We start from the raw sequence: 57296 nt of genomic DNA, 5'->3' as shown, positions 1-57296 counted from the left end.
TCTCGCGATCGCCGACCAGAACAAGGCACAGGAGACGCTGGCATGAACCGCAACTACCTGATCTTCGACATCCGCCGCACGCTGCGGAACCGGCGGGTGCTGATCTTCTCGATCCTGATGCCGCTGGTGCTGTTCCTGATCTTCGGCCTCACGATCCCGAAGGACGCCAACGAGGCCGGGATCTCCGCGATCGCGTACGTGATGGTGAGTATGGCGATGTTCGGCTCGATGTCCGCCGCGATGAGCAGCGGCGGCGTGATCGCGGCCGAGCGCGACGGCGGCTGGAACCGGACACTCCGCCTCACCCCGCTGAAGCCCCAGGCGTACGTCGTGAACAAGGTGATCCTGAGTCTGCTGCTGGCCGTCCCGCCGCTCATCGTGGTCTTCCTGTGCGGGATGACGTTCGGCCACGTCCACCTGAGCGCCTCGCAATGGATGACGGTCGCGTTGGTGTCCTGGCTCGGTGCGCTGCCGTTCGCCGCCATCGGCCTGGTCATCGGGTACGTCGCCAAGCCGGACAGCGTGCAACCCATCACGGGCTTGAGCACGATGCTGATCGCAGCGTTCGGCGGACTGTGGTTGCCGGTCGACCAGATGCCCTCGGTGATGAAGCACATCGCGCAGCTCACCCCGGCGTACTGGACCGGTCTGACGTCCCGGAGCGCCTTGACGCAGAGCGGTGTGGACACCCAGGCGCTGCTGGTGGTGCTCGGCTGGACGCTCGTCCTCGGGTTCATCGGGCTGCGCCGGTACCAAGCGGACACCGCTCGCGCCTGAACCATCTCCTGGACCGCCCGCGGCCGATCGCTCGGGCGGTCCAGCACGACAAAGGATTACCGTGACCACCGTGAAGACGTCACCAAACGTGCTGGACGGCTTGGCCGAGCGGATGGGCGGCGGCCCCGGCCGCTGGGCCTGGGTCGCCGGCGGCATCTGGCTGTTCTACCTCTCGCAGCCGCTGCAGAGCATCTCCGAGCGTCAGCACGGCGTCGTGAAGGTGCTCGGGTTCGCCACGGTGGTCCTGTTCGGCGCCAGCTACCTCGGGTTCTTCGCGCTGCTGCGCAGGAACGCCACGTCCGGGATGCTGCCGCACTGGCAGCGGATCGCCTACCTCGGCGTGATGCTGACGCTCTGCCTGCTGATGATCCCGACCGCCGGTCAGACGGCGCTCACCGGGCTCGTCTACATCTCCGCGGTCTCGATGATGCTGTTGGAGATCCGTACGGGGATCGCGTTCGTGCTCCTGCTGCTGGTCGGCGCCGAGGTGTCGATGCGGTTGGTGCCGGGCTGGACCGCCGACAACAGCTACGGGTTCGCGATCTTCCTCGGCGCGCTCGCGACGTTCGGGATGCGGCGGGCGATCCAGCGCAGCATCGAGCTGAACGCGGCCCGCAGGGACATGGCCGAACTGGCCGTGCAGGAGGAACGCAACCGGTTCGCCCGGGACCTGCACGACATCCTCGGCCATTCGCTGACCGTCATCACGGTCAAGGCGGAGCTGGCCGGCAAGCTGATCGCGGCGAATCCCGAGCGGGCCGCCGTCGAGGTCTCTGACGTCGAGAGCCTGGCGCGGGCCGCGCTCGCCGACGTCCGGGCCGCGGTCGCCGGGTACCGCGAGCTCAGCCTGGCCGGCGAGCTGGTCTCGGCCCGGGCCGCGCTGCAGGCCGCCGAGATCAAGCCGGAGCTGCCGACCAGGGTCGACGAGGTACCGGAGGAGAACCGGGAGCTGTTCGCCTGGGTGGTGCGCGAGGGCGTCACGAACGTCATCCGCCACTCCGGTGCGCAGCGCTGCACGATCCGGCTCTCGGCGACGCAGATCGAAGTACTCGACGACGGGAAGGGTCCGACGCCTGGAGGCGGCGCGTCCGGGCACGGGCTGATCGGGTTGCGCGAGCGGTCGGACCTGGCCGGCGCGAGTGTTCAGATCGGGCAGGCGCCCGGCGGTGGGTTCCGGCTGGCCGTGAAGGTGGACCTGTGAGGATGGTGCCGTGAGCATCCGACTGCTGATCGCCGACGACCAGGCGCTCGTCCGTGGCGCCCTCGCCGCTCTGCTGGACCTCGAGCCCGATCTGGACGTGGTGGCCGAGGTCGGCCGTGGTGACGAAGTGATCGACGCCGCGAAGAGCTCCCGGCCGGATGTCGCGTTGCTGGACGTGGAGATGCCCGGTCTGGACGGGATCGAGGCGGCGGACGCGTTGCGCATCGCCGTACCCGGGGTGCGGGTGCTGATGGTGACCACGTTCGGCCGGCCGGGGTACCTGCGCCGCGCGATGGAGGCCGGTGCGGCCGGGTTCGTCGTCAAGGACACGCCCGCGACACAGCTCGCGGACGCGGTCCGCCGGGTGCACCAAGGTCTCCGCGTGGTCGATCCGTCACTCGCCGCCGAGACCCTGGTAGCCGGGACCAGTCCGCTGACCGGCAGGGAGTCCGACGTACTCCGGGCCGCGCGCGAAGGTGGCACTGTCGCCGACATCGCCAAGGAACTGCACCTGTCCGAAGGCACTGTCCGGAACCACCTGTCCGCCGCGATCGGCAAGACCGGCGCCCGGACCCGCGCCGAGGCCGCCCGGATCGCTCTGGACAACGGGTGGTTGTAGCCGGTCCCTACCTCTAGGGTTGCCCTAGGGGAGGGATCTGATGTCGATTGAGCAATTCAGTGTCCGGGGGCGGTTGGCGGACACGGGTGAGGGGATCACGCCGGACGAGTTGCAACTCGCGGCGCGGAACCACGGCATGCCGCTCGAGGGGATGCGGTACGACGTGACGCCGCCGGGACTGCACTACGTCCTGGTGCACTACGACATCCCGGCCACGAACGCGGGTGACTGGTACCTCGAAATCGGTGGGTGTGTCGAGGAGCCGCTGTCGATCGGGCTGACCGAGCTGCGGGCGATGGGGCGGCGGACGATCCGGGTCACGTTGGAGTGCGCCGGCAACGGCCGTGCCAACTTGCAGCCGCGCCCGATCAGCCAGCCGTGGTTGTCGGAAGCGGTCGGTACGGCGGAGTGGACCGGCGTGCTGCTGGCGGACCTGCTCCGGTTCGCCGGGATCCGCGAAGATGCCGTGGACGTGGTGTTCACCGGTGCGGACCACGGCGTGGAGCGCGGGGTCGAGCAGGACTACCAGCGGGGGTTGTCGCTGACCGAGGCGATCGACTCCGGTGCGATCGTCGCGTGGGAGATGAACGGCGATCCGTTGCCACCGCAGCACGGGTACCCGCTGCGGCTCATCGTCCCGGGGTGGTACGGGATGGCGAGTGTGAAGTGGCTGCGGTCGATCGAGCTGATCGATCACGAGTTCCAGGGCTTCCAGAACTCGGTCGCGTACCGGATCAAGCACGCGCCGGACGATCCCGGGAAGGCCATCACCCGGATCGCACCGCGGGCGCTGCTGGTCCCGCCGGGGTTCCCGGACTTCATGAGCCGCAACCGATTCGTTGCCGCCGGCACCGTTCCGTTGTTCGGCCGGGCCTGGTCCGGGTGGGCGCCGATCGAACGGGTCGAGGTCAGCACCGACGCCGGCGTGAACTGGCACCCGGCGACGTTGGATGCCCCCGGCAACGACGATTTCGCCTGGCGGGCGTTCGCGTACGACTGGGAGGCGACTCCGGGCGAGCACGTGCTTACGGTCCGCGCGTACGACGCGGCCGGCAACGAGCAACCGATCGAGGCCGACTGGAACCGTGGCGGCTTCGCGAACAACTCCGCGCAACGGATCACGGTCGTCGTCACCTGATCCGCCGCGTGTCGCTGGCGAGTTCCGGCGTACCCGCGTCACATCCTGGAGTGGTACACGGTTCTCACTCCAGGAGTGATGCGGTGAACGACAACCACCTGCACGCGCGGGTCTTCCGGACAACACACGAGTGGTACGCCGACGTCGACGACGAACTCGACCCGCAACCGGACAACCCCCTCTGGCACGGCACCTACACCACCCAGCCCGCCGCCCTAGCAGCCGCCTGCACTCACCTAGCCGCCCTCCAACAAGCATCCTGAGATCCTCACAGGAGAAAGAACGCGAACAACCCAGCGGCAACGAGAGCGGCGAGTACGAAGAGCGGGTAGGCGTACCACGGCACGTCCCAGCCGGCGTCCGCGGCGAGCACGTTCGTCGGATCGTCCGGATCGACCTGTACGCCGATCCGGTCCCCCACCCGCGGCAGCGGATCGAGCTCGTCGGCCCCGTCGATCTCCACCCTCGACCCGTCGTGCGGGTGCGTCACGGCGATCGTGACATCGTGGTTCTTCGACCACTTGTCGATGCTCACCGAGACCACCACCGCCTGCTCCACCCGAACGGTCCGAGCCACCCACTGGTCGTGGCGCACGCCGACGATCCCGAACGGTGCGACGGCGAGACTGCCGAGCACCAGAACGCTGCCCACAACCATCCGCAGCAGTCCGAGCCACCGCGTCCGCCCGCGACCGGAGCGGCTGTGGCGACCGCCGCCTGCTCTCGTATCGCGGCGGGCCCGCGCCTCGGCCAGAGCTCGTCCGTGGGCGCGGTCGCGGCGTTCCTGCGTTCGTAGGGTGGGTTGTTCGAGGCGGTTCCACCAGGCGAACTGCTCGACGACCCAGCGCGCGGGATAACACGCCCCGCCCGCGATCGCCGCACAGAGCAGCGGATGGTCGTAGAGGTAGCTCGGCCGGGCCAGCCAACCGACGAAGTACAGACTGCCACCGACCGCACCGAAGAAGAACAGCAACAGCGCCAACTGGCGACCGTGGAGGTCGTCGTCGGGGTCGCTCACCGGAACATCATGAGTGATGGATGCAGTAGTCCGGTAGCGGGTTCACTCCGGTTTGTTGTGGGAGGTGCCTCCTACTCGGTAGGGGGTGGTGGTGCCTTCGTACATGAGGTGGGTCATCAGGCCTTGGGAGGCGTGGGGGAGGTTGTGGCAGTGGTCCATCCAGAGGCCGGGGTTGTCGGCGACGAAGGCGATTTCGTAGGTCTCCTTGTTGCCGACCTCCAGCGTGTCGACCCACCAGGGTGAACCGGTCGCCGCGACACCGTTGCGGGACAGGACGATCGCGTGGTGGCCGTGCAGGTGCATCGGATGCGCCTGACCGCTGGTGTTGGAGATCGTCATCCGCACCACGTCCCCCTCCGCGACCATGAACATCGGTACGTCGGGAAACTTGTGCCCGTTGATCGTCCACCACAGCCCCGGCACCCCGTCCAGGAACCCGGGCCGCCGCCCGATCCGGTACTCGAACTTCCGGTCCGCCTTCGCCGGGTCGAACCCGAGCGCCGCGGGCGTGCCGTAACTGAGCAGATCGACGGTGTCCTTCGGCAACTCGGCCTTGGGTGGATCCTTCGGACCGATCCCGAGCGACAAGGCCGCCGTACCAGCGACCAACCGCAGACCGTCCGCCGGCACCACGGCCTCGAGATCCACCCGGCCCCCGGCAGCCAACGGATACGCGGCCGTCACCGCGGTCGGCCCGTGGACATCACTCCCGTCCACCGCGACCACCTTGTACCGCGTACCTACCAGCCCGACCCGCAGAATCGCGTTGTCCGTGTTGATCACCCGCACCCGCGCCGTCGTACCCGCCAGCATCTCCACCCGCGCGGTCCCGGTGCGCCCGTTGATCGTCCGCCTGCCGTCGTACGTGTGGATCGCCGCGATCACCTCACCAGGAGACGCCGGCGCGATCACGATCGACCCGAACAACCCGCCCTTGACCTCGTCGCTCGACACCTGATGCGAGTGGTACCAGTACGTCCCCGCCTGCTCCGCCTTGAACCGGTACACATGCTTCCCACCCACCGGTACGGCGTCCTGCGTCACGCCGGCCACCCCGTCCTCGGCATTGGGTACGTCGATCCCGTGCCAGTGCAACGTCGCGCCGTCCTTCACGGACTCGTTCACGAACGTCACCTGCACCAGGTCACCCACCTTCGCGCGAATCAACGGACCCGGCGACGTCCCGTTCACCGTGTACCCGTCGACCGTCTCCCCCGACGCGAGCTGGAACTTCTGCTTCCGCGCCACCAACGTCACCGCGACATCCGGCGTACCCGTCTTCGGCCCGGTCAGGTCCGCGACACTCATCCCGCCGTGGTGCTCGTGCCCCATCGACGCGGGCCCGCCACCGAAGTCGGCGTACCCCATCTCCGCCGGGTCGTACGAGCCCGGGACCAGGCTGGTCACCCAGAGGTACCCCAGCGGCGCGAGCACCGCCAGCGTGATCCCCAGAGCGACCAACCGGCCCCACCGGCGCTTCTTGACCTCAGCCACTGGTCACAGGCTGATTGGGTACGGCGGCCCGCCGCGACCCCATGCTCGCCACGGCAGCGATCGCGAGCCCATTGATCCCGTGCAGGATGCCCAGCGCCGGCACCCCGAAGGACACGACCGCGAGCAGGAACTGCAGGACCACCAGACCGACCACGATCCCGGCGAGCACCCGGCCGCGCGGAACGTCGGTCAGGAACGACACGATCAGGAACACCAGCGCGAGCAGCGCGATCGCCGAACCCGCGATGCTGTGGTAACTCTGGCCGAAATTGCTGTAGTCCGCCCCGATCGAGGTGCCGTCGTCGGCGTCCTTCGCGATCGTGAACCCGGCGAGCGCGATCGAGGCGATCTGCAGGACGACCGCGATCGCGATCAGCAGTCCGACCACGCGGTACACGCTTCTCATGCGCGCCGCTCCATCCGCCGCTTCCGGATGACGAACACGGCCGCCACGATCAGCGCTAGCGGCAGGATCGGCGGATGCCCGCCGCCCACCACGCACCCGATCGACGCCAGCACCCCGAGCACACCCAGCACGATCAGCAACGGCAACGGAACCCGCCCGAGGAACCCGCGCCGCGCCCACTCCGGCCGCTGTCCCGCTCCCGGCCCAGCACCCGATCCAGCTGCGCCTGCCGCGTTCTCCGGAGCGGTCCACGGCGGCTTCCGCCAGCCCCACGGCCCGGCCCAGTTCTCGTTCGCTCCGGCGGTCGCCTGGTGGGTGCCCGGCAGGTCCGCGAACAGCCCGTTCAGGTCGGCGGCTGTCTTCGCCCGCAGCGCCTGCTCGACACGCTCGGAGTGCTCGTCCGCGCTCAGCCGGCCGGCTTCGTAATGCTCGCCCAGACGCTTGACCGCGTCCTCACGCTCGCTGTCGCCGATACGGATCGATCCGCCCGGCCTCTCCTCGCTCATGACACTCCTCGGTGCTCGTCGTACTTCCGATGGCACCAAGCGTGTCTTTCAAACCTCTTTCACCGCGTCGCCTGAGCGGCGGCACCTGCGCTACCCCCGGAGGAGCACGCTGCACCGCTGGACGCAGTACGGCGTACTCCCCCGGGCGTAGTCGCGCCCAGGGTCAACCCTTAGCTGTTCCCTCAGCTGTTCACCGAGAGGATCTGGTTCACGTCGTCGTTGGCCTTCGCCAGCGACGCCGGTTCGGCCTCGAACGACAGCACCGCGTCCATCGCCGGCGTCATCACCGCGGTCACGTCCGCCGCGTTCGGGTTCGCCGGATACGGGAACACGTCACGCGCCTCGACCGGTTCCAGGAACGGCGTGACGTCCCACCCGCTCTTCGCGAACGCCGCCTTCGCGGCCGGCATGCTCGCGGCCACCGCCGGGAACACCACCCCGGCCTTGCCGACGATGTCCTGCGCGGCCTGCGAACCGAGGAACTTCACCCACGCCCACGACGCGTCCCGGCGTTTGGTCCCGGCCCAGATGGTGTCCGCGAGCCCGTTCATCATCGACATCCGCTTGCCGACCGGCCCGATCGGGAGCCGCGCGAGCTTCGTCTTCACCTGCTTCAGCTCGCCGTACGTGCCGAGCATCCAGGATCCGTTCGGCGTGATCGCGTACTTGCCCGCGCCGTACGAGGTGGTCACGTCCACGCCGGACTTCGCCTGCGCGTACGTCGGCATGTACCCCTTCGTGATCAGGCCCCGCCACCACCCGATCGTCTCGGTGAACTTCGGGTCGCCGTAGAAGAACTTCGTCCCCCACGGCTCACCCTGCGAGTACTTCCAGCCGTTGGAGGCGGCGTACCAGCTCCAACTGGTCTGGCCGTCGCCACCACCGGCGTCGGCGTACCCGAGCCCGTACACCTTGACCTTGCCCTTGTCGAACCCCGGCTGGTCGCCGCGACGCCCCTTGGAGTCGACCGTGAGCCGCCGCACGATCTGCTCGAACGTGCCGCCGTCCTTGGGGTTCCAGGTCATCGCGTTCAGCTGCTCGGTACTGATCCCGGCCGCATCGGTGAGTGCGCTGTTGTAGAAGTAGACCTCGGTGTCGAAGTCCTTCGGCAGGCCGTATCGCTTGCCGTCGGCACCGATCCAGCGGTCCGCGAGCCCCTTCTGGTAGATGCCCAGGTCGACGTTGTCCCGGGAGACGAAGTCGTCGATCGGCAGCACCTGCCCCTTGGCGGCGAACAGCGGGTACTTCGAGGAGTGCCCGGTGAACACGTCCGGCGCCGTGTCGGAGATGAAGCCGGTCACCAGCTTCGACCAGTAGTCGTTCCACCCGTACTGCTCGATCTTCACCGTGTACTGCGGATTCTGTTCGTGGAACAGTTTCGCGCACTCGGTGTACATCGGCAGCTGGGCCGAGTCCCACAGCCAGTAGATGATCTCGCCCTCGCCCCGGGCCGTGGCGCCGTTGTTGCAGGCGGCAACAGCCGGTACGGCGAGACTCGCCAAGCCTGCCTTCAGCAGGGTCCTTCGTGAGAGCATCATTTGATCCCCGAGAAGCCGATGGAGTTCGTGATCTTTTTGGCGAAGGCCAGGAACAGGATGATCATCGGCAGCGCTGCGATCAGCGTCGCCGCCATCAGGCCGGCCCAGTCGGGACCACCCTGCGGTGTCTGCGACCGGAACACGCCCAGCGCGACCGTGAGCACCCGGACGTTCTCCTGCTGACCGACCAGCAACGGCCAGAAGTAGTCGTTCCAGGAGTTGATGTAGGTCAGGATCGCCAGCGTCGCGATGGGCGCCGCGCTCATCGGGATGATCAGCCCGAAGAAGATCCGCCGGTGCCCGGCACCGTCGATCATCGCCGCCTCCTCCAACTCCCGGTTGATGCCGAGGAAGAACTGCCGCAGGAAGAAGATCGCGAACGGCGTCATGAACGCGCCCGGCAGGATGATGCCGGCGAAGCTGTTCAGCAGCCCGAGGTTCTTGATCAGCACGAAATTCGGCAGCGTGGTGAAGATCGGCGGCACCATCAGCGCGGCCAGGAACAGCGCGAACACCTTGTCCCGCCCGGGCCAGCGCAGCCGGGCGAACGCGTACGCCGCCATCGCGCTGAAGAACACCTGGCACACGGTCGTGACCGTTGCCACCACCAACGAGTTCCGCAGGTACAGCCAGAAGTTGACCGCTGCGCCGGAGCCGCCCTGAGCTTGCGCCTCCTCGATCGACGCCAGTCCGAGCACCCGCTTGAACGCGCCGAGCGTGGTCTCCACCGGCAGCAGCGAGTTCGGGTGACCGGGTAGTTGGGTGTTGTCCGAGAACGCCGTACGCAGCATCCAGTAGAACGGGAAGAGCGTCACGATCAGCAGGACGAACAGCAGGATCCAGGCGACGGTGCGCCCGACACTCACTTGGCGCCTCATGCCAGATCACTCTCCTTCGCCCGCAGCAGCCGCAGCTGGAGCAGCGACACGACTGCGAGGATCGCGAACAGCACCAGCGCCATCGCGGACGCGTACCCGAAGTCGAACCGGGTGAACGCGCGCTCGTAGATGTAGTAGTAGATGACCCGGGTGGCGTTGATCGGACCGCCTTGCGTGGTCACCGCGACCGTGTCGAAGATCTGGAACGACCCGATCATGGTGACCACCAGGACCATCACCAGAACGGGCCGCAGCAGCGGCAGCGTGATCCGCCAGAACGTCTTCCACTCGGTCGACCCGTCCACCTCGGCCGCCTCGTAGACGTACGACGGGATCGTCTGGAGTCCCGCGAAGACCAGAAGCGCGGTGTACCCCATGTGCCGCCAGACGTTGATCCCCGCGACCGTCGGGATCGCCCAGTGCGAGTCCCCGAAGAACGCGATCGGGTCGATCCCGACCCAGCCGAGGAACGTGTTCACGACGCCGACCTGCACGTCCAGCATCCAGTACCAGACCAGCGCGACGACGACGTTCGCGACCAGGTACGGCGCGAGGATGATGGCCCGGACCGTGATCGACTTGGTCAGCCGGTACATCAGCATCGCGATCCCGACCGCCAGCACGGTCTGCAGGCCGATGTTGAGCACGACGTACTCGACCGTGACGCCGAGCGCGTTCCAGAAGAAGCTGTCGTGGACCATCCGCTCGTAGTTGGCCAGCCCGTTGAACTTGGGCGCCGAGAGCAGGCTGTACTCGGTGAAGCTCAGGTAGGCGCCACGCAGCGTCGGCCAGATGTAGAACACGACGAAACCGAGCGTGGCCGGGGCGAGGAAAATCATCGCGACCTTGAGGTCTCCCAGGCTGCGCCGCCGCCCCGGCGGCGCAACCTGCCCCCCGTGACTTCGATCGGTGTCGGGTGGTGCGTTGGTGGTGGCAGTCACGGGGGATCTCCTTCTGTTGTCTCGCGGCTGGGCGGGCTTACCCGACCGCTGTCACGTCCAGCAAGATCGCGCTCTCGGGCCACTGCGCGGGCATCAGCACACCGACGGAGGCGAGGGCGGCACCGTTCAGTTCCACGCTTCCACCGTCCGCCGACCAGGCCGTCGACCGCGACTCCGGTCCGGGTGTCGTGACCTTGCTGATGCGGTACGTCCGTCGCGGGTCGAGTCCGGGCAGCCGCACCCGGCCCACCGCCGACGTCACCGACTGCTTGACCTGTACGACGCCGAACACGCCACGCGCACCGTCCTGGGCAACGACGCCGTGCACCAGTACGTCCTCGGGACCGCGGTCGGCGCGGACCACCTGACCGGTGTGCAGCAGCGGCCGCAGTTCCTTGTGCAGCGCGACCCAGCCGGCCAGTTCCGCGCGCTCCTCGGCGCTCGCGGACGCGATGTCCCACTCGATACCGAAGTGGCCGAACAGCGCGGTGATCGCACGGAACGACAGAGTCTGCGTACGTCCGGTGGTGTGTGCGCGCGGCGGGCCGATGTGGCAACCGATCAGCTCCGGCGGGAGCAGCAGCTGGGTGTACCGCTGGATGGTCTGCCGCTCCAGCGCGTCGTTGCTGTCGCTGCCCCAGATCCGGTCGGTGCGCTCCAGGATGCCGAGGTCGACGCGAGCGCCACCGGACGAGCAGGACTCGATCTCCAGGCCCGGGTGCCGGCGCTTCAGCTCGTCGATCAGCCGGTACACCGCCACGGTCTGCTCGTGAATACCCGCAGTACCCGTCTGTTGGTTGCCGCCGTCAACGAAGTCGCGGTTGTGGTCCCACTTCAGGTAGGCGATGTCGTACTCGCCGAGGATGCTGTCCAGCCGCTCGAGGATGTAGTCGTAGGCGGCCGGAATGCCGAGGTTCAGGCCGTGCTGGTGCCGCGCGGTCGGCGGCAGCCGGTCGCCGGTCGCGAGGATCCAGTCCGGGTGCTCGCGGGCGAGGTCGGAGTCGGGGTTCACCATCTCCGGCTCGACCCAGAGCCCGAACTGCAGGCCGAGGCTCTTCACGTGGTCGACGAGCGGGTGCAGACCCTTCGGCCAGATCCCCTCGTCGACGTACCAGTCCCCGAGCCCGGCGCGGTCGTTCCGCCGGCCGCGGAACCAGCCGTCGTCCAGCACGAACCGCTCGGCCCCGACCTCGGCGGCCGCGTCGGCGAGCGCCTTCAGCTTGTCCAGGTCGAGGTTGAAGTACACGGCCTCCCAGGTGTTCAGTACGACGGGACGCTCGGTCTTCGGGTGGTTCGGACGGGCCCGGAGGTAGTCGTGGAACCGGTGCGAGACCTCGTCGAGGCCGGCGCCGTACGAACCGTAGATCCACGGGGTGCTGTAGGTGCCGTCCGGCTGGATGCGGCCTTCGCCGGGGAGCAGCAGCTCGCCGCCACCGATCACGCCGTACCCGCTCATGCCGCGTTCGGCGTACGAGCGGTGGTTGCCGCTCCAGGCGGTGTGCACGCCCCAGACCTCACCGGTGCGGAAGCCGAAGCCCGGCGTACCGGCGAGCAGCAGCAGGGTCGCGTCCGCGCCGGTGCGGCCGCGGCGGTTGTCGCGGATGTGCGCGCCCTGGGTGAACGCGTGCCGCTGCGGGTGCCGCTCGCCGATGTGGCGGCCGGTCATGTCGAGGAGTTCGGTCGCCTCGGTCGGCACCGGCAGCGCGAGCAGCAGCCCGTCGACCGTGTACGGCGTGGCGCCCGTGTTGGTCAGGTCCGCCTTCGCTTTCACGAGGCCCGAGTCGGTGAGCTCGATGGTGAGCTGGATCGCGAGGCCGGCTGGCTCGTCCGCACCTACGGCGGTCACCGTGTTGCCGGTCTGCACCAAGCCGGTCAGCCGGAAGCTCGCGGAGAAGTCCTGCCCGTCGCGGTGACCGCTCAGGCCGGGGAGGCCGAACCAGCCGGCCGAGTACTCGGGCACGATCGCGATCGGGCGGTTGTCGTCCAGGCCATTGCCGTCCTGGACCGCGCCGGCGCCACGCCGCAGTTCGAGCAGAGCGTTCTCGGTCAGCTCGCCCAGATCCGCACCCCAGTGCAGGACGGACGGAAGGTTCGGACCGGAACAGTCCAGCACCAGGCTGACCTCACCGGCCCGGAGCTGCAGAATCTCGATGTTCGACACTGTTGATTCACTCTGCTTTCTGATTGATTTCAGGACGGAACTATTTACCCCGCCAGCCGCGTTGTCAATGCTTCACGAAGTTAAGTAAGTACCCTAGAGCTCTCTACAACGAAGGAAAAGAGCCCAATCAGCGCCTGAGCGTGTACAGCAGCGCCGTCAGCTCAGAGAACTTCGCTTCCGGACCGAGCGCAGCCAGGCGTCGACTCTGGTGACGTCTGGAGTTGCCGGGAGGACCGTGCGTCGCAGCGCGTCGTCGAGGTCTTCGTGCAGCTTCAGGCGCCAGCGTTCTACCTCGTCCCAGGGCAGCTCGCCGCGTTTCACCGCGAGCAGCCGCTCTCGATACGGACCGACATCGACGACGAGAGTTGCTTCGAGCAACAGTTCGCGTGCCGAGAGCAGCAGCCGGATCAGGTGCATCACGTGCTTCCACTTCGGCGAACCGTCCCGGCGGAAGTCGGTCTCGAGCTTCTTGAACTGGCTCAGCACGTAGCCGGAGTAGGTCTGGTACGCGAGTTGCGACAGGAACGATCGGCGGAGGGCGACCAGCTCCGCACCCAGCGGGGTCTGCCGGACGACGAGCGGCGAGTGCAGGACCTCGAGCAGGTTCGGGTTGGACTTGAGCGCGAGTTCGCAGAACCGCTCGACCTCCCACGAGAACCACTCGGGCTCCGGTCCGTCCACATGTGTCGGCGGCTTCGCGAGCGACCAGAACGCCTCGGTCGGGGCGACGTACACGCCACGCGTGTCGGTGTCCGACTGATCGGTGTCGAGGCCGAACGCGCGGGAACCGACCACCGCGGCGTAGATCGTGTGCTCGCGCACCAGGCGATCCCCGTCGGGCTGATCCAGCTCGATCGCTTCGTCCTGGTACGCCGTCCGCAAGCTCAACTGATCGCGCTGGGCAACCGTCTCCCGCCCGTCGACGAGCCGGACCGTGTAGCGCCCGTCAGGAGTGATGCCGGCGACCCGGCCGGTCGCCCCGCGCTGCGCCGTACCGCCTTGGTCGTCCGGCGCCGCGACCCGGATCACCACCTGCGTACCCACCGGCAACTGCGGACCCTGGACTGCCACGCGCCCATGCTGCCCGACCCCGGACGCCCAGGCCATCACATTCCCGGTGCGCCGCCGTCGCCCCGCGGGGAGGCGGTGGGGATCGCCGATTGTGATGGCCTGGGGATCCGCCATTGCCAATTGACAACTTTTTCTGTCAAGTGCACAGTGAAGGCATGTTGCGCTACGTGGACGAGCCGGAGAAGGTGCGGCTGGCGCTGTCGCCGATCCGGCGGCGGTTGCTCGAGCTGCTCCGGGAGCCGGCGTCGGCGACCCAGCTCGCGGCCGCGCTCGAGATGCCACGGCAGCGGGTCAACTACCACCTGCGCGCCTTGGAGAAGGCCGGCCTGGTCGAGCTCGTCGAGGAGCGGCAGCGGCGCGGGTTCACCGAACGGATCCTGCGCGCGTCGGCCGCCTTGGTGGTCGATCCGGCGGTGATGGGTCAGGCGTTCACCGAGATCCAGGACCAGTACGCCGCCGAGCATCTAGTGGACGTCGCCGCCGGAACGGTACGGGACGTCGCCCGGATGCAGAGCGCTGCCGACGCAGACGGGAAGCGGCTGCTGACGTTCACACTGGAGACCGAGGTGCGGTTCGCGGAGCCGGGTGACGTGCACCGGTTCACCGATGCGTTGACCGCGGCGGTGCAACGGGTGGTCGAGGAATTCGACAGTGCGGGCGGGCGGCCGTACCGGCTTATCGCGGGCGGTCACCCGGCGCCCCGCCGTACCGAAGGAGTCATGAAGATCGTGGTGACGGTTGCCGCTCCGGTGGCGGCGGTGTGGGATGCCCTGCGGAACAAGGAGAAGATCCGGCACTGGCACGGCTGGGAGTACGAGGGCCCCGAGGGCGGGCTCAACGAAGAGATCGACCTGATCTACTTCACGCAGGCGGTCGAGGACGGTACGACGCTGAGACTCGGAAACGGTGACGAGTTCGCCGTCGAGGCGGTCGAGGGCGGGTCCCGGGTCACGCTGACGAGGGCACCGAAGGGCGCGGATCCGGACTGGGACGCGTACTACGACGACGTGACCGAGGGCTGGATCACCTTCCTCAACCAGCTGCGGTTCGCCGTCGAACGCCACTCCGGCGAGCCTCGGCACACGCTGTTCTTCTCCGGTACGGGCGCCGTCTCGCCGATCACCGAGCTCGGAGTCGCGGGGCAGCCGGCCGGTGCGGCGTACGAGCTGGACCTCGTCGGTCAGGCGGCGAAGGGCGAGATCTGGTACACCTCCGAGCACCAGGTCGGGCTCACGGTCGATGCCTGGGGCAACGGGTTGCTGGTGCTGAGTCACATCCCGCCCGGCGAACAGAAGCCGGACGGGGCGACGATGGCGATCCTCTCGCTGTACGGCGAGACCGATCGCGGCGAGCTCGAGGCGCGCTGGCGGGCGTGGTGGGGCGAGCGCTACCCGGAGGAGCTGAAGCTTCCCGGAAGCTGATCTGCACATGACACGGCGGTGACAGGGCGCAAACGTGTCAGCACGCTGGGTCTATCTGAGAGTGGTTACCCGGAAGTACATTGCTCGCGACGGTGATCGGGTGGGGGGTCCTGACGGTCACCGAACTCCGGCGAGAGAGGCCTTCCGGTGAGAACTCCGAGAAGTCGTCGAGTGTCCGCAGCAATCCTTCTACTCTCCCTGACCAGCCTCGGCCTGGTCGCTCCCCCGGCCCAGGCCGACGGTCCCGGTTCGGGAACGCCGTACGTCGTCACGGTCGGGGACTCCTACATCTCGGGCGAGGCCGGTCGGTGGGCCGGCAGCTCGAACGACTCCGAGGCACCGGCCGACGCGCTCGGTGCGCACGCCTACCACGACAACGCGGGCCACACCGCCGAGCAGATCCCGCGCTGCCACCGCAGCCAGTCCGCCGAGGCGTACATCGGCGGCGGGGTCGGCGGGCTGAACCTCGCCTGCTCCGGCGCGCGCACCACGACCAGTACCGGCGACTACTTCAAGGCGGGCATCGACTTCTACGACGACGGCGCCGGCCATCTCGGCCAGGCGAAGATGCTGCAGCAGTTCGCGACGAGTCACAACGTGAAGCAGGTCGTGGTCTCGATCGGCGGCAACGACTTCAACTTCGCGTCGATCGTGACCCAGTGCGTGCAGGACTTCCTGCTGTCGCCGTCCTGGAACCCCGACTACTGCCGCGACGATTCGTCGGTCGTCGCCAACTTCACCGCCGCGAACATCAGCACGGTCCGCGGCAAGATCGCGACCGCTTTCCAGAATGTCCGCACCGCGATGCGCAACGCCGGGTACGGCGACACGTCCTGGAATCTCGTCGTCCAGACGTACCCGTCACCGATCCCGGCCGCCAGCGGGTTCCGGTACGGGCAGAGCGGTTACACCCGGCAGAGCACCGGCGGCTGCGGGTTCTGGAACGCCGACGCCGACTGGGCGAACGCGACCGCGCTCGTGACCATCAACAACACGGTGCGGGATGCGATCGGTCAGTCGGGTCTCGCCAACGCGCGGCTGCTCGAACTGCAGTCCGCCTTCAACGGCCGCCGGCTCTGCGAGAAGACCGTCGGCCTGTACGAAGAAGTCGGCCTCAGCTCGTGGACACAACCCACGGCGGTCGACCGGACCGAGTGGATCAACCAAATCCGCACCGTGACCACAGTTGGTTCGAACTACTTCATCCAGGAGTCCCTGCACCCGAACTACTGGGCCCAGCTGGCGCTCCGCTCCTGCGTCCGCCAGACCTACACGCAGAACCGCGGCGGCACCTGCACGATCGCCGGCACCGGTCTGGTGAACGGCGAGCCCCGCATGACACTCGGCTGACGCTCGCTTGACCACATGAGCCGGCCGCCGTACCCCTGGGTGGGGTACGGCGGCCGGGTCGTTTCAGGAGCTGGTCAGCTCAGGTTGAGACCCGTGTCGTCGATGACGAACGAGGTCTGGAGGGATACGTCCTCGGTGCCGGAGAAGCTGATCGACACCGTCTGGCCGGCGAACGACGAGAGGTTGAACGACTTGAGCGAGTATCCGCTCGCCTTGTTCAGGTTCGAGTACGTCGCCAGCGTGGTCGAGCCGGCCTTCACCGTGAGCTTGTCGTACTGCGTCGTCGTGGTGGTCTCCGCAGAATCGACGTGCAGGTAGAAGGACAGCGTCGCCGAGCAACCGGCCGGGATCGTGACCGACTGGCTCAGCGTGTCGGTGTGGGTCTGGCCGTAACCGTCCAGCCACGCCTTCCAGGTGCCGCCGTGCGCGGGCTGGGAGGCGGTGTTGTCGATCACCCCGGTCGACGCCGACCACGGTGCCGCCGTACCGGTCTCGAAGCCCGGGTTGCCGAGCTTCTGGCCGGAGCAGCTGCCGGTGCCGCCGCTGATGGTGAAGGTGAACGACGTGCTGCCCGAGCCGCCGGCACTCGCGGTCGCCGTCGCGGTGACGTTGAAGGTGCCGCTAGCGGTCGGAGTACCGGACACGGTGCCGGTGGACGAGCCGATGGTGATACCGGCCGGCAGTCCGGTGGCGGACCAGGTGTACGGCGGTGTTCCGCCGGTGGCCGTCAGCGTGAACGAGCCGATCGCCGTACCGACGGTGCCGGTCTTGTTGCCGGGGTTGCTGACCGTGACGCCACCGCTGGTGCTGCACGTCGGGTCACCCGACTGCGCCGGAACGCTGACCGCGTCCCACGCGGCCTTGACCGTGTTGAACTCGGTGCAGCTGCCCGGGTACAGGTTCTTCGCAGCGGTCAGGGTCCAGGTCCGGTACTTCAGGTACGAGCTGCTGCTGGTCTTCATCAGCATCGCGTTGTACATGATCCGCATCGCCTTCTGGATGCCCAGACCGGTGACCGTCGAGCTGTTGCAGGTCGGCACGTTGGGGTTGCCACCGCTGCCCTGCGAGAGCAGCACGAACCAGTGGTCGCCCGGACCGGCCGCGGCGTGCACCTCGGAGCCCGGGATCGAGCTCGAGTAGCAGTTCGGGTCGCCGACCTGCGACGGGTCGTACATGTTGCGGATCGGGCCGCTGCCGACCAGGTTGATCTCTTCACCGACGAGGAAGTCCGGCGGGTCGTACGCCGACGACTGGTTGCTGTACCACTCGGTGGCCGCGCCGAACGTGTCGGCGACGAACTCCTGGGTGCCGCTGCCGGAGATACCGCCCGGCGTGTGGTCGTCGACGCCATGGCCGAGCTCGTGACCCACGACGTCCATCGAGCCGATCCACTGGTTGGCCGTGTTGTGACCGACCTGCACCTGCGTGCCGTCGTAGTACGCGTTCTCGTCGTTCAGGCCGACGCGGATCGGCCAGCCGCCGCCGTTACCGTCGAAGCCGTTCCGCCCGAGCCAGTCGGTCAGCATGTGTCGCTCGGTCTGAGCGGTGAACAGGGCGTCGACGCAGCCGGTCTCCTTGCTGGTCGCGTTGCCGTTGCCCCAGTTGTCGTCCGGACCGGAGAACGTGGTGTTGTTCGCCGCGTCCTGGCAGGACTGGCTGGTGGTGTTCGGGTCCTTCATCGAGTACGTGCTGCCGGACAGCGTGGTGTCCAGGTGCACCGGGCTCGGGCCGCTGTACGCCGCCGTACCGTTGCCGGCCATCACGTGTTCCTTGGTACCGAGCACCTTGCCGCTCTGCGCGTCGACGTACACCGACAGACTCGACGGATCGTGGCCGTTGCTGCCACTCACCCGGGATTGCCAGGCGAGCTTCGGCGTACCGTCCAGGGCGTAGACCGACAGCGTCGGCGTGGTCGACGAGTCGACCCGCTTCAGCTGCTTGTTCGCGGTCTTCTGCGCGGCGCCGGCCGTCACCTTGGCGGTCGTCGACAGCTCCGGTACGGCGGTGCTCTGGGCAACCGACGTGTACTTCACAGCCCCCTTGGAGTCGGTGACGACGACGAAGTCACCGCCGACCACCGGAAGCCCCTTGTACGAGCGCTCGTACGGGACGTACTGCAGCCCGGACTGCTCCGAGATCACCGGTTTCGCGGTGAACTTGTCCTCCTTCGAGGCGTGCAGGGCGCTCGGCCGGCCGGCGACCAGCGAGGACGCGGAGCCGGCGGCGAACGCCTTCGACTGCGCCTGCGAGGGCCGGGGCGGCGGTGCCGCACTCTGCGCGGCGGTGGCCGCGCCGGCGGCCGACGTACCGAGTCCGGCGAGTGCTGCCGCCGCGAGGCTGGTTACCCCGAGAACGACGGCAGGCTTTCGAGAACGCTGAAACAAGACCATTGGTGTTGGTCCCTTCGCGATGTACTGAATGATGAACTCGCTTCGCTCGTTCATCGGGTGCTTGGGCGGGTCGCGCCTCGGCCGGACTGCAGGCGGTGCACCACTTCGCCTGGGACCTCCGGCCTGTCCATCGGATCTGCTGCGGAAGCCCCCTTTTCCATCCGTCCCCGATGAATCGCGCGGCTGGACACTATGCCCGCCGTCACACCCGAACAAGGCGCTGTCGTGCCGTTGGCACCCTGATGACAACTGACCGCGTTGTCATCACTACCAAGAGCTGACAAACCCTTCCGGATCCTGAGATTCATCACGAACCGGGCCCCGTGGGTACCGATATTCTGTTGCGGAGTCAGGCACCTGCTGGTGGCCTGGGGCGGATGTGGATGGCAGAATCGCGCAGACGAGTTGGCAGCCGCGGGGGCGACGACGCCCCGACCGTGGCGCGACGGATCGCGATCGAGATGACGCCGGCTGGGGTGTGAGTGGAAACCGAATTCGTGCTGTCACTCGGTGAGCAGCAGTGGACGCTACCGCCCGGAACCGACACGTTCACCATCGGCCGCGCCTCCAACGCCGACATCCGGCTCCCGGCCGACGACCAGATCTCGCGGATCCACGCGCGCCTCACCCGCGACGACCCGAGCACCTGGACCCTGCACGACGAGTCCCGCAACGGCACCGGCCTCAACGGCCGCCGCCTCACCGGACCAACTCCCCTGAGCACCGGCGACCGAATCCACATCGGCCGCTCAGTCCTCACCTTCCACAAATCCACCACCCCGGACACCACCCCAGCGCCCCACCAGGCCTCCGGCCCGATGCCCACCCCGGCGTCCGCGCCAGGCCACCCCGTGCCCGAGCCAGCTCAACCCGCACCCGCCGCGCCTCCGGCACCACCGGCCGCCGAGCCGTCATTCGCTCAGCCCGAGCCCACCCCGCCCCCAGCCGACCCGACGCCCGGTCAACCCGCGCCCGATCAGTCGGCGCCGGGTCAGTTTGCGCCAGGTCAGTTTGCAGAGGACGAGGGTGCCGCGAGCACGCCGTTCGCCGACGGTCAGGTTGCCGGAGATCCACCAGCAGACCGTCCGTTCGCAGACAGCGCCTTCGCGCAGCCGCCTTCCGGATTCACCGGCAATGCACCGGCGAGCAACGCATCCACACCGCCCGGTCCCGCCGCAGACGACCCCGCTGAACCCAGTCCGTTCGCCGATTTCAGCATCGACCCTCCCGCCAACCGCGCCGCGGCACCGGTGGGGTACGACGCCAACCAGTACCCGCCAGCCGAAGACCAGCCAGGCGACAACCAGTACGCCGACCCACACGCAGGCGCGGGCAACTCGCCACACCCGGCGAATGCCCCGTACGCCGGACCTCCATCTCCGAGTGCGGACGCGGCATACACCGGCCCCGAAACGGACCCGAGGGCCGCAGCACAGTCCGCGAACAGCGCGTACGCCGACGACTCGGCACCGGACGATCGCGACCTGTACGCCCCCGACTCGCGGCCAGGGAACGACGCCCACGCCGGAGGCGCTGAATACCCGGCAAATACGCCGTTCCCAGCGCGCGACGCAGATCCCGCAAACACGCCGCACCCCGGGCCCGACGCAGACCCCGCGAATTCACCATTCGCAAGTCGCGACACGGATCCCGCGAACACGCCGTACCCCGGAGCGGGCACGGACCCTGCAAACTCGCAGTTCCCCAGGCAGGATGCGGACGCCGGGAATTCGCCGTACTCCGCAGGCGACGCGAACCCGGCGGAATCGCCGTTCGCGAAACGTGACCGGGACCCAGCGAATACGCCGTACGCCGGCGCCGACGGCGGTTCCGGGAACTCGCCGTACTCCGCAGGCGACTCGGACCCGGTGAACACGCCGTTCCCAGGGCAGGACGCGGACCCCTCGAATGCGCCGCACGCCGGCGCCAGCGGGGCGGACTCGCCGTACCCCGGAGGCGACGCGAGCCCGGCGGGCTCGCCATTCGCGCGGCGGGACGGGGATGCTGCAGGCTCGCCGTTCGCTAGGCGGGACGGGGATGCTGCAGGCTCGTCGTATCCAGACAACGACGGGGACGGCGTGGACTCGGCGTACGTCGGCGATGGTGCGTACCCGGGGAGCGACGCGCATGCGGGGAACGACTCGTACCCGCCGAACGACCCGTACCCGGGGAACGAAGCGCACGCGGGGAACGACGCGTACCCGGGGAACGACGAGCCTGCTGGGGACGGCGGATTCGTTGGTGGCGATGGGGTTGTCGGGGAGTCGGGGCGTGGGCGGGAGTCTGGGCGTTCGGCTGAGGGTGAGCGTCAGTTCGGGGCTGCTGGGGTTGTGCCGGGGTTCGAGGATGTGCGGGACGGGGAGACCTGGGCGGCTTACCCGTCGGCGGACCACCCGGAGCCCGCGCGGTCGCCGTGGGATGTTTCGGGTCAGATCGAGCACTCGGAGCCGAACTGGAACCAGTCGGACAGTTGGCCCGACTCCAGCGGCATGGATCGCCGGGGCGCGGATCGGCGTGCTGGTAATGACCGCCGCTCCTCTGGTGGCGATCGGCGGTCAGCGGATCGGCGCTCTCAGGAAGGCCAGGGTCAGCCCGGCGCGGACCAGTACGCATACGCCGCGGTCCAGTACCCGCAAGGCGCAGACCCACGCCAACCCGGCACAGACCAGCGCGGGCCCAGCGCCGATCAGCGCGGGAGTGGCGCGGATCAGCGTCGACTCAGCGCTGACCGGCGGGTCGCCGAGTTCGGTGACGGCGACGCTGTGGGGACGGTGCGGCTGCCGCGGGTGTTGATTGCGGCCGGTGGTGTGATTGTGCTCGGCCTGGCCGTGAACCTGATCGTCACGTTCTTCTCCGACGGACCGAGTGGTGCGCTGCGCTGGCTGGTGCCGCCGGGCATCGCACTCGTGGTGGCGATGGTGCTCGCGCTGCTCGACGCGGCCGCGCCGAAGGACGAGCGACCGGGGCGGTTCGACGTGTCGGTCCTGATCGCGATCGCGGTGGTGCTGGTCGGTGTCGGCGTCGGCGGGTTCGCGGTGACCGCGGGCACGAAGTACGTCGCGGGCTACCTGTCCGGCAACGAGTCCGGTGCGGACCGGCTGATCCAGCCCGTCGCCAAGACCGGATCCGGGATCACGATGACCGTCGAGAACGTCACGTACACAAGTCATTTCACCCGCGTCGAGGTCGCGATCCGGAACGCCGGCAAGGAGCCGTTCACGATCCCGCTCGACGGTACGACGTTCACGGCGGCCGACGGCACCGCTCTGCGCGCGGACACCGGCAAGAGCGCGTGGCCGGGCAAGGTCGCGGCCGGCGGTACCGAGCACGGTTCGATCACGTTCAAGGGTCATCTGCCGGACAGCGCGACCGCGGCCGCTCTCACGTTCAAGTCCGGCAGCACGACGTTCGCCGTCTCCGGCGTCACCCTGAGCAGCTGACCCCAGGCAGCTGACCCCGGGCCGCGCCCCGATCGCGAAAACGCGCGCGCAGAGATACATCGAAAATTGATATAGTCGCGCCCATGACCGACCTGGACGTCGATCGGCTGACCACCGTCATCGAGGACTTCAACACGATCTTCATCCGGCTCCCGTCCGTGCGGAAGTTCAACTTCTCCACGCTGTCGGTGCTGCACACGCTCGACCGCCGCGGACCGCTGCGCCTCACCGACCTGCTGCCGACCGAGCAGCTCAAACAGCCCGCGCTGACCAGCCTGGTCGCGAAGCTCGAGCAGGACGGTCTGCTGCAACGCCGCCCCGACCCGGCCGACGGCCGCGCCAGCCTGATCTCGCTGACCCGGGCGGGCCGTCAGATCGTCCGGTCCCGGCACGCGAACCGCGTCGCCAAACTGACCCGCCTCGTCGACCAGCTCACCCCCAAGGAACTGGCCGTCCTCGCGGGCTCGGTCGACGTACTCCATCGCCTCACCGAGCTCGCCGAGGAGACACCATGACCCCGCCGCTCACCCCGACGCCCATCCACGTTCCCGACGACGTCCTCGACGACCTCCGTCGCCGCCTGCGCGCGACCAAGTGGCCGCGCGACGCGGGCAACGACGACGGCTTCTACGGGGTACGCCGTTCCGAGCTGCAACCGCTCGTCGAATACTGGGCCGACGGCTTCGACTGGCGCGCCGCCGAACGCGCGATCAACGCCTACGAGCACTACCGGGTCGACGTGGACGGCGTACCCGTGCACTTCCTGCGCAAGGCCGGCGTCGGCCCGCGGCCGATCCCGTTGATCCTGAGTCACGGTTGGCCGTGGACGTTCTGGCATTGGTCGAAGGTGATCGACCGGCTCGCCGACCCCGCGGCGTACGGCGGTGATCCGGCCGACGCGTTCGACGTCATCGTCCCGTCGCTGCCCGGGTTCGGGTTCTCGACGCCGACCCGGCCGGACATGAACTTCTGGAAGATCGCCGACGTCTGGCACGAACTCATGACGGGTGTCCTCGGGTTCCCGAAGTACGCCGCCGCCGGGTGTGACGTCGGCGCGCTGGTGACTGGGCAGCTCGGCCACAAGTACGCCGATGAGCTCTACGGGATCCACATCGGTTCGGCGCTGAAGCTCTCGTTCTTCACCGGCGATCGCGGCTGGGACTTCAGCGGCGGGCGCCCGATTCCGGAAGGGCTGCCGCCGGAGCTCCACGCCCGGGTCATCGAGATGGACCGCCGGTTCGCCGCGCACCTGGCCACCCACGTCCTGGACCCGAGCACGCTCGGCTTCGGCCTCGCCGACTCGCCGGCCGGCATGCTCGCGTGGATCCTCGAGCGCTGGCAGAAGTGGTCGGAAGGCGACAAAGCGTTCACCGACGACGATCTGCTCACGCACGCCACGATCTACTGGGCCGGCGACGCGATCGACACCTCGATCCGCACCTACGCGAACAACAACCGCTACCCCTGGACGCCGTCGCACGACCGCACGCCCGCGATCGAGGCCCCGACCGGCATCACCTTCGTCGGGTACGAGAACCCACCGGGCGTCAGCACACCCGAGGAACGCGTGCAGAACTTCCTCGCGAGCGATCGCGCGTCTTGGTACAACCACGTCAACATCACCGCCCACCCGAACGGCGGCCACTTCATCCCGTGGGAGCTCCCGGCCGAGTGGGCCGACGACCTGCAACGAACGTTCCGCGGCCTGCGCTGACTCACCCCGTTGACTTCGCCGCCTCATTCTCTCGGGGTGATGCAGCCGCCTTGGCATTGACGGACCGTAGGTGCCGAGGCGGTCCCAGCCGTGGGTGCAGATGGGCGGCCCGGCGTGGCGTCGCGGGATGGCGAAGTCATGACGTTCGACCTGATTCTCATCGGGCTGGCGATCACGCTCGAACCGCTCCCCCTGAGCGGGTACATCCTGTTGTTGCTCAGCGCCGGGCAGGGCACCCGGAAGGGGCTCGGGTTCCTCGTGGGCTGGCTGCTCACCCTGGTCGTACTCGTGGTCCTGACACTCGTCCTCACGGGTGGCAAGCCACCCGCGTCAGGCTCGACACCGTCCACGGCGACGTTGGTCATCAAGATCCTGCTCGGCATCGCACTGTTGGTCGTCGCGTGGCGAACGCGGGCGCACCGCGGCCGGCCGACGCAGCCGCCTAGCTGGATGGCGAAGATCGACGATCTCGGCTTCTTCGCGGCAATGGGAATCGGCTTCCTGCTCCAGCCGTGGCCCCTGGTCGCGGCCGGCGTCACCACGGTTGCCTCGGCGGACCTGTCGAACACGTCGACCGTCCTCACCCTGATCCTGTTCTGCCTGCTCGCCTCGGCGAGCTACCTGACCATGCAGACCTATGTGACCCTGAAGGAGGAATCCGCAAGGGGACGGCTCGACGCCCTGAACGCCTGGCTGGGCGGGCACCGGGACCAGGTGGTGATCGCGGTGGCGGTCACCGTCGGGCTCTGGCTGATCGGAAAAAGCGTGTACCTGCTCGCGACCTAAGCGCCCAGGACGGGGCCAACCTCAGCTGCGGGTCGGTGCGTCCTGCGCGACGGACGGTACGTCGTGCGCGACGCCGTACCCGTGCCGTTCACCACGCACGAGGTACTGCCGGATCTGCTGCGCGACCGTATCCGCCGCGTTCTCGTCCGGAGCGTTGTGATCGAGCCCAGGCAAAATCGTGTACTCCGCATTCGGCAGGATCCCCTCGAGTCGCGGGAGGACACCGGTCAAGTACCCGGGCGACCTCTCGCCACCGAGCAGCAGGGTCCGCGAGGCGATCCCGGCGTACCGGCTGCCGTCGGAGTCGAGACGGACGATCTCCCCGATCTCGGCCGGGGTCAGCGGCATCAGGTCCCGGGTCTCGCGCCCGCCCGGTCCGCGCAGCATCAGCAAGGAGATTGCCCAGAGCAACGGAGCCGCGTGGAACGGCAGCAGATCCGTGCCTTTCAGGAACGTCGTCATCGCCGCGACCTGCTTGCCGTCCCCGACCAGCCGCGTGAACGTGTCGAGCCAGCTGGCGTCGAACGAGCCGTCGAGACTGACGCCCGGCTCGTACGCGATCAACGCGTCCAGACGCCGGCGCAACCCCACGTGCAAGGCGATCAACCCGCCGTAGCTGTGCCCGAACACCACCTGCGAACCGGTGTGCTCCAGCACCGCGACGACATCGCCGACCTCGGTCTCCACGCCGTACGACGATCCCTGCTCGGTACTCGCCCCTCGGCCGCGGCGCTCGATCACATGCACCGTCTGCGCTCCCGCGAGCCCCCGCGCCAGGGTCTCGTAGTGGTGCGCCCGTCGGTTGTTCCCCGGGATCACCACCACCCCGGGCCCGGCCCCCATACTCAGCACCTCGACCGCGGCGTCGTCCCCCGCCCCCACGAGGTCCCGCCGCCACGTACCCGCCCGCACCCCACTCATCCCCAACCTCCCTGCTCCACGGCCCACCATCCCCCAGACCGCTGGCACCCGCCTGACACCCCACTGACATAACCCACCAGCACGCCGGTATCTGCCCGGAACAGCAATATTCATCGGCCGGAATACCCTTCCAGCCAGCCTGCTCACGCCGAGTGACGGTCGACGGGTGGGTGCAGGCTGGTCAGGACGTATCTCGGCCGCAGATCAGCTTCTGCCGCTCAGACCGCTACAACACCGCCGTCGACAGCCAGCTCCACTCCGTTCACATAGCTCGAGTCGTCCGAGGCGAGGAACAACGCGACCGTCGCGATCTCGTCGGGGCGGCCCATCTCTCCCCGCGGGATCAGGGACTCGAACTGCCGCTTCGTCTCCTCGTCGAACAACTCCGCCTGAATCGGCGTGGCGACCTGGCCCGGCATCAGCACATTCACCCGGATCCGCCGGTCCTTCAACTCGGACAACCACACCCGGGCGTAGGCGTGCAGCACGGCCTTGCTGGCCGCGTACACGCTCCACTCCGGATAGCCCTTGACCGACGCGTTCGACCCGGTCATGAAGATCGAGCCCCCGTCGTTGAACAGTGGGAGCGCCTTCTGCACCGTGAACAGCGTGCCGCGCGCGTTGAGCCCGAACGTGGTGTCGAAGTGCTCCTCGGTGATCTCGCCGAGCCTGGCCTGCGCACCCGTTCCGGCGCTGGCCCACAACACGTCGATCGCGCCCTTCTCCCGCTTGACCGTGTCGAACAAGCGGTCCAGATCCGCCAGGTCCGCCGAATCGCCCTGCACCCCGGTCACGTTCCCGCCGATCAGCTTGACAGCTTCGTCCAGCGCTTCCTGCCGCCGCCCCGAGATGAAGACATGCGCGCCTTCCTCGACGAACAGCTTGGCGCCGGCCAGCGCCAAACCGCTGGTTCCGCCGGTGATCACCGCTACCTTGCCATCGAGCTTGCCCACGATCACTCCGTTGTTCGAAGGTTATGTACACCGATTGGTGTGCTTAAGGTAGCTGGATTGCCGGCGGGAGCGCAAGCTATGTACACCGGGCGTTACCCAACGCGGCTATGCTTGCGCCATGACGGAGGTGGAGAAGGGCCCGCAAGGCCGGCGCCGCGGCAGAGGCGCGCGCGAGCGCATCCTCAGCGCGTCGCAACAACTGTTCCGCGAGCAAGGCATCAACCAGACCGGCATGGACCAGCTCTGTGCGGCGGCGCAGGTGTCGAAGCGCACGGCCTACCAGCACTTCAGCGGCAAGGACGACCTCGTCGCCGAGTATCTGCGCCGATTCGATCCCGACGTGATGCCCGAGGTGTTCGACCGCACCGACCTCACGCCGCGCGAACGACTCCTTGCGGCCTTCGAGCTCCCCATGACCGCGACCGAGGACGACGTCACACCGCTGTGCCCCTTCATCGCGGCATCCGTCGAAATCAACGACCCGCAACACCCGGCGCGCCAACGCGCGCACGACTACAAGACAGCCATCGCCGCCCGGCTGGCCGAAACCGCCCGCGAAGCCGGCGCCACCAACCCCGAACAACTCGGCGAACAACTGGCACTGCTGCTCGACGGCGCCTCCGCCCGCAACCGAGCCCTCAACACCGAAACCTTCCCCACCGCCGCCGCCATCGCCACCGTCCTCATCGACAACGCCATCCCCACACCAGCCCCGCACTGAGGACAGGCCGGACCAGCCGGGCGCCGACACACCCAGCCGCGGAAGGGTCTGATCGACCTTGAGGCAGGCGGAGCGTGGCGCAGGACGTGGTCGCACAACGAAAAAGTGCCTGGTCGACGTTGCTCTGACCAGGCACTTCTCGAGGGGTGGAGGTGGCGGGAATCGAACCCGCGTCCTTCGGCGTTGCTACAAGGCTTCTCCGGGCGCAGTCTGAATGGCGCTTTTCTCAGCCCCAGCGTTTGTACAGACATCTCGCTGACAGGCTCAGTCACTGTTAATGTCCCGTGCTAACCCCGTGACCGGGCTAGCAAAGCAAGCTCTCTAGCTGAGGCCAGGAGCTGGGGCGAGAGCGTCCCCAGGCTGACCGCTTCTTTAAGTGCTCAGGCCGTCAGGCGGCGAGAGCGAAGCTACTGCGCTGTGAATTGGCAGTTATTGGTTTCCAGAGATCGTTTACGAGATAACCCTGGATCCTCGGCCCGCTTCTCTTGGAACATACGTCCAAAGTCGAAACCGTTCACCCCCTGTTGAGTTGTCAAACTCCCACCGTCCCCGAGGGGCTGGTGGAAGATCCACACTATCAAGTCCAACAGACCGCCCGCATCCGACATTCCCCCGTGAGCGCTCAGGCGGCCGAGGCGAGGCGGAAGATGACTGCCGCGGCGGCGACGAGCAGGCCGGCGAGGGCGATGACCCAGGCTGTTGTGGTCTGGAGCAGAAGGGCGCCGACGGCCGCGCCGGCGAGCATCGCGGCGATCGAGCCGAGGCGGCGGTACGGCTTGGCGGGGCGGCCGTTTCCGAGCATGTTGTCAGCGGCCAGACCGGTGAGGGTCAGCGTGAGCACCGTGGTGGTCATGTCCCGCGGTGCCGCGTGCCGGACGGTCGCGTTCTGCAGGCCGAAGCAGGCCGCGAGCGCGACGATCAGCAGGTACGACGTACCGCCGGTGTTCTCGAGGACGCCGAGACCGACCAGCAGCCCGCAGATCAGCAGGACCCCTGACTGCACCCCGAACGCCGTCCCGAGCCAGCGCCGCGGCCGCCGCTCCATCGCGCGGGCAGTGCGTCCCCCGGCCAGCGACCCGAGCACGAAGCCGACGACGGCGACGACCGGCGGCCCGAGTCTGAACCCCGACTCGGGCGCGACCGCGAATCCGAGGAACACCACGTTCCCCGTCATGTTCGCGACGAAGGTATGTCCGAGCTTCAGATAACTCACCGCGTCGATCAACCCGGTCGCCGCGGTCAACCCGAGGAACGCCGCGACTTCCCACCGCGCCCCGACCGGAACAGTCATCCCAGCAGCGTAGGGCCTACTTGATCAGGCGCAGCGTGAACGGGTAGCGGAACTTCGCGCCGGCCGCGGTGGCGAGGCCGCCGATACCGGTGAGCAGGAACCAGAGGATGCCGAGGATCGGGAACAGGAAGCTGAGGAAGCCGTGCGTGAACCCGGTCATGATCCCGAGCAGCGCGAACGCCCCGAACGCGGTCAGCTGGAAGTTCAGCGCCTCGACCGCGTGCCGTCGTACGGCGGGATTCTTCTGGCCGGCCGTGGCGACGACCAGCGCGGGGCCGACGAAGAACGTCGGGTAGCCGAGCCAGTGCGCGATCGTTCCCATCCCCCGGCCGTCGCCGCGGTAGGTCTGCAGCGGAGCCGGTCGGGTGAACGCGGCCGGCGCGTACGTCGGGACGGGGTGCGCCACCAGGCCGTTGAACGTGCCGTTCAGCTCGGCCCGGGTCCGCGCCTTCAGCGCCAGCTCGAGCCGGGTGTCGAAGTCGGCGTGGTCCAGCCGACCGTCGGCGTACATTTCTTTCAGGATCTCGACGGCGCGGTCCCGTTGGGCCGGCGTCACCAGCAGCTCTGAAGTGGACATGCTTCCACTGTGCTTGGCAGCGGCCGCGCGCCCCATCGGGTTCGCCCCGGACGCACCCCTGACCGGACCCGGAAGCCAGCTCGATCGCCTCAGCGCCGGCGGTCGGACAGCGCGCGCTGGGCCTCGCGGTTGGCCTGGCGCTCGGCCAGCGCGTGCCGCTTGTCGTAGTCCTTCTTACCGCGCCCGGTCGCGAGCTCGACCTTCGCGTACCCGTCCTTGAAGTACAGCGACAGCGGGATCAGCGACACACCCTGCGTCTCCACCGCGCGGATCAGCTTCTGTACCTCGTCCTTGTGCAGCAGCAACTTCCGCGTACGGCGCGGCTCGTGGTTGGTCCAGGTGCCGTGCTTGTACTCCGGGATGTGCATGCCCTGCAGCCAGAGCTCGTTCCCCCGCACCGCGGCGAACGCGTCGACCAGGGAGGCCCGGCCCTGCCGCAGGGACTTGACCTCGGTCCCGGTCAGCACCAGCCCGGCCTCCACCACGTCGTCGATGTGGTAGTCGTGTCGCGCCTTACGGTTCTGCGCGATCGGCTTCTCCCGGCCGGACTGTTTCACCATCCGGCCAGTATCGCAGGTAGCTCACAGCCACTTCATCGGATTAACGACGTTGCCGTTCTGGTAGACCATGAAGTGCAGGTGGCAGCCGGTCGAGTAGCCCGTGGTCCCGGACCAGGCGATGATCTCGCCCTTCTTGACCCGCTCACCGACGTGCGCCTTGTACTTCGACAGGTGGTTGTAGACCGTGGTGATCGAGTCCCCGTCCATCACGCCGTGTGACACGAACAGTCGGTTCCCGTAGCCACCGTTGAAGTACTTGTCCGTCACCACACCGTCGGCCGCGGCGCGGACCGGCGTACCGCAGGGTGCGCGGAAGTCGGTGCCGTCGTGCAGCTTCCAGTAGTGCAGGACCGGGTGGAACCGCATGCCGTACGGCGATGTGATGTAACTGCTGACCGGGTAGCCCAGCCGTCCGTCGCCCGAGGAGGACGGGTCCGGAACGTTCCGCGGCGGCCGGTGCTCCTTGCGCGCCTTCTCCTTCTCGGCACGCTCGGCAGCCGCCTTGCGCCGCGCGGCCGCCGCCTTCTCGGCCTTCGCCCGCGCGATCAGCAGCTGCTGGACGCGATTCCGCTCCCGGAGCAGCGAGTTGTACTGCGCCAGCTCGGTGTTCTTCTCCTTCTCCGCGGCCTTGAACGCGGTCAGCTTGACCTTCGCGATCGCGGCGGCCGCCGCGCGGTCGGCAGCGACCTGCCGGGTCAGCTCGGCGACCCGTTTCACGGTCGCGGCGGACTCGGCCCGAGCCGTCTCGGCAGCCTTCTCCGCGGCGGCGACCTGGACCCGCTTGCTGGCCAGCTGCGCCTGCGCGTTGTTCAGGTTGGTGATCGCGTTGCCCTGGATGCCGAACACATTCCGCTGCACCTGCATCCCGGTGGCGATGTCGGCCGGCGCGGCACCGCGCAGCGCGATCGACAACCCGACCAGGCTGTTCTGCTGCTGGTACGCCGACCGTACGGCGCGACCCGCCACGGCCCGCTTCTCGCCGATCAGCTTCTCACCGGCCGCGACGTCCGCGACCGCCGTACGCAGGGCTGCCTCGGCGGCGGCGAGCTTGCCCGCGGCAACCGCATCGGCGGCCTTCGCGGCGGCGAGCTGACCTTGCGCGGCGGCGTACCGGACCTGGACGGCCTGGTACTTCGTCACGGCTTGGTTGTACGCGGCAACGGCCGTGCCGAGCTGGTCGGACGCGTCGTCGAGATCGGCCTTGGACTGGTCGATCTGCGAGTCGAGTTGTTTCTTCTTGGCGGCTGGATCCGGCGGTTTCGCCTCCGCGTTCGGAGCGGACGGAACCGCCGCCAGGACACCGGCGGACAGGGACAGGACAAGGCAGCAAGCGGCAACCACCGTCTGCCGTCCCGGCGGTCGAGTTCGTGATCGCGGGTACGGCGCGGCGGGGGTACCGGTGCTGTCGTCTCGCTTGATGCTCCCCCGCTCAGGCGGGTTCGCACCGGGGAAGTGCGGGACCACAGGTCGACCCCTTGCTCTGGATGAAGTTGTGCAGTGCAGGAGTTACTGCTGTGACTCCTGATACTGCACGATAGGTCACCCGGGTCAGACTTTGAGGTATTTCCGTGTTGTCAGGAATGTCGGGATCACCGCGAGGATCAGGCCGACGACGACCATGATCAGCGTCGCGCGGAAGGTTTCGGTCGCGCCGACCCACTGCCAGACGCGGAACGTCTCCTGGGCCCGCTGCATCACGACGAAGTACACCCCGACCCACAGGGTGCCGCAGGCAAAGACCGCGCCCACCAAGGCGGCCAGCACCGCCTCCAGGAGGAACGGTAGCTGGATATAGAAGTTCGAGGCGCCCACCAGGCGCATGATGCCGATCTCCCGTCTCCGGGCATACGCCGCCAGCCGGATCGTGTTGGAGATCTGCATCAGGGCCGCGACCAGCAGCAACGCGGCCGCGATCAGGGCGCCGACTTGCAAGCCGTTGAGGGCCTTGAACAACGGATCGAGGTACTGCCGGAGGTCTTGGACCGTATCGACCCCCGGGAGGCCGGCGACGGCACTGACCAGGTTCTGATAGCGCTGTGGATCCTTCAGCTTGACCCGGAAGGACTCCTGCATCTGGTCCTCGGTGACCGTGCTGACGATCGGCGAGTCCTTGTACAGCTTCTTGAACGAGTCGAACGCTTCCTTCTTCGACTCCGAGAACACGCCGTCCGGTGCGGTGTCCGGGTTCGTCGTGATGACCTGCTGGATCCGGTTCTTCTGCTCCTGGGTCACCTCGGCCCCGGAACAGCCGCGGCCGCCGGAGTCCTTGGTGCACAGGAACACCGAGATCTGGATCTTGTCGTACCAGTTCCCCTTCATCAGGTCGACCTGCTCGCGGGCGAGCAGCGCGCTGCCGAACAGAGACAGCGAGACCCAGATGGTGACGACGACCGCGATCGTCATCGAGAGGTTCCGCTTCAGGCCGATCCCGAGGTCGGAGAGGATGTAGTTCAGGCGCATTCTTCAGTCAGTCCCTGGGGTCGGCGATCAGTGCTGGTAGCCGTAGACGCCGCGCGACTCGTCGCGGACGACGTGACCGTTCTCCAGCTCGATGACGCGCTTACGCATCTGGTCGACGATCGACACGTCATGGGTGGCCATCACGACCGTGGTGCCGGTCCGGTTGATCCGGTCCAGCAGCTTCATGATGCCCACCGACGTCCCCGGGTCGAGGTTTCCGGTCGGCTCGTCGGCGATCAGGATCATCGGCCGGTTCACGAACGCGCGGGCGATCGCCACCCGCTGCTGCTCACCACCGGACAGCTCGTCGGGGAGCCGGTCCTCCTTGCCGTCCAGACCGACCAGCTCGAGCACCTCGGGGACCGTTTTGCGGATGTGCGAGCGCGGCTTGCCGATCACCTGCAGCGCGAACGCGACGTTCTCGGAGACGGTCTTGTTCGGCAGCAGCCGGAAGTCCTGGAACACAGTGCCGATCTGGCGGCGCATCTGCGGGATCCGCCAGCTCGCGAGCCGGTTCAGGTCCTTGCCGGCGACCATGATGTGGCCTCTGGTGGTCCGATGCTCACGCAGGACCAGACGAAGGAACGTCGACTTGCCGGACCCGGAGGTACCGACCAGGAAGACGAACTCGCCTTTCTCGATCTCGACGTTGACGTTCAGCAGAGCGGCCCTGGTCTGGCCCTCGTACGTCTTGGACACATTCTCGAAGCGGATCACGGGTTCATCCGGCCGTGGTCGGGAACAGGGAGAGACGCGACGGTAACCACGAAGTGCACCGTACGCCACGGGAGCGGCCGGCGATCAGTCTAGGCGCTCCACGGCGTGCCGCCGACCAGGCGTGCCGGTCCGTACAGGCGCGTCCGATACCCGGTGTGTTTGAAACACCTGTCTCAGAAGAGAGCTCAGGCTGGGGCTGGAGCGGGGGCTCCGTTTCCGGTGTCGGGGCGGGCGCCGGCGATCCGCGCAACGGCGGCGTCGGGTTGGCGGCCGGCCTTGCGCGCGGCTTCGACGTGTAAGCGGGCCAGCTCGACGGCCTGCCGGGACACCTTGACGACCTTCTTCTCAGTCACGGTCACTGTCTCCCTCGACGACCTCGATATCCGCGTCCGCGATATCAGCGTACGCGGTCGCGCCGACCCGGTCGATCGCTACCGAGGCGGTCAGCGCGGCGACCAGATCGTAGTCCTCGGGCTGTAACAGTTCCGACCGCATCAGTGAGCGCAGCGTCACCACACCGGCGTCGGTTCCGGCGTCGTCGCCCTCGAGGATCTGCTCCACCGCCCAGCGCACCATCCGCATCGTCTCCTCGCGGTGCCGCCAGGTGTCGAGCTCCCGGTCGGACTTGCGCGTCAGGTACGCCCCGAGCGCGACACCACCGAGAGCGAGCAGCGGACTGAGCACCGTCACCACGACGCCGACGACCGAGATCCAGGTCGGAATCACGAACACACCCGGGGGCTCATACGCGTTCTCCCAATTCCATGGTCTTGACCGGCCGATGATGTTACGAAGAAGCATTCCATCCAGCACCGACAGCCCGAGAAGACAGCCGAGATGACGACCAGGACGACGGCGAGGACGACGCCCAGGATGACAAGGAGCAGTGTCACCGTGAACGACGAAGCGGACCGGTACGACGTGTTCGTGCAGGGGACTGTGTTCCTCGACATCGTGATGACCGGTCTGGAGACCGCCCCGACCACCGGTACCGAGATCTTCGCCGAGGGGATGGGGTCGTGCCCCGGCGGCGTCGCGAACTTCGCGATCGCTGCCGCGCGGCTCGGTCTGCGGACCGGACTCGCCGCGGTGTTCGGCGACGACGCGTACGCCGACTTCTGCTGGCGGACCCTCGCGGACCAGGAGGGCGTGGACCTGTCGCACTCGCGGCGGATCGGGCACTGGCACTCGCCGGTCACGGTCTCGATGTCGATCGACCGGGACCGCGCGATGGTCACCCACGCGCACGAGGCGCCGGGCGACCCGAGCAAGCTGGTCGGGCCGGGCCTGAAGACCCGCTCGGCGATCGTGCCGGTCGCCGAGGAACTGCCCGGGTGGACCGTCGAGGCGCGGGAGTCCGGCGCACTGCTGTTCGGTGACGTCGGCTGGGACCCGACCGACGAGTGGTCGCCCGCGGTGCTCGACGTCCTCGAGGGTTTCCACGCGTTCACCCCGAACGCGTCCGAGGCGATGGCCTACACCCGGACCGACACCCCGAAGGCCGCGCTGCACAAGCTGGCCGACCGGGTCCCGCTCGCGGTGGTGACGAACGGCGCGGACGGCGTACTCGCGATCGACTCGGCGACCGGTGAGGAGGAGCAGGTGCCGGCGCTGCCGGTGCGGTCCTACGACCCGACCGGGGCCGGGGACGTTTTCCTGGCGTCGCTGGTCCTCGGGACGCTGCGCGGGTGGCCGCTCGCGCATCGGCTGGCGTTCAGCAACCTGTGCGCCGGACTCTCGGTCCAGCACTTCGGCGGCTCGCTCGCGGCGCCGGGGTGGGGCGACATCATCGACTGGGTACGCGACCACAGCCGCCACCGCCCCGGCGACGTCGACCCCGCCCTCCTGGAGCACTACGCCTTCGTCGGCGACGTCCTCCCGGCCGGCCCGGTGCCGATCGTCCGGCGGGCGTCAGCGACGATCGCGCGCCTGTCGGACGCCTGACCCGCCGACCGTCACCGCGACCAGCACGAGCAGGACACCGCCGCCGAGGAATCCCCACGACGGCGTGGTCCGCTCGATCATGACGCCGGCGAGCGCGGCCCCGGCCGCGGAGCCGAGGTTGTTGGCGGTGTTGATCCACGTGCTGGCCTCGGTGCGCTGGTACGGCGGTGTGACCTCGTCCGCAGCGAGATACGACACCACGAACAGCGGTGCCACGGCAGCACCGGCAACTCCCATCACGACCCCGAGCGCCACCAGGTCCGTCACGAACGAGGCCGCGATCAGACCCGTCGCCAGTACGGCGATCAGCCCCCCGAGGTGCACCGCCCACGACCGGGTATGACGTCGACGCGCCCAGAGCAACCCGCCCGTGACGCTGCCCAGTCCGATCGCGGCCTCGACGTACCCGGCCGCGCCCGGATGACCCGCCCGCTGCGCGACACCGGCCACGCAGAGGTAGGCGATGCTGATGCCTGACGCGGTCACCATGACGACGAGCAGGATCCGTCGCAGGCCCGGGATCACGAGTGGGCCGAGCGGATGCCGAGACGGTGACGGCGCCGCGGTGTGCGTGGTGACCGGGCTCGTGACCATCGCCAGCGTGCCGACGAACAGCAACGCCGCCGAGCAGCCAAGGGCAGCCGGCGCGGAAACGAGACTGATCAACAGACCGGCGATCAACGGCCCACCGAGGAACAGGCACTCCTCGGCTACCGCATCGAGGGCGTACGCACGTTCCTTCAGCGCCGACCCCTCGGTCAGCAACCGCCAGTTCGACCGCATCGACGGCCCGAGTGGCGGTGCGAGCAAACCAGTTACCCCGACGAGCAGCAGTACGACGGAACTCGCCGTACCGACCGAGGCGACGAGAAACAGACCGGCTGCGGCGCCGGCCGCGAGCAGCGGAAGCACGCGACGCTGACTGAACCGGTCGACGAGCCGTGCCTTGTAGGGCATCGACAGCGACGAGAGACCGAAGACGGCGACCGCGGCGCCGGCGGTCGCGAAGGAATGGGTGGACTGCTGGACGGTGATGAGCAGGGACAACGGGAGCAGGCCGTACGCCAGCCGGCCGAAGAGCGCGGGCACGAAGGTGCGCAGCGCCGACGGCAACAGCAGGACGTCACGATAGCTCCCGGCACGAGTGGTGCCGGACACGAGAACGCTCCTAGAGATTCCAGACGGAAGGGGCTCGACCGCGCAGGGGCGCGGGAGCCGTCTCTAGTCACGAGGGGAGAACATGCGCGCAAGCCTACGCCATGTCGTTCTCGACGGCTGGAAATACCGGGCTGCTGGGCCGGTGCGGTCGTAGGGTCTGCAGGGTGCGCGGGCTGTGGGACCGCGCGGAACGGAGACGGTGTGATGGGTGCGGGAGTCAGCAGGCGGCAGGTCCTGGGGATCGGCGCGGGACTCGCGGCGATGGCTGTGGCCGGGTGCGGCTCGAACACCGGGCGAGCGACCGGCAGCGGCAGTGGCGAGAAGCCGGCGCTGCAGCAGTGGTACCACCAGTACGGCGAGGCGGGCACGCAGCAGGCGGTGGAGAAGTACGCGAAGGCGTACCCGGACGCGACCGTCACGATCCAATGGTCGCCCGGTGACTACGAGAAGAAGGCGTCCACGGCGCTGCTCACCGACCAGGGCCCGGACGTGTTCGAGTACCCGAACGGTCCGACGATCGACATGATCAAGGCCAAGCAGGTCGTCGAGGTCACCGACCTGCTGGGCGACGCCAAGGACGACTTCAACCCGGCGCTGATCGAGCGGATGTCCTACCAGGGCAAGCTTTACGGCATCCCGCAGGTCATCGACATGCAGCTGCTCGTGTACCGCAAGATCCTGCTCAGCGCGGCCGGCCTCCAGCCGCCGCAGACGGTCGACGAACTGCTCGCCGCCGCGAAGAAGCTCACCACCGACAAGGTCAAGGGCCTGTTCGTCGGCAACGACGGCGGGGTCGGCGTGCTCGGTGGGCCGGCGCTCTGGTCGGCCGGTCTCGACTACGTGACCAAGGACAACCAGTTCGGCTTCGACGACCCGAAGGCGTTCGAGTCGCTGGCCAAGCTCCGCGAGTTCTGGACCTCGAAGGTGCTGTTGCTCGGGGCACCGACCGACTGGTCCGACCCGTCCGCGTTCACACAGGGTCTGACCGCGATGCAGTTCACCGGTCTGTGGACGCTGCCGGTGATCGAGAAGGCGTTGCCTGGCGACTACGGCGTACTCCCGTGGCCGAAGCTGAACGCGACCACCGGCGAGGCGAGCGTGCCGGTCGGGGCGTACGGCGCGTGCATCAACGCGAAGTCGAAGAACGTCGACGCCGCGAAGAAGTACGCCCAGTGGCTGTGGGTCGGCCAGACCGACGATCAGCTCGACTTCGCGCAGTCGTACGGCTTCCACGTCCCGGCCCGCAAGAGTCTCGCGGTGAAGGCGGAGAAGCTGAAGTCCGGCCCGGGCGCCGACGCGGTCAAGCTGCTGAACCAGAACGGCCGTCCGCAGAATCCGATGCTCTGGTCCCCGAAGGCGAGTACGGCGTACTCCGACGCGCTGAGCAAGATCATCCGCAGCGGCGCCGACCCGGCGGCCGAGATCAAGACCGTCAAGTCGGTCACCGAGGCCGAACTGAAGCGGATCACCGGATGACGCTCGACCTGCGACCGCTGACCGCCGACGACCACGAGCTGATCGAGCTCGCCCGCCGCACGGTCGACGCGAACACCGACGGACCCGACGGCGTCTACACGATGGGCGCCGCGGTCCGCGGCGTCGACGGCCGGATGTACGCCGGGATCAACCTGTACCACTTCACCGGCGGCCCGTGCGCGGAACTGGTCGCGCTCGGCCGCGCCCGCGCCGAGGGTGCCCGCGAGCTCACCACGATCGTGGCTGTCGGCAACGAAGGCCGCGGCGTCGTCGGCCCGTGCGGGCGGGACCGCCAGGTGCTCGTCGACTACCACCCCGGGATCCGGGTGATCCTGCCGTCAGCGGACGGCCCCGGCTCGGTCCTCGCCACGGACCTGCTCCCGGGCGCCTACCGCTGGACTCCCTGAACGACGGGGATGATGTCCTTCCCGTACGACGCCAGGGTCTCCTCCTTGGCGTCGTGCTGGAGGTACAGCGCGAACTGGTCGACGCCGAGGTCCTTCAGCTCGTTCAGGCGGGCTATGTGGTTCTCCACCGGCCCGAGGATGCAGAACCGGTCCACGATCTCGTCCGGGACGAAGTCGGTGTGGGTGTTGCCGGCGCGCCCGTGTTCGGCGTAGTCGTACCCCGTGCGGCCCTCGATGTAGTCGGTCAGCTCCTGCGGTACGGCGCCGCTCGAACCGTACCGGGACACGATGTCGGCCACATGGTTGCCGACCATCCCGCCGAACCACCGGGTCTGGTCACGCTGGTGCTTCAGGTCGTCCCCGACGTACGCCGGTGCGGCGACGCAGAACTTGATCGCCATCGGATCCCGGCCCGCCTCCTCGGCCGAGCGCCGTACCGCTGCGATCATCCACTCGGCGATGTGCGGGTCGGCGAGCTGCAGGATGTAGCCGTCGCCGACCTCGCCGGCCGCCGCCAGGGCGCGCGGACCGTACGCCGCGACCCACACGTCGAGCGCACCGTTCTCGACCCAGCCGAACTTCAGCTGCTGACCGCGGAACTCGACCGTCTCGCCACGGGCCAGCCCCCGGACCACCTCGACGCACTGCTTCATGTGCGCGATGGTGCCCGGCTTCTTGCCGAGCGTGCGGAGCGCCGAGTCACCACGGCCGATCCCGCAGATCGTCCGGTTGCCGAACATCTCGTTCAGCGTGGCGAACTGGGACGCGATCACCGTCCAGTCGCGGGTCCCCGGGTTCGTCACCATCGGGCCGACGATCACCCGGTGGGTGTTCGCGAGAATCTGGCTGTAGATGACGAACGGCTCCTGCCAGAGCAGGTGCGAGTCGAACGTCCACACGTAGCCGAACCCGGCGTCCTCCGCCTTCCGGGCCAGCTCCACCACCGTGGACGCGGGCGGATCACACTGGAACACCACACCGAAGTCCACAACATCCCCCCTACATCAGATAAGACGACAGACCGCGCTTCAGGAATTTCCCGCGACCCTTCCGGCCGTGGTAGTTGCCGTCAGCCACGATCACCTCGCCGCGCGAGATCACCGTGCCCACGCGGCCCTGGATCTCGACCCCTTCGTACGCCGAGTAGTCCATGTTCATGTGGTGCGTCGCGACCCCGATCCGCGTCGTACCGTCCGGGTCGTAGATCACCAGGTCGGCGTCGGACCCGGGCTGCACGATGCCCTTCTGCGGGTACAGCCCGAACATCCGGGCCGGCGTGGTCGCGATCGTCTCCACCCAGCGCTCCAGCGACAGCTTCCCGTCCACCACGCCCTGGTAGACCAGGTCGACGCGGTGCTCGACGCCGCCGATCCCGTTCGGGATCTTGGAGAAGTCGCCGAGGCCGAGCTCCTTCTGGTCCTTCATGCAGAACGGGCAGTGGTCGGTCGACACGATCGCCAGGTCGTTGTTCCGCAGGCCCTTCCACAGGTCCCGCTGGTGCGACTCGTGCTTGCTGCGCAGCGGCGTCGAGCAGACCCACTTCGCCCCCTCGAACCCGGGCGCCCCGAGCTGGTCCTCCAGCGTCAGATAGAGGTACTGCGGACACGTCTCCGCGAACACGTTGCGGCCCTGGTCGCGCGCCTCGGAGACCTTCGCGAGGGCCTCGCTCGCGGACAGGTGGACGATGTACAGCGGGCAGTCCCGGGCGACCTCGGCGAGCGCGATCGCGCGGTTCGTCGCCTCCGCCTCGAGCGCGGCCGGGCGGGTGATGCCGTGGTAGATCGGGTCGGTCTCGCCGCGGGCGATCGCCTGCTGGACGAGGACGTCGATCGCGATCCCGTTCTCGGCGTGCATCATGATCAGCGCGCCGTTCTCCCGCGCGGTCTGCATCGCGCGCAGGATCTGGCCGTCGTCGGAGTAGAAGACACCCGGGTAGGCCATGAACAGCTTGAAGCTCGTGATGCCCTCGTCGGCGACCAGCTGGTCCATCGCCTTCAGCGCGTCGGTGTCGACGCCGCCCAGGATCATATGGAACGCGTAGTCGATGTGGCACTCGCCCGCGGTCTTCGCGTGCCAGGCCGCCAGCCCGTCCTGCACCACTTCGCCGGTGCGCTGGATCGCGAAGTCGATGATCGTCGTGGTCCCGCCGTACGCCGCGGCGCGGGTGCCGGTGTCGAACGTGTCACTGGCCGACGTCCCGCCGAACGGCATCTCCATGTGCGTGTGCCCGTCGATGCCGCCCGGGATCACGTACTTGCCGGTGGCATCGATCACCTCGTTCGCGGTGATCGCCGGGGTGAACGACGGGTCGAGGACGGCGACGATCTTCTCGCCCTCGACCAGCACGTCCGCGACCCGGGTCCCGGTCGGTCCGATGACGGTTCCACCCTTGACCAGCAAAGACATCCAGGCCACTCCCCTTTGAGCGGTTGCGTTTCGCTACGGTTTCGTCAGGTCTCCGTACGCGTCCGGCCGGCGGTCGCGGTAGAACTGCCAGCGGTCCCGGACGGTGTCCAGCAGCCCGAGATCCAGGTCCCGGACGATCAGTTCCGGATCGTGCTCGTGGCCGGTGTCGCCGACGAACTTGCCCTCCGGGTCGACGAAGTACGACGTACCGTAGAAGTCGTTGTCGCCGAACTCGGACTCGATCCCGACCCGGTTGATCGCGCCGATGTAGTACTCGTTCGCGACCGCGGACGCGGGCTGCTCGAGTTTCCACAGGTACGCCGACAGGCCGCGGCTGGTCGCGGACGGGTTGAAGACGATCTTCGCGCCGGCCAGCCCGAGCGCCCGCCAGCCCTCCGGGAAGTGCCGGTCGTAGCAGATGTAGACGCCGATCCGGCCGACCGCGGTGTCGAAGATCGGGTAGCCGAGGTTGCCCGGGCGGAAGTAGAACTTCTCCCAGAAGCCCTTCACCTGCGGGATGTGGTTCTTCCGGTACTTACCCAGGTAGGTGCCGTCGGCATCGATGACGGCGGCGGTGTTGTAGAGCACGCCGGGCTGCTCCTGCTCGTACACCGGCAGCACCATCACCATGCCGAGCTCGCGCGCGAGCGCTGCGAAGCGCTCGGTCGTCGGCCCCGGGACGGACTCGGCGTACTCGTAGTACTCGGCGTCCTGCTTCTGGCAGAAGTAGGGCCCGTAGAACAGCTCCTGGAAACAGATCACCCGAGCCCCCGCGGCGGCGGCCTGCCGCGCGTAGTCCTCGTGCGCCTTGATCATGGACTCCTTGTCACCGGTCCACGACGTCTGAACGAGTGCAGCCCTGACAACGTCCGCCACCAGACCTCCCCGAGTAGCCAAGTCCCCATGCTCCGTCCGCCGCCTACCACCCGTCAATGGATGCCGCGAACCCGCGATCAGATCCTGATGGTGCGTGACGCGGCGGCCAGCACGCGGCCACCGACGGTGGCGTGGGCCGGCGGTTCGTGCGTGGTGTGCAGCTGGGACCCGGCGCCCTGGACGACCAGCAGGTCACGGGCGAGGTGCGCGGTGAGTTGGGTGACGGCGGAGCCGGTGGCCTCGTCCTCCTCGACATTCATGGCGGGAGCGAAGGCCCGGGCCCGGATGATGCCCGCGGACTCGTCCTGCCAGGCCCAGAGGAAGGTATGGCCGGCCGAGTACGACGCAGGTTCGGCGGCCAGGACTTCCTCGGGAGAGGAGAGGTGGTGCCAGTCCCAGGCGCTGCCCCAGGTGGTGTCGGCTCGAACGGCGTAGAGATCGCCGGAGCGCGTGACGGGGATGGGGCCCGCGGGGACGTGCAGGGTGTCGACGCGGTGACCGTGCGTGTGGAGCCAGGCCGCCGCGCCGACCGTCGGGTGACCGGCGAAGGCCATCTCGCCAGTGGCGGAGTAGATACGGAGCGTGCCGGTGGCGGCGTCGTCGACGTACACGGTCTCGCTGTAGCCGAGCTCGGCGGCCACGCGTTGCCGGTCCGTCTCCGGGACGAGGCGGCCGTCGACGATGCCCAGTGGGTTGCCGAAACGGCCGTCCGGGTCGGTGAAGACCCTGACGACCTCGACCGGGAGGTCGGTCAAACTCAGAGAACGGCGATCGCGGCGACGACGGCGATCAGGATGACCGCGGCGCCGACGATCGCGAGCACGCGGCCGTTCAGCTTGGGTTCGGACTTCGCCTCGGTCTCACCTTCGTTGACGAAGGCGCGGAACATCTGCGTGCTCGCACCCGGGTCCTGCTCGTTCTCCACGTGGTGCGGGACATTCTGGTCAGCCATGGCCCCAGACCCTACCTGTCGTGGGTCCGCGGGACGCAGACCGCCCGCCGAGACCTCACGAAGACCTGATGTACCATTTGGTACATGCGCTTCGATCACTCCAGCACGATCCAGGCTCCGCCCGAGCGGGTCTGGGAGGTCTTCAGCGACGTCGAGCGGTGGCCCGACTGGACCCCGACCGTCGATTCCGTCGAGCGGCTCGACGCGGGCCGCATCCACCTCGGCTCCCGCACCCGGATCCGGCAGCCCAAGCTCCCGGTCGCCGTCTGGGAGGTCACCAAGCTCGAGGACGGGCAGTACTTCGAGTGGGTCTCCAAGGCGCCCGGTATCAAGACCACCGGCGGCCACCGCGTGATCAGTACGCCGGACGGCACCGTCGCGACCGCGACGATCATCCAGGAAGGCCCGCTCGGCTGGCTGTTCGGCAAGCTGTACGCCAGTCTCACCAAGCGCTACATCGCCACCGAGACACAGAAGCTGAAGGAGGCTAGTGAGTCGGGACAGTCTGCTCACTGACGCGGTCGAGCATTTCGCGAAGCATGGGATCGGGGACGCGAGTCTGCGGACGATCGCGTCGTCGATCGGCACGAGTCACCGGATGCTCATCTACCACTTCGGCTCCCGCGAGGGCCTGCTCGCCGAAGTGGTCCGCACGGTCGAACAGCAGCAACGTGACCTGCTCGCGGCGCTGTCGGATCTGCCGGTCGAGGAGCAGGCCGAGCAGTTCTGGCGTCGCGTCACCGAGGCCGCGCTCGTCTACGGTCCGCTGTTCTTCGAGCTCAGCGCCCACGCGATGCAGGACCTGCCCCACACCGAGTCGCTCAAGGCGGACCTGGTCAACGTCTGGCTGCCACCGCTGACCGAGCTGTGCGTCCGAGCAGGCATCCCGCCCGCCGAGGCACCGGCGTACGCGCGGCTCGGTCTGGCCGCCTCGCGCGGGCTGCTCTTCGACCTGCTGCTGACCGGTGATCGCGCGGACGTCGACGAGGCGTCCGCGCTGCTCAACCGGCTGTTCACGCTCCCGGTTCGGTAGGCGTCTCGACCCAGCCCGCCACGATCGGCAGCCGCGAGTCCCGCAGTACGGCGGCAAACGCGAACGGCCGGTCCAGCGATACCTCGAGCCGGGGGTGCTGGCGCGTGACCATCGCGGCCCGGGTCATCGCCATCGCGGTCACCGCTGCCGCCTCGAACCCGGTCGCGAAGAACCGCGCGAGCACCTTCTGCTTCGCCTGCCCGACCCGCAACGGCGTCGGACTGAGCGCGCTGAAGTGCCCCTCCGCACCCGGATCCGACGTCACCGCGGTCAGCCCGAACAGTTCCCGCGACTCGACCAGATCGTGCTCGGCCTCGATGCTGAACGACGGCACCGTCAGCTTCACATCAGGCCGCGGCGCCGTCGTCTTGCCGATCCGCACACCGGGAGCGACCTGCGCACCGGTCTCACCTTGCTCGATCAGCACACTCCCAGGCACCCCGTCGTCGGGCCGCGCCGCCACATCCAGCAAGCCCGCCAGTACGTCGGCCCGCGCGATCTGCGGCTGTCCGATCCCAAGCAGTACGTCGACGTCGGCGTCACCGGCGACCGTCGCGACGGTGAGCCACGCGGCCGACGGATGCTCGTAGCGCCGTACCGTGTCGAGGTCGTCGTCCGCGCGCTCGAGCCAGTGCCATGAGCCGGCCCAGGCGCCGTCGTGGACCCGGCGGATCTGTTCGGTGAACGGGCGGACCCAGGTCGTGCGCAGCAGCAGCGCCGAGGCCAGCACGAGCTGCAGGTCGCTGTCGATGTCGAGCGGCATCTCAGGAATCAGACCGTCGGTGTGGTCGGCGGCCCAGGCGTCGAGTTTGGCCTTGTCGACGCTCGCGTTGCCGGTCAGCAGGCCGACCAGTGGCGCGGGCATCACGCTGTCGAAGGACTCGGCGAGCTTGAGGTTCTCGTTCACCCAGACGCCGAGCGCGGCGTGCAGGTCGGCGGAGTCCTCGATCGCCTCGATCAACCGGATCGCGTCGGTCGCGGCGGTGTCGGCGTTCACCCCGGAGGCAGCGGCCAGCTCCGCACGACCGGGCTCGTCGGCGGCGGTGGCCAGCAGGGCAAGCAACGGCCACAGGCCGAGCCCAGCGACCACGGAGTTCCCCGTTGGAAGCGAGCCGGCCCAGCGGGTGGTGAGGTCGTTGACTGCGCGCACCACGTTGGCGTCCATGTCCCCCACAGTGCCACGCCCGGACGCCCAGGCCATCACAATCGCCGCTCGACCTGCCCGCCAGGCGGGCGATCCGGCCGGCGGCCGGATTGTGATGGCCTGCAGGTCCGTGCTGATCTTGATTTTCATTTCCGCTCCGACTCTGCCAGCATTCCGGCATGACGTCGGCCAAACAGGAGACCTCGGGGTCCTCGATCGCGTTCACCGCGACCCTGATCCTGCTGGTCGGTACGGCGTTGTTCGGGCGGCGGCTGTTCGCCGGGTGGTTCACCGACGACGGGGTCCGGACCTGGGCGACGATGTTCGTCGGGGTGACCGTCCAGGCAATGCCGTTCCTCGTACTCGGCGTGACGCTGTCGGCCGCGTTGACCGCGTTCGTCCCGGCGTCGTTCTTCGCCAAGGCGCTCCCCCGGCACCCGGCCCTCGCCGTACCGGTGGCGAGTGCGTCCGGCGTCGTCCTGCCCGGCTGTGAGTGCGCCTCGGTCCCGGTGTCGGCCGCGTTGATGAGCCGCGGGGTCACACCGGCCGCCGCGATCGCGTTCCTGTTGTCGGCGCCGGCGATCAACCCGGTCGTGCTGGCGTCGACGGCGGTCGCGTTCCCCGGCCAGCCGAAGGTCGTGGTCGCGCGGGCCGTGACCTCGCTCGCGGTGTCGATGGTCCTCGGCTGGCTGTGGTTGCTCACGGGCAGAGGCGGGTCGTGGCTGAAGCTCCCGAAGAACAGGCATGCGCACGACGCCGGCAAGTTCGACGTGTTCCGTTCCGCGATGTTGCACGACTTCCTGCACGCCGGTGGCTTCCTGGTGATCGGAGCAGCCGCCACGGCCACGCTGAACGTGGTGGTGCCGCGGGCGTGGCTCGATCACGTGGCGGGGAATCTCCTGCTGTCGGTGGTGATCCTCGGGCTGCTCGCCGTACTGCTGGCGATCTGTTCGGAGGCGGACGCGTTCGTGGCGGCGAGTCTGTCGCAGTTCTCGCTGACCGCGCGGCTCGCGTTCATGGTGGTCGGGCCGATCGTGGACGTGAAGCTGATCGCCTTGCAGGCCGGGACGTTCGGGCCGAAGTTCGCTGTCCGGTTCGCGCCGGCGACGTTCGTGGTGGCGTTGCTGGCCAGCCTGCTCGTCGGGTGGTGGTTGTTGTGAAGCGCAACGTGGCAGGCCTGGTGATGGTTTTCGTCGGGGCCGCCGTGGTGCAGCTCGCGACCTCGGGGACGTACCTGCGGTACGTGAAGCCCGGGATGCGGTGGATGTTGCTCGCCGCCGGGGTGATCCTGATCGTGCTCGCGGTGATCGACGTCCTCGTGGGCACCCGTTCGAAGGATCAGCACGAGCACGGTCTGCCGAGGGCCGCGTGGTTGCTGCTGATCCCGGTCTTCGCCCTGCTCGTCGTCGACCCGCCGGCCCTCGGCGCGGACGCCGCTCAACGCCAGTCCCCGGTCGCCGCGAAACCGGTCGAGCCGCAGGGGAACGCCTTCTGGCAGAGCGATCACGGGTACGGTCCGCAGACGCTCGCGGTCCGCGACTACGCCGTCTGGGCGGTGTGGGAGAAGGACACCATGAAGGGCCGCTCGTTCCAGCTCACCGGCTTCGTCACCCCGGCGAAGAACGGCGTCTGGTACGTGACCCGCATCGGTCTGACCTGCTGCGTCGCCGACGGTACGGCGTTCATGGTCGAAGCCCGTGGCCGAACAGCGCCACCGAAGAACCAGTGGGTGACCGTGACGGGCACGTGGGCCGAGCCGACCAGACGAGTCGACGGCGATGTCGCCGCACTCACCGTCGAGTCGGTCGAACCGGTCAGCGCGCCGGTCAATCCCTACGAGTAGTTCACCCAGCCGGCGACTACGGGCACACCGGTCGGCCGGTGACCGGCGACGAAACCGAAGGGCCGCTCGAGCGAAACGTAGAGCGCCTTGCCGGCAGGTATCGGCGCGGACCCAGCCGCCATGGCCATCGAGGTCACCGCGGCAGCTTCGAATCCAGTCGCGGAGAAGCGCGCCATCACGGCCTGTCGCGCCTGGTCGATCGCGAGCGGCTGTGGACTCAGGCCGGGGAAATGCCCCGCGCTCTTGTCCGCAGCAGTCGCTAAGCCGAAGACGTCCGGGTGGTCCAGCAAGTCATGCTCCGCGTCGATCTCGAAGTACGGCAGCGACAGGATGACAGTCGGCGTCGGCGACATCGTCTCGATCACCTTGACACCGGGCGCCGACCGTTCGGCCGCCAGCACCTCGGCACCGCTCGCCCCGTCCCCATCGAGCTCCAGCGCCGCCGTCAACACGGCCGCCCGTCCACTGTCACCAACCACCAGCCGTACGTCGAATTCGCCAACTCCACGCACCGTCACAACGGTCAGCGGACCCGTCGCGGTCTCGTACACCCGCAGACTCTCCAGGTCCGTGTCCGTACGCCTCAACCATCGCTGGTCGCCCCGCGGGTACTCGTCGAACGGCAGCTCCCACTCGGTCTTCAACGCCAGCGCCGACGCCAGGACGAGCAACACCTCAGGCGTCACCTCGACCGGCATGTGCTTCAGCAGTCCACCCGTCTGCTCGACGACCCATGCATCCAGCGCGGCCGCGTCGGTCAACGTCCCGCGTACTTCGGGTGGCAGGAAGCGATCCACTCCCGCCTGCAGTTCGATCTCCGGGCGCGTCCACAACCCGAGCGCCAGGCGGAGTTCGGGGGCGTGCAGCAGACCGGCGTACCGTCCGCCGGCCGCCTCGGCGAGTTCGGTGTGGGCGGGCTCGTCCGCGACCTCGGCCAGCATCGCGAGCAACGGCTGGACGCCGAGGCCGGAGATCACCGTGCTGTCCTCACCGGGCAGCGCGGCGATCCATCGAGCGGTCAGGCGACTGACGTGCTGAGCATCCACTCAGTCATCCTTGCGCATCGGCCTTCGCGCGATCGACCGCAGGTGCCGGCGCGACCGGGGTACGGCGGCGCACGATCGTGCACGCCATCCCGCCGATCACCAGCACCGCCGCGATCGCCTGCTGCGCGCCGACGGCCTCACCGCGCAGCACCCAGGCCGCGGTCATCCCGACGATCGGGACCAGCAGCGAGAACGGTGCGACGGTGCTGGCGTCGTACTGCCGGAGCAGGTAACCCCAGACCCCGAAGCCGAACAGGGTCGCCGCGAAGGCGAGGTACGCGATCGAGCCGACGCCGCTCAGCGTGATCCCGCGGAGCGCGTCGAGATCGACCCGCGGACCCTCGGTGAGCAGCGAGAGGATGAGCAGCGGTACGACGGCGACGGCGCTGACCCAGACCATGAAGCGCAACGTGTCCGGCGGCTTGGCGTACCGGGTGATCGTGTTCGACACGCCCCAGAAACCGCCCGCGACGATCACCAGCGCCAGTGCACCGACCGGCGCCGACAGCTTGAGGTCGAGCACGACCAACACGATCCCCGCGCACGCGATCAGGATCCCGATCAACTGCGCCGGCCGCGGGCGCTCCCGCAGTACGGCGATCGCGAACAGGACCGTGAAGATCACCTGGCACTGCAGCACGAGCGAGGACAGCCCGGCCGGGACGCCGTGATCCATCGCGATGAACAGCAGGCCGAACTTCGCCACCCCGAGCGCGAGCCCGACGCCGACGACGTACCGCCAAGGGACGCGCGGTTTGCCGAGCAGGAAGACCGCCGGCACGGCGGCGAAGAAGAACCGCAGCGCGGACAGCAGCAGCGGCGGAACGCCTTCGAGCCCGACCTCGATGACGACGAAGTTGATGCCCCAGACGACAACGACGGCAAGCGCGAGGAGCAGGTCACGAGGCTTCATGTCGTCCAGTGTCGGCGGCGGTACACTTAAGGACCAGCACCGATTACTACCGTCGTCAATGTAGGAGTGCTACATGATCGATCTCGGTCGGCTCCGGGCGTTGCACGCGGTCGCACAGCACGGTTCGGTCAACCGGGCGGCCGAAGTGCTCGGGTACACGCCGTCCGCGGTGTCGCAACAGCTGGCGAAACTGGAGCGTGAGACGCGGACGACGCTGGTCGAGCGGCAAGGGCGCGGCATCGTGCTGACCGACGCGGCACAACAGCTCGCGGCGACCGCGGCGCAGATTCTCGAGCTGGTCGAGGACGCCGAGCTGACGCTCGAGGAGCAACGCGGTCACGCGATCGGGACACTCAGCATCGCCGCGTTCCCGACTGCTGCCCGCGGACTGCTGCCGCCGGCGATCGCGCGACTGGTCGACGAGCAGGACCGGCTCGACGTCCGGCTGATCGAGACCGACCCGTTCGAGGCCGTTGCCGCAGTCAACCGTGGCGAGATCGACATCGCCATCGTCCACGACTGGCACAACACCCCACTCGCCCTGCCGGAGGGCCTGTCGCGGGTGAAGCTCGGCGTGGACCCGGCCGATGTCCTGGTGCCCGCCTCGCACCGACTGGCCGGCAAGGAGTTCGTCCGCGCGGAGGACCTCGTGGGCGAACGCTGGATCTGCCAGCCGGCCGGCTCGATCTGTCACGAGTGGCTGATCCGCACGATGCGCCGCGCGGGCGTCGAACCAGAGGTCGCGTACTCCGTCGCGGAGTACCAGACCCAGCTCGCGATGCTCGCCCGCGGAATCGGCGTCGGCCTGCTCCCCCGCCTTGGCCGCGGACCGGTCCCCGACGGCGTGGTCGTCGTACCGCTGGAGCCTGCGCCGAGCCGTCGCCTGTACGCCGTCTGGCGGACGACCACGTCGCGCCGCCCGGCGATCACCGTCACGCTCGCGACGCTGAAGGCCGCCTGGCCGGACCGCGACACCGCGTGAACCGTTGACAACACTCTGCGATCTCCTCTAGGTTTCCGAGAACTATTAGGAAACCTTCCTAATGATCCCCCGACGCCCCTCGGAGGAAGTTCATGATCCGTTCGCTCCTGGCCGGCGCAGTGCTGGCCGCTTCCACCCTGCTTCCGATCCAAGCTGCGCAGGCCGCCGATACGCCGGTCGGCCGTAACGGGCAGTTGCACGTCTGCGGCACCAAGCTCTGCAACGAGCGGAACGAGCCCGTCCAGCTCCGCGGGATGAGCACGCACGGCCTGCAGTGGTACGCGAACTGCCTCAAGACGGCCTCGCTCGACGCGCTCGCGAACGACTGGAAGGCCGACATCCTGCGCATCTCGATGTACGTGCAGGAAGGCGGCTACGAGACTGACCCGCGCAAGTACACCGACCTCGTGAACAACTACATCGAGGAGGCCACCAAACGCGGTCTCTACGCGCTCGTCGACTGGCACCAGCTCGACCCGGGCGACCCGAACGAGAACCTCGCGCTGGCGAAGACGTTCTTCACCGAGATCGCCGAGCGGCACAAGGACAAGAACAACATCATCTACGACATCGCCAACGAGCCGAACGGTGTCAGCTGGGCCGGCATCAAGTCATACGCCGAGCAGATGGTGCCGGTGATCCGGGCCAAGGACCCGGACGGCGTGATCTTCGTCGGCACCCACGGCTGGGCCTCGCTCGGCGTCTCCGACGGCCACACCGAGGCCGACGTGATCAGCAACCCGGTGAACGCGTCGAACCTGATGTACACGTTCCACTTCTACGCGGCGTCGCATCAACAGGAGTACCTCGACGCACTGTCCCGCGCCGCGGACAAGATCCCGTTGTTCGTCACCGAGTTCGGCACCCAGACCTACACCGGTGACGGCGGCAACGACTTCACCTGGTCGCAGAAATACCTGGATTTCCTGGACAGCAAGCAGATCGGCTGGACGAACTGGAACTTCTCCGACGACTCCCGCTCCGGCGCCGTCTTCAAGGAGGGCACCTGCGCGGGCGACGACTTCACGGGTACGTCGATGCTCAAACCGGCCGGTGTCTGGATCCGGGACCACCTCCGGAACCGCCCGGCTGCAGCGGGTTCCACCGACGTCGGCAACTCCGCCGAGCTGAAGGCCGCGCTGGCCAGTGCGAAGCCCGGTGACACGATCAAGCTTGCCGACGGCACCTATACCGGAAACTTCAAGACAACGGTTTCCGGCACGTCCTCGGCACCGATCACGCTGACCGGCTCCGCGAACGCAGTACTCACCGCTGGTGGCGGCTACGGCCTGCACCTGAACGGGGCGTCGTACTGGAACGTCCGCGGGATCACGGTCACCGGCGGCCAGAAGGGCATCATGGTCGACAGCGCCGCCCACGTCACGATCGACGGCGTGACCGTGCACGGGCTGGACATGGAAGGCGTGCATTTCCGGAACAGCAGCACGTACGGCGTGATCAAGAACTCGCGCATCTTCGACACCGGCAACGACGGCCGCGGGATGGGCGAGGGCGTGTACATCGGCAGCGCGGGCGGCACCTCGGACAAGTCCGACCACGTGCAGATCCTCGGCAACACGATCGGCCCGGACGTCGGCGGCGAGGCGGTCGACCTCAAGGAGGGAACCACCGGTGGCCTGGTTTCCGGGAACAGCTTCGACGGCCGCGGCCTGACCAGCGCGAACTTCGACGACAGCTGGATCGATGTCAAGGGCAACAACTACGTGATCGAGAACAACACCGGCAAGAACACCACGAACAACGGCTACGAGACGCACACCCAGCAGTCCGGATGGGGCTGCGGGACGGTGTTCCGCGGCAACAAGTCCGACCTGACCGGGGCCACCGGGAGCGGGCGGTACGCGTTCAACATCACCAACTACAACGCCTCGAGCTGCAAGGTCGCGGCCGACCGCAGTAACACGATGACCGGCGGGAAGGCGCTGACCAATCCGGGCATCCCGGTGAGCTGAGATTCCCCGGCCGCCCTGCCCGGCGGCCGGGGCGCCGGCCCGGCTGGACCGCCCCGTCAGCCGGGCCGGCCGGCTGTCCTGACCTCAGCTGCCCTGACCTTGGACGGGTTGCCCTCGGACGCCCCGGCGAGCTGGCGGAGCTTCGCCTCGGTCTCCTCGTCGGCGGGCGTGTACACGGTCGCCCGGGTCTGACCGAGCTGCGACAGCCACAGGTTGACGGGCTCGATCCGCAGGACGCCGGCGGTGGCGTTCTCCAGCAGCTTGATCCGGGTGCTCGGCGCCGCCACGTCGTACCGTTCCCAGAGCTCCGCGAACAGTGTCGAGCCGGCCAGCAGCCGCGCGACGAGGTCCTGCCACGCGGGTTCGCCGACGTGGTCGGCCATCGCGGCCCGGAACCCCGCGACCATGTGCAGCTTCATCGACTCGGACTCGACGAAACTGCACCGCCACTCCTGCGACACGAACGTCACCCAGAGCATGTTGCGCTCCTCGAGCGGGATCTCGCGCAGGTCGAGCACCACCCGGCAGTACGCCTCGTTGAACGCGAGGATGTCGTAGCGGGCATTCAGTACCAGCGCCGGGTACGGCGTGACCGCGTCCAGCGTCCGTTGGACCGACTCCGGCATCACCGTGCACTCGGCACGCGTCGGCCCGAGCTGCAGTCCGGCCAGCGTGAACAGGTGGTTCCGCTCCTGGCGATCGAGCCGCAAGGTGTCGGCGACCGCGTCGAGCACCTGCGCCGACACGTTGATGTCCCGGCCCTGCTCGAGCCAGGTGTACCAGGTCACCCCGACACCGGCGAGCAGCGCGACCTCTTCCCGGCGCAGTCCCGGCGTACGTCGCCGGCCGCCTGGTGCGAACCCGGCCTCCTCCGGCCGGATGCGCTCTCGCCGACTGCGCAGGAACACTGCCAGCTCCCGCCGTTGCTGGCCCTTGTCCGCGACGTCCTGGCGTGCGAGGCCCGCGGTCGGCGGCGAAGTGTCGGTGGCGGCTGGGACAGTGGTCATGGTTCCATCATGGGCAGTGATCGATCCTGGTGCCAGGTGCTGCGAGTAATAGGATAACCAGGCTCTCACCACCAGGTTCCGAGTGCGCCCACGCTGGACGCATGACAGACCAGCTCCAAGCCGCCACCACCCCGGTCGCCGCCCGGCCGCAGGCCGCCGTACCGCTGCTCGGCCCGGTGGCGCTGACCACGTTGCTCTTCGGCGCCTTCCTGCCGATGCTCTCGTTCTTCATCATCAACGTCGCCCTGCCCGCGATCGGGTCCGACCTGCACGCCAGTTCCGGTCAGCTCCAGCTCGTCGTCGGCAGCTACGGCATCGCGAACGCCACCCTGCTGGTGGTCGGCGGACGGCTCGGCGACGGGTTCGGCCGCAGGCGCCTGTTCCTGATCGGTCTGACCGGGTTCACCGTGATGTCGCTGATCTGCGCGATCGCCCCGACGATCGGCGTACTGCTGGCGGCCCGCGTCGTCCAGGGCGCGGCCGCCGCCGCGATGACCCCGCAGGTCCTCGCGTCGATCTCTGCGCTGCTCACCGGCGAACACCGAGCTCGCGCGATGGCCATGTTCGGTGTCGCGGGCGGTGCCGCCGCGGCGCTCGGTCAGATCCTGGGCGGCATTCTGGTCGAGGCCGACGTGTTCGGCCTGGGCTGGCGCTCCGTTTTCCTGGTCAACGTCCCCGTCGGTGTGCTGGCCATCGCGGCCGCTCTCCGATTGCTCCCGGAGACTCGTGCAGACCGCGCGCAGCGGGTCGATCTGGTCGGCGCCGCACTGCTCGCAGTGACGCTGGTACTACTGCTCCTGCCGCTCACCGAGGGCCGCCCCCTCGGCTGGCCGCTGTGGACCTGGCTCTGCCTCGCCGCGACCGTCCCGGCCGTCGCGCTCCTCGGCCTGCACCAGCACCGGTCCGAGCGAGCTGGCCGGCATCCGCTGATCCCGCCGACCGTACTGCGGTTGCGCGCGATGCGGATCGGTCTGCTACTCGCGGTCGCGTTCTTCACCACGTTCGGCGGCTTCATGTTCGTCTTCGCGCTCGCCACGCAGGGCGAGGCCCACATGTCCCCGCTGGAAGGCGGCCTGAGTCTGCTGCCGTTGGCCGTGGGCTTCCTGGTCACCTCGGTCTACGGTCCCCGCTTGCAGGTCCGGTACGGCGCCGGCCTGATCGTGCGCGGCTGGATCATCCAGGCCGTCGGCTACGGGCTGCTCGGCGTCGTGGCGCTCACTCTCTGGCCGCACGTGGACCCGTGGCGCCTCGCCGTGCCGATGCTGATCGCCGGCTTCGGCTCCGGCCTGGTCATGGTCCCGCTGATCGGCGTCGTCCTCAGCCAGGTCCCGCCAGCACAAGCGGGCCTGGGTAGCGGCATCCTGCTGACCAGCCAGCAGACCTGCTTGGCCCTGGGCGCCGCCACCGTCGGTACGGCGTACCTGTCCCTGGCAGGCACCTCCTGGGGCCAGGGCGGCGCACTCGCCGCAGTAGCGATCGCGATCACCGCGATCTCGCTACTAATGACCCCAGTCACGCACCAGCTGCGGACCAGTGGGCGGGGCGCGTAACAGCCTTCGGCAGTCTGGTTGCTTGGTCGCCTCGGGCGGCGTTGATCTGGGACTGGGTGAGGAAGAGCGCACCCGTCAGGTCGGCGCCGCGGAGGTCGGCGTCTCGGAGGTCGGCGCCGATCAGGTCTGCCTGGCAGAGGTCGGCTTGGCGGAGGTCGGCGCCGATGAGGTAGGCGCCACGGAGGTTCGCCTTCGCCAGGTCGGCTCCGCGCAGGCGCGCTCCGATGAGGTCGGCGCCGCGGCGTTCCTTCTTCTTGGGCTGCTTGCCGCGGATGTCTTGGCTGGTCTTGAGCAGCAACTCGTTGACGACGGCCCGCTCGGCCGCTACGTCGACGGTGGCGAGGTCCGGCGTACGGCTGACTGCTTGGACTCGGTCGATCGCGGGCTGCACGGCCTTGTTGTGTTCAAGGGCTTCTGTCAGGTACCAGAGCAGTTCGTGCAGCTGGCGCAGGATCGGGAGGGCGGCGAACATCTGCTGTCCGGATTGCTCACGCCAGCTCTTACCGGCGCGCTTCGAGATCTCCTGGCCGGCGCCGAAGCAGTCGTAGACCGTGCAGCCCGGGAAGCCCTTGGACCGCAGCTTGGTGTGAATCGTGCAGCGGAACTCGTCGCTGAGATTCGGGCAGGCTTCGCCGGCGGACTTGTCGATCGCGAAGTCCGCCGACTTGCTGAACGTCAGCGCGACACAGCACAGGCCGAAGCAGTTGCCGCAGTCGGCCTGGAGATCCGCGCGCAGATCAGTTGTTCTCGGCAACCGTCTGGCCGGTGCGGCGCCAGCGGATGCCGGCCTCGATGAACTCGTCGATCTCGCCGTCGAACACACCCGACGTGTTCCCGGACTCGTACAGCGTCCGCAGGTCCTTCACCATCTGGTACGGGTGCAGGACGTAGGACCGCATCTGGTCACCCCAGGACCCGGCGACGTCCCCACGCAGCGCGTCCAGCTGGGCCCGCTCCTCGGCCTTCTTCAGCGCGAGCAGCTTGGCCTTCAGGATGACCATCGCGCTGGCCTTGTTCTGCAGCTGGGACTTCTCGTTCTGGCAGGAGACCACGGTCCCGGTCGGGATGTGCGTGATCCGGACCGCGGAGTCGGTGGTGTTGACGCTCTGACCACCCGGACCGGACGACCGGTACACGTCGATCCGCAGCTCTTCTTCCGGCACGTCGATCTCATCGGTCTGCTCGAGCACCGGGACCACCTCGACCGCGGCGAACGACGTCTGCCGCCGGCCCTGGTTGTCGAACGGCGAGATCCGGACCAGCCGGTGCGTACCCGACTCCACACTCAGCGTGCCGTACGCGTACGGCGCCTTGACCCCGAACGTGGTCGACTTGATCCCGGCCTCTTCGGCGTACGACGTGTCATAGACCTCGGTCGGGTAGCCGTGCCGCTCGGCGTACCGCAGGTACATCCGCTGCAGCATCTCGGCGAAGTCCGCGGCGTCCACACCGCCCGCGCCGGAGCGGATCGTCACCAGCGCCTCGCGCTCGTCGTACTCACCCGACAGCAGGGTGCGGACCTCGAGGGACTGGACGGCCTTGGCGACCGAGCCCAGCTCCTTCTCCGCCTCGGCCAGGCTGTCCGCGTCGTTCTCCTCGCGGCCCAGCTCGACCAGCACGCCGAGGTCGTCGAGCCGGCTGCGCAGGTTCGTCACCCGCTCCACGTCGGACTGCAGACTGGACAGCCGCGACGTCACCTTCTGCGCGTTCGCCTGGTCGTCCCAGAGATCAGGCGCAGCGACCTGCTCGCCGAGCCCGTCGATCTCCTTGCGCAGCGCAGGGAGATCCAGCACCTTCTCGATCGAGGTCATCGTCGCGTCGAGCTGCTTCAGCTCCGCGTCAAAATCCAGTCCAGCCACAACTAAGCAGCTTAGCTCAGGCCAGTCCACGACGGAGAACGGCAAAGACCTGGGCGATCGCCTGCTCGAGTTCGGCCTGCGCTCGTTGCAGCTCCTCGGGGGTCGCGTCGTCGGGCAGGACGGTCATCAGGCGTTCCTCGAGCACCTTCTGTGCGGCGGCGTACAGGGCGGCGATCAGGCGGTTCCGGAGATGGTCCGGCGACTGCTCGTCGAGGGCCTCGGTGAGGGAGGTCTCCAGCTCGTCGGCGGTCAACCGGCGCCGGGCGAGCAGCGCCGGGCTGCCCTCGATCGTGCGCACGAACTGCTTCCAGGTCGCCAGATGACCGACCTCCAGCCGCTCCCGCGTCTCCGCCAGGTACTGCGCTTCCAGCACGTCCACCGGATCCGCACCCGGCGGCGCCGCCCGGATCGCCCGCGCCGGACCGCGCCACCACCCCGCCTCGTCGAAGAACAGATCCTCCTTCGCCGGGAAGTGGTTGAACACCGTCTGTACGGCGACATCGGCAGCGCGGGCCACCTCGGCGACCGTCACCGCGTCGAAGCCGCGCTCGAGGAACAGGGTGGTGGCCACGTCCGAGATCGCCTGCTTCGTCTGCTGCTTCTTGCGCTCCCGGCGCCCGAGCTCCATTGCCACACCGTAGAGCATCTGCTTTACTGATTCCATTATTGTAGTCACTACATTTTTGGAGCACATCCAATGACGATTCTCGTCACCGGAGGCCGCGGCACCATCGCCCGCGCCCTCGTCACCGGCCTGACCGCGGCCGGACAGGACGTCCGCGTCGCCAGCCGCGAACCCTCTTCCCTTCCTTCTGCAGTCATCTACGACCCCGCTGACCCGGCGCCGGCGCTGGACGGCGTCACCCAGGTCTTCCTGTACTCCGACGCGCAGTCCGCACCCGCCTTCGTCGCCGCGGCCGAAGCAGCCGGGGTCAAGCAGGTCGTGCTGCTGTCGTCGCTGTCCTCACTCGGTGGCCCCGAGGACCCGCACGCGAAGGCCGAGCAGGTGATCACCAACGCGTCGTACGCGACGACTCGGCTCCAGCCCGGTGCGTTCATGAGCAACGCGAAGTACTGGGCCCATCAGGTCCGCGCCACCGGCCAGATCCGGCTGCCTTACCTCGACGCCGAGGAGGCGCCGATCCACGAGCTCGACATCGCCGACGCCGCGCTCCGCGTGCTGCTCGACGGCCCGGGCAACGGCCACGACGGCCGCGGCTATCCCCTGACAGGCCCCGAGTCGATGACGCGCCGGCGCCAGATCGAGCAGATCACCGAGGTCACCGGCGTACCCATCGAGGCCGTCGACCTCACCCCCGACCAGGCCCGCGCCGAAATGGGCCTCCGCGACGAAGGCCAACGCGAAACCCTCCTCGCGTACTGGGCCTCCCGAGTAGGCACCCCGGCCTCCATCGAGCCCGGCGTAGAACTCCTCACCAACCACACCGCCCGCCCCTTCACCACCTGGCTGACCGACAACCCCACCCTCTTCACCTAGGCCCTCACCCATCCCCACCCGTCGCCCCGCCGGCTGCCCACCCCGGACTGAGCACACCCCGCGGGGACTCAGCACAGGCAATAGCCTGTGCCGACCCACCGGTTCCTGTCCCCACCCACCGGCGCCGGCTGCTACCCGCACCGAACGGCCAGGTGAGCGAAGCCCGGGGCGCGGGCGCGG

57 protein-coding genes and 1 other RNA gene (1 of these 58 only partly in view) are annotated in these 57296 nt (G+C 68.4%); 24 read left to right on the top strand and 34 right to left on the bottom strand.

The genetic code is table 11. The features are described 5' to 3' along the window. The 6 genes from AC0662_RS16565 to AC0662_RS16540 all read left to right on the top strand — a co-directional run. Window positions 1-46: the final stretch of an ATP-binding cassette domain-containing protein gene (locus tag AC0662_RS16565; protein WP_478301459.1), read on the top strand. It extends 830 nt beyond the left edge of the window; the window shows 46 of its 876 coding nt (coding positions 831-876); the start codon falls outside the window, past its left edge; it ends in the stop codon at window positions 44-46. Continuing rightward, window positions 43-777, top strand: coding sequence for an ABC transporter permease (locus AC0662_RS16560; RefSeq protein ID WP_452194899.1), 735 nt, complete (start codon window positions 43-45; stop codon window positions 775-777). The genes AC0662_RS16565 and AC0662_RS16560 overlap by 4 nt, the downstream gene beginning before the upstream one ends. 70 nt (window positions 778-847) lie before the next feature. Beyond that, the gene (locus AC0662_RS16555) at window positions 848-1978 is read left to right on the top strand and encodes a sensor histidine kinase (RefSeq protein WP_478301456.1); all 1131 of its coding nucleotides are present in this window, start codon (window positions 848-850) and stop codon (window positions 1976-1978) included. A gap of 10 nt (window positions 1979-1988) precedes the next feature. After that, on the top strand, window positions 1989-2597 hold the full coding sequence (locus AC0662_RS16550) for a response regulator transcription factor (RefSeq protein ID WP_478301454.1): 609 nt from the start codon (window positions 1989-1991) through the stop codon (window positions 2595-2597). Between the two features lie 40 nt (window positions 2598-2637). After that, window positions 2638-3735 carry a sulfite oxidase gene (locus AC0662_RS16545; RefSeq protein ID WP_452194893.1) on the top strand — a complete coding sequence of 366 codons (1098 nt, stop codon included), beginning with the start codon at window positions 2638-2640 and terminating at the stop codon, window positions 3733-3735. 83 nt (window positions 3736-3818) lie between these two features. Further along, entirely contained in the window at window positions 3819-3998 is a 180-nt protein-coding gene (locus AC0662_RS16540) for a hypothetical protein (RefSeq protein ID WP_478301452.1), read from the top strand. 5 nt (window positions 3999-4003) lie between these two features. On the opposite strand, the gene AC0662_RS16535 is transcribed toward AC0662_RS16540, so the two are convergent. From AC0662_RS16535 to AC0662_RS16495, 9 genes are all read right to left on the bottom strand, one after another. Next, a complete protein-coding gene (locus AC0662_RS16535; protein ID WP_478301450.1) occupies window positions 4004-4753 on the bottom strand; it encodes a hypothetical protein in 750 nt (249 codons plus the stop codon). A 42-nt stretch (window positions 4754-4795) separates the two neighbouring features. Then, the gene (locus tag AC0662_RS16530) at window positions 4796-6247 is read right to left on the bottom strand and encodes a multicopper oxidase family protein (protein WP_478301448.1); all 1452 of its coding nucleotides are present in this window, start codon (window positions 6245-6247) and stop codon (window positions 4796-4798) included. Beyond that, entirely contained in the window at window positions 6240-6653 is a 414-nt protein-coding gene (locus AC0662_RS16525) for a hypothetical protein (protein WP_452194887.1), read from the bottom strand. The genes AC0662_RS16530 and AC0662_RS16525 overlap by 8 nt, the downstream gene beginning before the upstream one ends. Further along, window positions 6650-7159, bottom strand: a complete 510-nt coding sequence (locus AC0662_RS16520; RefSeq protein ID WP_478301445.1) for a DUF1707 SHOCT-like domain-containing protein — start codon at window positions 7157-7159, stop codon at window positions 6650-6652. Before AC0662_RS16520 ends, AC0662_RS16525 begins: the two co-directional genes overlap by 4 nt. Window positions 7160-7341: 182 nt before the next feature. Further along, window positions 7342-8694, bottom strand: a complete 1353-nt coding sequence (locus AC0662_RS16515) for an ABC transporter substrate-binding protein (RefSeq protein WP_478301443.1) — start codon at window positions 8692-8694, stop codon at window positions 7342-7344. Further along, entirely contained in the window at window positions 8694-9575 is an 882-nt protein-coding gene (locus AC0662_RS16510; RefSeq protein WP_452194881.1) for a carbohydrate ABC transporter permease, read from the bottom strand. Before AC0662_RS16510 ends, AC0662_RS16515 begins: the two co-directional genes overlap by 1 nt. Further along, window positions 9572-10516 carry a carbohydrate ABC transporter permease gene (locus AC0662_RS16505; RefSeq protein ID WP_452194879.1) on the bottom strand — a complete coding sequence of 315 codons (945 nt, stop codon included), beginning with the start codon at window positions 10514-10516 and terminating at the stop codon, window positions 9572-9574. Before AC0662_RS16505 ends, AC0662_RS16510 begins: the two co-directional genes overlap by 4 nt. 37 nt (window positions 10517-10553) lie before the next feature. Next, window positions 10554-12677, bottom strand: coding sequence for an alpha-galactosidase (locus AC0662_RS16500; protein WP_478301440.1), 2124 nt, complete (start codon window positions 12675-12677; stop codon window positions 10554-10556). A gap of 156 nt (window positions 12678-12833) precedes the next feature. Continuing rightward, a complete protein-coding gene (locus AC0662_RS16495; protein ID WP_478301438.1) occupies window positions 12834-13748 on the bottom strand; it encodes a nucleotidyltransferase domain-containing protein in 915 nt (304 codons plus the stop codon). A 155-nt stretch (window positions 13749-13903) separates the two neighbouring features. Between AC0662_RS16495 and AC0662_RS16490 the strand changes: the two genes are divergently transcribed. Further along, the gene (locus AC0662_RS16490) at window positions 13904-15169 is read left to right on the top strand and encodes an ArsR/SmtB family transcription factor (RefSeq protein ID WP_478301436.1); all 1266 of its coding nucleotides are present in this window, start codon (window positions 13904-13906) and stop codon (window positions 15167-15169) included. Between the two features lie 171 nt (window positions 15170-15340). After that, window positions 15341-16519, top strand: a complete 1179-nt coding sequence (locus AC0662_RS16485) for an SGNH/GDSL hydrolase family protein (RefSeq protein ID WP_478301434.1) — start codon at window positions 15341-15343, stop codon at window positions 16517-16519. 74 nt (window positions 16520-16593) lie between these two features. On the opposite strand, the gene AC0662_RS16480 is transcribed toward AC0662_RS16485, so the two are convergent. Next, window positions 16594-18909, bottom strand: coding sequence for a M4 family metallopeptidase (locus AC0662_RS16480; RefSeq protein WP_478301432.1), 2316 nt, complete (start codon window positions 18907-18909; stop codon window positions 16594-16596). 482 nt (window positions 18910-19391) lie between these two features. Here AC0662_RS16480 and AC0662_RS16475 point away from each other — a divergent pair, with 482 nt between their 5' ends. From AC0662_RS16475 to AC0662_RS16460, 4 genes are all read left to right on the top strand, one after another. Then, entirely contained in the window at window positions 19392-22349 is a 2958-nt protein-coding gene (locus tag AC0662_RS16475) for an FHA domain-containing protein (protein WP_478301430.1), read from the top strand. 83 nt (window positions 22350-22432) lie between these two features. Beyond that, entirely contained in the window at window positions 22433-22864 is a 432-nt protein-coding gene (locus AC0662_RS16470; protein WP_478301428.1) for a MarR family winged helix-turn-helix transcriptional regulator, read from the top strand. After that, entirely contained in the window at window positions 22861-24063 is a 1203-nt protein-coding gene (locus AC0662_RS16465) for an epoxide hydrolase family protein (protein WP_478301426.1), read from the top strand. Before AC0662_RS16470 ends, AC0662_RS16465 begins: the two co-directional genes overlap by 4 nt. Before the next feature lie 138 nt (window positions 24064-24201). Further along, entirely contained in the window at window positions 24202-24849 is a 648-nt protein-coding gene (locus AC0662_RS16460) for a GAP family protein (protein ID WP_478301424.1), read from the top strand. A gap of 21 nt (window positions 24850-24870) precedes the next feature. On the opposite strand, the gene AC0662_RS16455 is transcribed toward AC0662_RS16460, so the two are convergent. After that, entirely contained in the window at window positions 24871-25770 is a 900-nt protein-coding gene (locus AC0662_RS16455; RefSeq protein WP_478301422.1) for an alpha/beta fold hydrolase, read from the bottom strand. Window positions 25771-25988: 218 nt separating this feature from the next. Further along, window positions 25989-26723, bottom strand: a complete 735-nt coding sequence (locus tag AC0662_RS16450) for an SDR family NAD(P)-dependent oxidoreductase (RefSeq protein ID WP_478301421.1) — start codon at window positions 26721-26723, stop codon at window positions 25989-25991. A gap of 118 nt (window positions 26724-26841) precedes the next feature. Between AC0662_RS16450 and AC0662_RS16445 the strand changes: the two genes are divergently transcribed. After that, a complete protein-coding gene (locus AC0662_RS16445; RefSeq protein ID WP_478301419.1) occupies window positions 26842-27444 on the top strand; it encodes a TetR/AcrR family transcriptional regulator in 603 nt (200 codons plus the stop codon). Window positions 27445-27588: 144 nt separating this feature from the next. Here AC0662_RS16445 and ssrA read toward each other — a convergent pair. From ssrA to AC0662_RS16400, 9 genes are all read right to left on the bottom strand, one after another. After that, window positions 27589-27966, bottom strand: a transfer-messenger RNA (tmRNA) gene (gene ssrA, locus AC0662_RS16440). A gap of 100 nt (window positions 27967-28066) precedes the next feature. Further along, entirely contained in the window at window positions 28067-28735 is a 669-nt protein-coding gene (locus tag AC0662_RS16435; protein ID WP_478301417.1) for a YoaK family protein, read from the bottom strand. Between the two features lie 16 nt (window positions 28736-28751). After that, entirely contained in the window at window positions 28752-29312 is a 561-nt protein-coding gene (locus AC0662_RS16430; protein WP_452194851.1) for a DUF1707 and DUF4870 domain-containing protein, read from the bottom strand. Window positions 29313-29401: 89 nt separating this feature from the next. Further along, complete coding sequence (gene smpB / locus AC0662_RS16425) at window positions 29402-29872, bottom strand: SsrA-binding protein SmpB (RefSeq protein WP_452194849.1); 471 nt, start codon at window positions 29870-29872, stop codon at window positions 29402-29404. 21 nt (window positions 29873-29893) lie between these two features. Beyond that, entirely contained in the window at window positions 29894-31213 is a 1320-nt protein-coding gene (locus AC0662_RS16420) for a peptidoglycan DD-metalloendopeptidase family protein (protein WP_478301415.1), read from the bottom strand. Window positions 31214-31420: 207 nt separating this feature from the next. Next, window positions 31421-32332 (bottom strand): permease-like cell division protein FtsX, encoded by a 912-nt coding sequence (ftsX, locus tag AC0662_RS16415; RefSeq protein WP_387783096.1) that lies wholly within the window; start codon window positions 32330-32332, stop codon window positions 31421-31423. Between the two features lie 27 nt (window positions 32333-32359). Beyond that, window positions 32360-33049, bottom strand: a complete 690-nt coding sequence (gene ftsE / locus AC0662_RS16410; RefSeq protein ID WP_452194845.1) for a cell division ATP-binding protein FtsE — start codon at window positions 33047-33049, stop codon at window positions 32360-32362. Between the two features lie 185 nt (window positions 33050-33234). Then, window positions 33235-33402 carry a hypothetical protein gene (locus AC0662_RS16405; protein ID WP_452194843.1) on the bottom strand — a complete coding sequence of 56 codons (168 nt, stop codon included), beginning with the start codon at window positions 33400-33402 and terminating at the stop codon, window positions 33235-33237. Beyond that, window positions 33395-33775 carry a hypothetical protein gene (locus AC0662_RS16400; RefSeq protein WP_452194841.1) on the bottom strand — a complete coding sequence of 127 codons (381 nt, stop codon included), beginning with the start codon at window positions 33773-33775 and terminating at the stop codon, window positions 33395-33397. Before AC0662_RS16400 ends, AC0662_RS16405 begins: the two co-directional genes overlap by 8 nt. 168 nt (window positions 33776-33943) lie before the next feature. On the opposite strand from AC0662_RS16400, the gene AC0662_RS16395 reads away from it, so the two are divergent. After that, entirely contained in the window at window positions 33944-34993 is a 1050-nt protein-coding gene (locus tag AC0662_RS16395) for a carbohydrate kinase family protein (protein ID WP_452194839.1), read from the top strand. Here AC0662_RS16395 and AC0662_RS16390 read toward each other — a convergent pair. Next, entirely contained in the window at window positions 34961-36151 is a 1191-nt protein-coding gene (locus AC0662_RS16390; RefSeq protein WP_478301412.1) for an MFS transporter, read from the bottom strand. The two genes, AC0662_RS16395 and AC0662_RS16390, sit on opposite strands and share 33 nt — an antisense overlap. 204 nt (window positions 36152-36355) lie before the next feature. On the opposite strand from AC0662_RS16390, the gene AC0662_RS16385 reads away from it, so the two are divergent. Both AC0662_RS16385 and AC0662_RS16380 read left to right on the top strand, forming a co-directional pair. Continuing rightward, the gene (locus AC0662_RS16385) at window positions 36356-37627 is read left to right on the top strand and encodes an ABC transporter substrate-binding protein (protein ID WP_478301410.1); all 1272 of its coding nucleotides are present in this window, start codon (window positions 36356-36358) and stop codon (window positions 37625-37627) included. Continuing rightward, a complete protein-coding gene (locus AC0662_RS16380) occupies window positions 37624-38034 on the top strand; it encodes a cytidine deaminase family protein (protein WP_478301408.1) in 411 nt (136 codons plus the stop codon). Before AC0662_RS16385 ends, AC0662_RS16380 begins: the two co-directional genes overlap by 4 nt. Here AC0662_RS16380 and AC0662_RS16375 read toward each other — a convergent pair. From AC0662_RS16375 to AC0662_RS16355, 5 genes are all read right to left on the bottom strand, one after another. Further along, a complete protein-coding gene (locus AC0662_RS16375; RefSeq protein ID WP_478301406.1) occupies window positions 38016-39023 on the bottom strand; it encodes a TIGR03842 family LLM class F420-dependent oxidoreductase in 1008 nt (335 codons plus the stop codon). The two genes, AC0662_RS16380 and AC0662_RS16375, sit on opposite strands and share 19 nt — an antisense overlap. Window positions 39024-39033: 10 nt before the next feature. After that, on the bottom strand, window positions 39034-40440 hold the full coding sequence (hydA, locus tag AC0662_RS16370) for a dihydropyrimidinase (protein WP_452194830.1): 1407 nt from the start codon (window positions 40438-40440) through the stop codon (window positions 39034-39036). 33 nt (window positions 40441-40473) lie between these two features. Beyond that, window positions 40474-41316: a nitrilase-related carbon-nitrogen hydrolase gene (locus tag AC0662_RS16365; protein ID WP_478301404.1), complete on the bottom strand. Its 843-nt coding sequence runs from the start codon at window positions 41314-41316 to the stop codon at window positions 40474-40476. A gap of 77 nt (window positions 41317-41393) precedes the next feature. Continuing rightward, the gene (locus AC0662_RS16360) at window positions 41394-42071 is read right to left on the bottom strand and encodes a PhzF family phenazine biosynthesis protein (protein WP_478301402.1); all 678 of its coding nucleotides are present in this window, start codon (window positions 42069-42071) and stop codon (window positions 41394-41396) included. Window positions 42072-42073: 2 nt separating this feature from the next. Then, a complete protein-coding gene (locus AC0662_RS16355; protein WP_452194824.1) occupies window positions 42074-42268 on the bottom strand; it encodes a hypothetical protein in 195 nt (64 codons plus the stop codon). Between the two features lie 84 nt (window positions 42269-42352). On the opposite strand from AC0662_RS16355, the gene AC0662_RS16350 reads away from it, so the two are divergent. Together AC0662_RS16350 and AC0662_RS16345 are read left to right on the top strand one after the other, a co-directional pair. Beyond that, on the top strand, window positions 42353-42784 hold the full coding sequence (locus tag AC0662_RS16350) for an SRPBCC family protein (RefSeq protein WP_452194822.1): 432 nt from the start codon (window positions 42353-42355) through the stop codon (window positions 42782-42784). Continuing rightward, window positions 42759-43301: a TetR/AcrR family transcriptional regulator gene (locus AC0662_RS16345; RefSeq protein WP_452194820.1), complete on the top strand. Its 543-nt coding sequence runs from the start codon at window positions 42759-42761 to the stop codon at window positions 43299-43301. The genes AC0662_RS16350 and AC0662_RS16345 overlap by 26 nt, the downstream gene beginning before the upstream one ends. On the opposite strand, the gene AC0662_RS16340 is transcribed toward AC0662_RS16345, so the two are convergent. Then, window positions 43282-44595 (bottom strand): serpin family protein, encoded by a 1314-nt coding sequence (locus AC0662_RS16340; protein WP_478301399.1) that lies wholly within the window; start codon window positions 44593-44595, stop codon window positions 43282-43284. The genes AC0662_RS16345 and AC0662_RS16340 overlap by 20 nt on opposite strands. A gap of 29 nt (window positions 44596-44624) precedes the next feature. Here AC0662_RS16340 and AC0662_RS16335 point away from each other — a divergent pair, with 29 nt between their 5' ends. Together AC0662_RS16335 and AC0662_RS16330 are read left to right on the top strand one after the other, a co-directional pair. Next, window positions 44625-45605 carry a permease gene (locus tag AC0662_RS16335; protein ID WP_478301397.1) on the top strand — a complete coding sequence of 327 codons (981 nt, stop codon included), beginning with the start codon at window positions 44625-44627 and terminating at the stop codon, window positions 45603-45605. Next, the gene (locus AC0662_RS16330; RefSeq protein ID WP_478301395.1) at window positions 45602-46288 is read left to right on the top strand and encodes a TIGR03943 family putative permease subunit; all 687 of its coding nucleotides are present in this window, start codon (window positions 45602-45604) and stop codon (window positions 46286-46288) included. Before AC0662_RS16335 ends, AC0662_RS16330 begins: the two co-directional genes overlap by 4 nt. Here AC0662_RS16330 and AC0662_RS16325 read toward each other — a convergent pair. Beyond that, window positions 46279-47334 carry a serpin family protein gene (locus tag AC0662_RS16325; RefSeq protein WP_478301393.1) on the bottom strand — a complete coding sequence of 352 codons (1056 nt, stop codon included), beginning with the start codon at window positions 47332-47334 and terminating at the stop codon, window positions 46279-46281. The genes AC0662_RS16330 and AC0662_RS16325 overlap by 10 nt on opposite strands. 4 nt (window positions 47335-47338) lie before the next feature. Then, entirely contained in the window at window positions 47339-48247 is a 909-nt protein-coding gene (locus tag AC0662_RS16320) for an EamA family transporter (RefSeq protein WP_478301391.1), read from the bottom strand. Between the two features lie 73 nt (window positions 48248-48320). Here AC0662_RS16320 and AC0662_RS16315 point away from each other — a divergent pair, with 73 nt between their 5' ends. Then, window positions 48321-49229, top strand: coding sequence for a LysR family transcriptional regulator (locus tag AC0662_RS16315; RefSeq protein WP_478301389.1), 909 nt, complete (start codon window positions 48321-48323; stop codon window positions 49227-49229). 92 nt (window positions 49230-49321) lie between these two features. Next, a complete protein-coding gene (locus AC0662_RS16310; protein ID WP_478301387.1) occupies window positions 49322-51202 on the top strand; it encodes a cellulase family glycosylhydrolase in 1881 nt (626 codons plus the stop codon). A 56-nt stretch (window positions 51203-51258) separates the two neighbouring features. On the opposite strand, the gene AC0662_RS16305 is transcribed toward AC0662_RS16310, so the two are convergent. Then, on the bottom strand, window positions 51259-52209 hold the full coding sequence (locus tag AC0662_RS16305) for a helix-turn-helix transcriptional regulator (protein ID WP_478301385.1): 951 nt from the start codon (window positions 52207-52209) through the stop codon (window positions 51259-51261). Window positions 52210-52310: 101 nt separating this feature from the next. Between AC0662_RS16305 and AC0662_RS16300 the strand changes: the two genes are divergently transcribed. After that, complete coding sequence (locus tag AC0662_RS16300; protein WP_478301383.1) at window positions 52311-53759, top strand: MFS transporter; 1449 nt, start codon at window positions 52311-52313, stop codon at window positions 53757-53759. Here the strand turns inward: AC0662_RS16300 and AC0662_RS16295 are convergent. From AC0662_RS16295 to AC0662_RS16285, 3 genes are read right to left on the bottom strand one after another with little or no spacing between them, the layout of a single operon-like run. After that, window positions 53722-54513, bottom strand: coding sequence for a pentapeptide repeat-containing protein (locus AC0662_RS16295; protein WP_452194803.1), 792 nt, complete (start codon window positions 54511-54513; stop codon window positions 53722-53724). The two genes, AC0662_RS16300 and AC0662_RS16295, sit on opposite strands and share 38 nt — an antisense overlap. Then, window positions 54497-55618 (bottom strand): peptide chain release factor 2, encoded by a 1122-nt coding sequence (gene prfB / locus AC0662_RS16290; RefSeq protein ID WP_452194801.1) that lies wholly within the window; start codon window positions 55616-55618, stop codon window positions 54497-54499. The genes AC0662_RS16295 and prfB overlap by 17 nt, the downstream gene beginning before the upstream one ends. 16 nt (window positions 55619-55634) lie before the next feature. Next, entirely contained in the window at window positions 55635-56246 is a 612-nt protein-coding gene (locus AC0662_RS16285; RefSeq protein ID WP_452194800.1) for a TetR/AcrR family transcriptional regulator, read from the bottom strand. Window positions 56247-56315: 69 nt separating this feature from the next. On the opposite strand from AC0662_RS16285, the gene AC0662_RS16280 reads away from it, so the two are divergent. Continuing rightward, window positions 56316-57116: an SDR family oxidoreductase gene (locus tag AC0662_RS16280; protein WP_452194798.1), complete on the top strand. Its 801-nt coding sequence runs from the start codon at window positions 56316-56318 to the stop codon at window positions 57114-57116. Window positions 57117-57296 lie beyond the last annotated feature (180 nt).

This window comes from Kribbella sp. NPDC043289, assembly GCF_056436705.1.
Note: the sequence above shows the minus strand (reverse complement) of the source record. Positions and strands in the feature narration are given on the sequence as shown.

Bases quoted from the DNA above. Each gene is read 5' to 3' on its own strand.
- AC0662_RS16470 (WP_478301428.1), top strand. From the start codon at position 22,433: ATGACCGACCTGGACGTCGATCGGCTGACCACCGTCATCGAGGACTTC.
- AC0662_RS16285 (WP_452194800.1), bottom strand. From the start codon at position 56,246: ATGGAGCTCGGGCGCCGGGAGCGCAAGAAGCAGCAGACGAAGCAGGCG.
- AC0662_RS16525 (WP_452194887.1), bottom strand. From the start codon at position 6,653: ATGAGAAGCGTGTACCGCGTGGTCGGACTGCTGATCGCGATCGCGGTC.
- AC0662_RS16510 (WP_452194881.1), bottom strand. From the start codon at position 9,575: ATGAGGCGCCAAGTGAGTGTCGGGCGCACCGTCGCCTGGATCCTGCTG.
- AC0662_RS16320 (WP_478301391.1), bottom strand. From the start codon at position 48,247: ATGAAGCCTCGTGACCTGCTCCTCGCGCTTGCCGTCGTTGTCGTCTGG.
- AC0662_RS16435 (WP_478301417.1), bottom strand. From the start codon at position 28,735: ATGACTGTTCCGGTCGGGGCGCGGTGGGAAGTCGCGGCGTTCCTCGGG.
- AC0662_RS16515 (WP_478301443.1), bottom strand. From the start codon at position 8,694: ATGCTCTCACGAAGGACCCTGCTGAAGGCAGGCTTGGCGAGTCTCGCC.
- AC0662_RS16455 (WP_478301422.1), bottom strand. From the start codon at position 25,770: ATGAGTGGGGTGCGGGCGGGTACGTGGCGGCGGGACCTCGTGGGGGCG.
- AC0662_RS16315 (WP_478301389.1), top strand. From the start codon at position 48,321: ATGATCGATCTCGGTCGGCTCCGGGCGTTGCACGCGGTCGCACAGCAC.
- AC0662_RS16340 (WP_478301399.1), bottom strand. From the start codon at position 44,595: ATGAAAATCAAGATCAGCACGGACCTGCAGGCCATCACAATCCGGCCG.
- AC0662_RS16520 (WP_478301445.1), bottom strand. From the start codon at position 7,159: ATGAGCGAGGAGAGGCCGGGCGGATCGATCCGTATCGGCGACAGCGAG.
- AC0662_RS16560 (WP_452194899.1), top strand. From the start codon at position 43: ATGAACCGCAACTACCTGATCTTCGACATCCGCCGCACGCTGCGGAAC.
- AC0662_RS16490 (WP_478301436.1), top strand. From the start codon at position 13,904: ATGTTGCGCTACGTGGACGAGCCGGAGAAGGTGCGGCTGGCGCTGTCG.
- AC0662_RS16310 (WP_478301387.1), top strand. From the start codon at position 49,322: ATGATCCGTTCGCTCCTGGCCGGCGCAGTGCTGGCCGCTTCCACCCTG.
- AC0662_RS16545 (WP_452194893.1), top strand. From the start codon at position 2,638: ATGTCGATTGAGCAATTCAGTGTCCGGGGGCGGTTGGCGGACACGGGT.
- AC0662_RS16305 (WP_478301385.1), bottom strand. From the start codon at position 52,209: ATGACCACTGTCCCAGCCGCCACCGACACTTCGCCGCCGACCGCGGGC.
- ftsX (WP_387783096.1), bottom strand. From the start codon at position 32,332: ATGCGCCTGAACTACATCCTCTCCGACCTCGGGATCGGCCTGAAGCGG.
- AC0662_RS16380 (WP_478301408.1), top strand. From the start codon at position 37,624: ATGACGCTCGACCTGCGACCGCTGACCGCCGACGACCACGAGCTGATC.
- AC0662_RS16355 (WP_452194824.1), bottom strand. From the start codon at position 42,268: ATGGCTGACCAGAATGTCCCGCACCACGTGGAGAACGAGCAGGACCCG.
- AC0662_RS16335 (WP_478301397.1), top strand. From the start codon at position 44,625: ATGACGTCGGCCAAACAGGAGACCTCGGGGTCCTCGATCGCGTTCACC.
- smpB (WP_452194849.1), bottom strand. From the start codon at position 29,872: ATGGTGAAACAGTCCGGCCGGGAGAAGCCGATCGCGCAGAACCGTAAG.
- AC0662_RS16465 (WP_478301426.1), top strand. From the start codon at position 22,861: ATGACCCCGCCGCTCACCCCGACGCCCATCCACGTTCCCGACGACGTC.
- AC0662_RS16445 (WP_478301419.1), top strand. From the start codon at position 26,842: ATGACGGAGGTGGAGAAGGGCCCGCAAGGCCGGCGCCGCGGCAGAGGC.
- AC0662_RS16300 (WP_478301383.1), top strand. From the start codon at position 52,311: ATGACAGACCAGCTCCAAGCCGCCACCACCCCGGTCGCCGCCCGGCCG.
- AC0662_RS16350 (WP_452194822.1), top strand. From the start codon at position 42,353: ATGCGCTTCGATCACTCCAGCACGATCCAGGCTCCGCCCGAGCGGGTC.
- AC0662_RS16280 (WP_452194798.1), top strand. From the start codon at position 56,316: ATGACGATTCTCGTCACCGGAGGCCGCGGCACCATCGCCCGCGCCCTC.
- hydA (WP_452194830.1), bottom strand. From the start codon at position 40,440: ATGTCTTTGCTGGTCAAGGGTGGAACCGTCATCGGACCGACCGGGACC.
- AC0662_RS16460 (WP_478301424.1), top strand. From the start codon at position 24,202: ATGACGTTCGACCTGATTCTCATCGGGCTGGCGATCACGCTCGAACCG.
- AC0662_RS16430 (WP_452194851.1), bottom strand. From the start codon at position 29,312: ATGTCCACTTCAGAGCTGCTGGTGACGCCGGCCCAACGGGACCGCGCC.
- AC0662_RS16480 (WP_478301432.1), bottom strand. From the start codon at position 18,909: ATGGTCTTGTTTCAGCGTTCTCGAAAGCCTGCCGTCGTTCTCGGGGTA.
- AC0662_RS16385 (WP_478301410.1), top strand. From the start codon at position 36,356: ATGGGTGCGGGAGTCAGCAGGCGGCAGGTCCTGGGGATCGGCGCGGGA.